The following is a 55654-nucleotide window of genomic DNA, read 5'->3' as shown; positions in this document are numbered from 1 at the left end:
TGGGCGAGGCCATGTACAAGGCGCAGTCGGGCGGTGCCGATCTCCGTTACAACATGGAAATCAGCCTGACCGATGCCTATGCCGGCAAGTCAGCACAGATTCGCGTTCCGTCCTCCGTCCAGTGCGACACCTGCAACGGGTCTGGCGCCAAGCCGGGCTCCAGTCCGAAGACCTGCGGCACCTGCGGTGGCCAGGGCGCTGTCCGCTCGCAATCGGGCTTCTTCACGGTCGAGCGGACTTGCCCGACCTGCCAGGGCCGGGGCCAGGTCATTTCCGACCCCTGCGGCTCCTGCGGCGGCCAGGGCCGAGTCACCAAGGAGCGCACGCTCTCGGTCAATATCCCGGCGGGCGTCGAGGACGGCACCCGCATCCGGCTGGCGAACGAAGGCGAAGCGGGCCTGCGTGGTGGACCTTCCGGCGATCTCTATATCTTCCTGTCGGTCAGGCCGCATGAGTTCTTCCAGCGTGACGGGGCTGATCTCTTCTGCAAGGTGCCCGTCTCGATGACGGTGGCCTCCATGGGCGGCGAGATCGAGGTGCCGACGATCGACGGCAAGAAGGCCCGCGTCTCGGTTCCAGAAGGAACGCAAACAGGCAAGCAGTTCCGCCTCAAGGGCAAGGGAATGCCGGTGCTGCGCTCATCGCAGTCTGGCGACATGTATATCCAGGTCGCGGTTGAAACGCCGGTCAACCTCACGAGGCGCCAGCGCGAGCTTCTGAAGGAATTCGAAAAGGAAGCCCGCAACAACTCGCCTGAGTCGGAAGGCTTCTTCGCCAAGGCGAAGGCCTTCTGGGACGGGTTCGGCGGTTAGTCGACCGATTCGCCGGGATAGACGCCCCAGAGCTGGGTCTGTTCCACGTAGCCGTCATAGCCGCCGGTTGTGACCTCGCACCAGTCGCCCGAGCAGGACGAGACTTCGCCGACGACGCCGGCGCCGACCTTGGCCAGCATGCCGCCCGCCGTGTTGGGCGAATCATAGAGCGGGACGGTCTGGCCCTGTTTCCAGGGCGCCACCACGGCCGTTCGCTTGCCCGAAAGCATGTTCTGGAGAATCCAGCCTTCCTCGCCGTCCGAATCGCGGACCCGGCGCCAGTTCTCGAACTCGGCGACAATCTCGACAGGCAGGCCCTTGCGCTGGAAGACCCATGCCACCGGATGGTCGCTGGAGGGCCCTCGCCGCACGTTCACCTTCTCGGCTTTGAGCGAAACGAAGCGCGGAATGGGCAGGCCAGACGGGCCGACAGAGCGGGGTGCCGCAGAATCGATCGAGGCCGTGATGTCGCCTGGTGCCACGCTCGCCAGCGAATCGCTGCGCTTGCCGAACACCGACCAGCCAACCGCTGCGGCGACGCCTATGCAGGCAACCCCCATGATGATGGTGCCGATTCGACGCCGCGCGCCAAGGCTTCCCGCCATGTTTCCCCTATCCCTCAAGACCATGCACCGCCCGCCCCGCAGCGCCTGAGTCTCTTGCTAGACACAAAGCCAGTTTACACCACGGCCCGGCCCGTGCAAACGGGAGAGCTGACATGGAGCAATGACAGGATTGGCCCCTGAGGGTTAAGAATGTCTTGATTGACAGGACCGGAACCAGGATTTCCCCGCATGAGCAAGCGCAAGCCCCTCGTCGTCGTCACCCGCAAGCTGCCCGACGTCGTCGAAACGCGGATGATGGAGCTGTTCCAGACCCGTCTCAACGCCAGTGACGAGCCCATGGGCAAGGCTGAACTTGTGGAAGCCGTGAAGACGGCGGAAGTGCTGGTGCCCACCGTCACCGATCGCATCGACAAGGCGGTGCTGATGCAGGCGGGCGAGCAATTGAAGCTCATCGCCAATTTCGGCAACGGCGTCGATAACATCGATGTGGAGACGGCCCTGTCGCGCGGCATCACGGTGACCAACACGCCGGGCGTCCTCACCGAGGATACGGCGGATTTCACCATGGCGCTCATCATGGCGGTGTCGCGCCGCATCATCGAGGGCGCGAAGGTGATCGGCGCAGATAACAGCTGGGAAGGCTGGTCGCCCACCTGGATGCTCGGCCACCGCATCGGCGGCAAGAGGCTGGGCATCATCGGCATGGGCCGCATCGGCACCGCGCTGGCGCGGCGCGCCAAGGCCTTCGGATTGCAGATCCACTATTACAACCGCAAGCCTGTTCATCCGAAAGTTGAAGAGGAGCTTGAGGCGACTTATTGGGAGAGCCTCGACCAGATGCTGGCGCGCATGGACATCGTGTCGGTCAACTGCCCGCACACGCCCGCCACCTATCACCTGCTGTCGGCGCGCCGCCTCAAGCTGATGAAGAAGGAAGCGATTATCGTCAACACCGCGCGCGGCGAGGTGATTGACGAGAACGCGCTGGCCCGCATGCTGGAAGCCAATGAGCTTGGTGGTGCTGGTCTCGACGTGTTCGAGCATGAGCCCGCCGTGAACCCGCGCCTGCTGAAAGCCAAGAAGGCAGTCCTGCTGCCGCACATGGGCTCCGCCACCATCGAAGGCCGCATCGACATGGGCGAGAAGGTGATCATCAACATCAAGACCTGGGTCGACGGCCACAACCCGCCGGACCGCGTGCTGCCGAGCATGTTGTAAGCGGCGGCATCAGTAGGGGCAGAGGCTCGCCACGAGACGTGTGAATGGATCGATGCCGAATTCCTTTTCAAGACTGCTGCCGTTTTCGGCCAGCCAGGCGTCCTGCGCGGCGAAGGCCTGTTCTTCCTGTTCCTGCACGCAGCCGTAGCGCTTGCCATTTTCTTGCTGAAGGTGATGCACCATCTCATGGACGATAACCGAAAAGGCAGCTGTCTTGGTGCCTTGCCAATTTTTTGAAAGAAGTATCGTGCGGCTTGCAGGGTCGTAGAGGGCAATGATGTCGGCTCCCATTTGAACAGGGCTGCCGCCATATCGGATCGCGGCCAATTCAGCTGGGCTGCGAAGCTCAAGGCGCGGGAGTGAAGTCGTTGCGCGCAGGCCAGACTGCACTGCGGTCCATTCGGCGATTTTCTGCAGTTCGGATGATTGCTGCAATACCACCGCGCGCAGATCGATACAGCAATCTGCTTCCTGAAAATGCACCATGAGCATCGGTGCGAAAATGGCGGCGCATAGATTCACACGGTTCAACATGCTGGTGAACTCGCGAGTGATGTCTGGTTTCAAACCGGCTTCAGTCTGCCGCCGTAAAACTCACGCAGACACTCATAAAAAATACTTACCCCGCCGCCCGATGTAAACACATTCACACGTGCATTTGCCATCGTAGCTGCACTTTTGGTTCAGGCGATCTGCTTCGCTGGCGCGCTGCGCTTCCTCGCATAGGCCCTGACGGCCTCCCCAAACGCCGAAAACAGTTTCATCGAATCCGGATTGTGGAGCGCCTTGAATTCCGGGTGCCACTGGGTGCCGAAGGCGAAGGTCTTGGCGTCGCGCACCGAGACGGCTTCGATGATGCCGTCTGGCGCTGTCGCTTCGACAGCGAGGCCGGGGGCGAGGCGCTTGATGCCCTGCCGGTGTATCGAGTTCACCATGGTCTCGCGCTTGCCGAGCATCTTCTCCAGCATGCCGCCCGGACGGATGTTGATGGCGTGGGACGGCGCATAGCGCACGTCGACATCGTCATGCACGGGGGCGCGATGGTCGAGGCGGCCTTCGATGTCCTGCAACTCGGTTTCGAGCGTGCCGCCCATGACGACGTTCAATTCCTGAAAGCCCCGGCAGATGCAGAACAGCGGCATGCCCCTTGCGATGACGCGCTCGATGAGTTTCAGCGTGGTGGCATCGCGGGCATGGTCATAAGGCTCGTAGGCGGCGGACGGCGTTTCGCCATAGTGCGGCGGATGAACGTTCGAGACGGCACCCGTCACCAGGATGCCGTCGAAATGGTCGAGCAGCGCGTCGATCTCCAACGCGTCGATCATCGAGGGGATCATCACCGGCGTGCAGAGTGCTGCTTCCGCCACCGCGCGCACATACTTGTCGCCGATCGAGTGGTAGAGAAAGCCGTGGCTCTCGTAGGTGTCAGCCGGCAGGCCGACGAGGGGCAGGTAGGACATTTCCAAGCCTTGTGAACACGCTGATTTGGCGTCTAGATAGCCCCAGCACAGGGGTAAAGTCCAACCGATGAACCAAGTCTTGGCCGCACAACGGCTTTTCGACCTCACCGGCGAAGTTGCGCTGGTCACCGGCGCATCCTCGGGGCTGGGCGCACGCTTCGCGGAGGTGCTGGCGGCGCAAGGGGCGAAGGTGATTGCGGCTGCGCGCCGCACCGAACGTCTCGCTGAACTCGCCGCCGCTCATCCGAACATTCATCCGCTTTCGCTCGATGTGACGCGCTTCGAACAACTGCCTGCGAAGCTGGAAGAAGCCGAAGCGCTGGCGGGACCTTTGACGCTGCTCATCAACAATGCCGGCATCGCCGGGGGCCTCCGCATCGTGGATACGCCGGAGGACGAATGGGCGGCGATCCAGAAGACCAACGTCGATTCCGTGTGGCATCTTTCGCAAGCCTTTGCGAAAATGCTGATGGCGCGTAAGGGCTCCGGTGCCATCATCAACATCGCCTCGCTGGTCGCTACGAAAGTCGGCGTGTCGTCCGCCAGCTATGCGGTGAGCAAGGCGGCCGTGCTGCACATGACGAAAGCGCAGGCGCTGGAATGGGCGCGCCACGGAATTCGGGTCAATGCGATCTGTCCCGGTTATATCCACAGCGAGATGACGGACGACTACCTTGCCAGTCCGGCCGGCCAGGACCTGATCCGGAAGATTCCACAGCGCCGCGCGGGCGAGGCTGCCGATCTCGACGGCACGCTGCTCTTGCTTGCCTCGCCGCGCGCGTCCGGTTTCATGACGGGCGCTTCGATCCTGGTCGATGGCGGCCATGCCCTTGCCTGAGGAGTGACTGATGGACTTTTCTCTTTCGCCTGAGATCGACGCGCTGCGGCTAAAGGTCCGTGCTTTCGTCGCAGAGAACGTGATTCCGCTCGAGGCGGACCGCGCGAACTACGACGCGCATGAGAACATCAAGCTCGATGTGCTGGCTCCCTTGCGCGAGAAGGCAAAGGCGGAGGGACTCTGGGCGCCGCAAATGCCGAAGGCGCGCGGCGGGCTTGGGCTGCCGATGGTGGGCTGGGCTGCCTTCTATGAGGAGGCCAACCGCTCGATCTTCGGGCCGCTCTGCTTCAACTGTTGCGCGCCGGATGATGGCAACATGAGCGTGCTCAACAAGGTGCTGAAGACCGAGGAGCAGAAGGACAAGTGGCTGCAACCGATCATCGACGGCAAGATCAGGTCGTCCTTCGTGATGACCGAGCCGCATCCGGGGTCAGGTTCCGACCCCGGCGGCATGATGCTGACACGAGCCGAGAAACGCGGCGGCAAATACGTCGTACACGGACGAAAATGGTTCATCTCGGGTGCCGATGGCGCCACGCATTACATTCTCGTCGCGCGGACTTCGGATGACCCGCGCAATGGCTTGTCGGCGTTTCTCTATCACAAGGACCAGCCCGGCTGGCGCATCGTGCGGCGCGTTGAAACGATGGGGCCGGAAGAATTGGGCGGCACCTGCGAGGTCGAGTTCGACGGGCTTGAAATTCCGGAAGAGAACCGCCTGATGGAGGAGGGTGACGGGCTTCGCCTCACGCAGATCAGGCTGGGGCCGGCGCGGCTCACCCATTGCATGCGCTGGCTGGGGCTGTCCAAGCGCTGCCTCGAGATCGCGCAGACTTACGTGAAGGAGCGCAAGGCCTTCGGCACCACGCTGGCACAGCACGAGAGCGTGCAGATCATGCTGGGAGAGGTGGCCGCCGAGATCGAGAAGGGACGGCTTCTCACCATGCATGCGGCGTGGAAGCTCGATGAGGGCGGAAAAGCGCAGAAGGAAGTGTCGATGGCGAAAATTCATGTGGCCGACACTTTGAACCGCGCGGCGGATGTAGGCGTGCAGCTGTGCGGCGCCAAGGGCTATTCGAAGGATACAGTGCTCGAATGGATCTACCGCTATGCCCGCTGCGCCAAGCTGGTGGACGGGGCATCGGAGGTCCACAAGATGGTGCTGGCCCGCAGCCTCGCCAAGGAAGGCAACGACTTCTGGAGTTGGGGCTAGAGCAGCAGCCGCCACGCCGCGCCAAGCGCTGCGCAGAGAAGCAGCGTTCGGATGATGCCGAGGTGGAACTTCAGCAGGGCGAGCGCGGCGATCAGGCTCAAGCCCAGCGCGAACCAGTCGAGGTTGACCCAGTCCGGTATCCACGGCCGGAACCAGCCGGCATCAAGCCGCTCCACTTTGCCGAACAGCACATGCAGGCCAAACCAGACCGAGAGGTTGAGGATGACGCCGACGACGGCCGCGGTGATGGCGGCAAGCGCGCCCGACAGCCGCGGGCGCTTGCCGATTGCTTCGATGTAGGGCGCCCCGGCAAAGATCCACAGGAAGCAGGGGGCAAAGGTCATCCAGAGTGTCACCACCGCGCCCGCGATGCCGCCCCAGGTGGACCCCATCTCGCGGAGGCCTGCGAAATAGCCGACGAATTGTGTGACGAGGATCAGGGGGCCGGGTGTCGTTTCGGCCAAGGCCAGTCCATCGATCATCTCCGGTGCCGAGAGCCAGCCCTGTTGTTCAACAGCGGCCTGCGCCATGTAGGTAAGGACCGCATAGGCGCCGCCGAAGGTGACGACGGCGAGCTTCGAGAAGAAGACGCCGATCTCGGTCAGGACATGATGCGGGCCGAGAAACATGGCAAGAGCGGCGAGCGGCACCTGCCAGATGGCAGCCCAGAGAGCCGCTGTCCGGCTGATGTCGCCAAGCGAGGGGAGCTTGCCCGCATGCTCTTCCCTCACCCCGCTGCTGCGCCAGAAGCCGAAGACGGCAGCTGCGATGATGACAATGGGGAATGGCACCGCGAAGGCATAGAGCGCGAGGAAGGCGAGGCCTGCGATGATCCAGTCGGACGTGCCCTTCAGGGCGCGTTTTGCTACCCGGAGCAACGCCTCGATGACAATGGCCAGCACGGCGGCCTTGATGCCGTAGAAGACCGCGTCGACCACGGGCAGCTTGCCGAAGCTGGCATAGAGCATGGTGAGCGCCAGCACGACGAAGGCACCCGGCAGCACGAAAAGCAGTCCCGCGGCCAAGCCACCCTTGACGCCATGCAGCTTCCAGCCCGCATAGGTCGCAAGCTGCATCGCCTCCGGCCCCGGCAGCAGCATGCAGAAATTGAGGGCCGAGAGATATTCCTTCTCGCTCAGCCATTGCCGCTCTTCCACGATTTCGCGGTGCATGAGCGCGATCTGGCCGGCCGGCCCGCCAAAAGACAGGCAGCCGATCCGCGCCCAGACCCTGACGGCATCCGGGAATGTGACCCCTGCAGGGGAAGCGTTTTGATTGTTCATGCGTTTCAGTATAGTTGCGCCCATGTCCAAGTCCACGCACAGCCTCGCAGACCTTTATGACCTTTCGATCAAGCGCCTGTTCCTGACGGGCCCGCAGGCGATCCTGCGCATGGTGCTGATGCAGTCCGAGCGCGACCGGCAGGCGGGTCTTGATACGGCGGGCTATATCTCGGGCTATCGCGGTTCGCCTGTCGGCACCGTCGACAACCAGTTCCAGTCGGCTCGAAAGGTGCTCGAGCCACGCAACATCCGGTTTCAGGCTGGCCTCAACGAGGATCTTGCAGCGACCGCCATCTGGGGCACGCAGCAGGCCGAGATGCGGGGCGAGGGCAAACACGATGGCGTGTTCGGCATCTGGTATGGCAAGGGCCCCGGCGTCGACCGCACCGGGGACGTCTTCCGCCATGCCAACATGGCTGGGACGTCGCCTCATGGCGGCGTGCTCGCCATTGCGGGTGACGATCACTCGGGCGAATCATCGACCGTCGTTCATGCCAGCGACATCGCGCTGACCGATGCGATGATTCCGGTACTCGCACCAGCGGGCGTACAGGAGATCATCGACTACGGGCTCCTCGGCCTCGCCCTGTCGCGCTATGCGAGCGTGTGGGTGGGCCTCAAGTGCGTGCATGACACGGTCGAGTCATCCGCCGTGGTGGAAGCAGGCCTCGACCGCGTGACGCCGGTCATCCCGAAGGATTTCGTGATGCCGCCGGACGGACTGTCGATCCGGCCCAGCGACGACCGTATCGTTCAGGAAGAACGCCTGCACATGCAGAAGATTCCGGCGGTCAAGGCCTTCACCCGCGTGAACAACATCAACCGCCTGGTCATGCGGGGTGGAGACACGCCCCGGCTCGGCATCGTCGCTGCGGGCAAGGCCTATCTCGACGTGCGCCAGGCGCTGGACGACCTCGGCATCGACGAGGTGCAGGCCGCGAAGCTCGGCATCAGGGTGTTGAAGATCGGCATGGTGTGGCCGCTCGAGCCCTCGATCATCCGTGACTTTGCGAAGGGGCTTTCGACCATCATGGTGGTGGAGGAGAAACGCTCTCTGATCGAGGCGCAGATCCGCGATATTCTGTATGCGGAGGAAATCCGCCCTGCCGTGATCGGCAAGACCGACGAGGCGGGAAAGACGCTATTCGCCTCGCATGGCGTGCTGGAGCCGAACCAGGTTGCCATCGCCATCGCCGAGCGCATCAGGGACCGCGCGACATCGGCATGCGCTTCGGCATTGCAGCAGGCGGCGACGGCCCGCAACCAGGCCGACCTCGTAGCGCGCGTGCCGTATTTCTGCGCGGGCTGCCCGCATAATTCATCGACCGTATTGCCCGAAGGTGCCCGCGGCTATGCGGGGATCGGCTGCCACTGGCTGGCGCAGTTCGTGCCGGGCCGCACGACGGAGGGCGCCACGCACATGGGCGGCGAGGGCGCCAACTGGGTGGGCGAGGCGCCATTCTCGAAGCGCGGCCACGTGTTCCAGAACATCGGCGACGGCACCTACAATCACTCAGGACTCATGGCGATCCGCCATGCGGTCGGCTCGGGCACCACCATCACCTACAAGATCCTGTTCAACGATGCGGTGGCGATGACCGGCGGCCAGCGCAACGACGGCGGCCTGAGCGTCGAGCAGATCGCTGCCCAAATGCGCGCGATTGGCGTCGAGCGGATCGCCGTCGTATCGGATGAGCCCGACAAGTATCCCTCGCGGGCGGCGTTCCCAGCTTACACAAGCTTCCATCACCGCAGCGAATTGCAGGCAGTGCAGACCGAGATGATGGGTGTCAAGGGCACCAGCATCATCATCTATGACCAGACTTGCGCTGCCGAGAAACGCCGCCGCCGCAAGAAGGGCGAGTTCCCCGATCCCAACAGGCGCATCTTCATCAACGAGCTTGTCTGCGAAGGCTGCGGCGATTGCGGCGTCCAGTCGAACTGCGTGGCGATCCAGCCGGCCGAGACCGAATTCGGGCGCAAGCGCAAGATCGACCAGTCGAACTGCAACAAGGACTTCTCCTGCATCAAAGGTTTTTGTCCGAGCTTCGTGACCGTCGAAGGCGGCGAACTGGTGAAGGGGACGGGCGGTCCCGCAGTCGATCTCGACAAGGTGCCGTTCCCCGTGGTGCCCGAGCCCCAGATGCCCGCGCTCGACAAGCCGTGGAGCATTCTCGTTACCGGCATCGGCGGCACGGGCGTCGTCACCATCGGGCATATCCTGGGGCAGGCGGCCTACATGGAGGGCAAGGGCGCGGCCCTGATCGACATGGTTGGCATCTCGCAGAAGAATGGCGCGGTGGTCACTCACTTGAAGATCGCGGCGCGGCCTGAGGACATTTCAGCCGTGCGCGTGGCACGTGGCCATGCCGATCTCATCCTCGGCTGCGATCTTGTCACCAGCGCCTCGGAGCGAATCCTGAGCGCGGCGGCACGCGAGAAGACAGCGGCGGTGGTGAACAGCCACGAGACGATGCCCGCGCATTTCACGCACGATGCGAACTTCGATGTGCAGGGCGGTGCATTGACGCTGAAGATCGCGGCAGCGGTGAAGCAGGGCGCGCTCTCGGCCATCGATGGCACGGAAATCGCCACGAAGCTTCTGGGCGATTCGATCGCGGCCAATCTCTTCACGTTGGGCTTTGCGTGGCAGAAGGGCCTGGTGCCGGTCTCGCGCGAGGCGATCGAGGCGGCAGTGAAGCTCAATGGCGTGGGCGTCAAGATGAACCTCGCGGCCTTCAACTGGGGCCGCAGGGCGGCGGTGGACGAACAGGCGGTTCGCGCGGTGATCGGCGCCAAGGCGGAGAAAAAGCCCGAGACGCTGGATGACATCGTGGCGCGCCGCGTGGACTTCCTGACCGCTTATCAGAATGCAGCTTATGCCGGAACCTATCGCAGCTTCATCGACAAGGTGCGCGCGACGTCGGAACCATTGGCCCTGGTTGTCGCCCGCAACCTGTTCAAGCTGATGGCCTACAAGGATGAGTACGAGGTTGCGCGGCTCTATTCGGATGGCGCCTTCGCCGCGAACCTGGCGAGGCAGTTCAAGGGCGACTTCACGCTTCGCTATCATCTGGCGCCGCCGATCATGGGGCGGGTGGATTCCTTCACTGGCAAGCCACTGAAGACGGAGTTCGGGCCCTGGATGATGACCGGCTTTCGAATGCTGGCGAAGCTGAAGGGCCTGCGCGGCACCGCTCTCGATATCTTCGGGCGCACGGCGGAGCGGAAGATGGAGCGCCAGCTTGTTGCGGATTATCGCGCCTTGATCGAAAGCCTGTTGCCAAGGCTCAATGCGGCGAATACGCCGGCCGCCATCGAGATCGCTGCGCTTCCCGAAATCATCCGTGGCTTTGGCCATGTGAAGGAGGCCAATGCTGCGAAGGCGAAGATGCGGGAGGCGGAGCTGGTCGCGCTGTTCGAGGGCAGGCCTGCGCCTGTGAAAGCCGCAGCGGAGTGAACGCTACTCCGGCCTGGCGATCCGCCCCACCACATTGGCGGCGATCCGCGCGGCGGTGAAAGCTGCGGTGCCAGCCGTGTCGCGTCCGGGCACGAACTCCACCATGCAGAAGCCGGCGATGCGTGCCCTCGCGGCGACGCCGGCGATGAGGTCGGTCACCTGCGTATAGCTGAGGCCGCCTGGCGTTGGATATACGACAGCCGGCATCTGGGAAACGTCGAGCGCATTGCAGTCAAACGAGATGACGCAGTCGCATCCTTCCGGAATATGGTCGAGGACCTGCCCGACGCCATCGCGGTGAATGTCGCGCGAAGTGATGAGGCGTGCGCCCCAGGCAATGGCATCCTTCACTTCGGCCTCGCGCGCGCTGCCGATGCCGCGTGCGCCCGCCTGGACGATCCGCCAGACATGGCTGTGCTCCGACGCGCGGCGCATGGTGGAGGAAAATCCCATCGTTTCGCCGTGGCGTTCGTGACGCCAATCGATATGGGCGTCGATCTGCAGGATGACGGTGGCCGGCTGGTCCGAATAGGCCGCGATGAACGGGATGGGCACCGAATCGTCACCGCCGAACATGATGGGCACGGCACCCGCCTCGAGAATCCCGCGAGTCTTGGTTTCGATGAGCGTGCGGTTGCCTTCGCCATCCTGCGGAGCGGTTGGCAGGTTTCCGAGATCGCAGACTGAAAGGCCATGGCTGAGCAGTGTTCCGCCGAGATCGAAATCCCAATGATCGAGCCAGAGTGAATCTTCTGCGAGCGACTTGCGGAAGGTATCGGGTGCCGTTTCATGTACGCGATTGTCGATGCCCGGATAGGGTGTTCCATGCGGGGCACCAAAGATTGCCGCCGAAAATCCGGTGGGCGTCGCCGAGTCGACGGCGCCCATGAAGGACGGAATGAAAGGCGAGCCGGCCATGTCTGGTGTCGAGGTCCTTCAGGCGGCGCGCATTGCGATGGTTTCCTGCACCGAAGGCCATTTGACGCGCCCGGCGGGAAGCACAAGACGAAGGGTCGTGCCGGCGCCCGAAGCACTGTCGATCGTCAGGCTGCCAGAATGAAGGAGCACGATCCGTCTGGCAATGGGAAGTGACAGGGCGGAGAGCCCGTTACGGCCGAGATCAGGCACCTCTAGGCTCTCGCGATCCTCCATCAGCAGGCTGCGGCCCCGGTCGGTCACGGAGATCGCAAGTCCGTCCGACTCCGTCCGGCTGAAGGCAACCTTGACGGCGCTTCGGGGTGGGGCGGTCTTCACGGCACGGGTGACGATGCTGGCGAGCGCCTGGCGGATCCGGATGCTGTCACAATGAAGTTCGATGCCGTCGTAGAGCCCTGCGATGATAACGACATCGGCCTTCTCCGCATCCGCGCGGCATTGCCGGATGGCAGCCTCGGCAAGTTCCGCCGCATCGATGTCCTGCTCGATCAACCGGAAACGGCCGCAGTCAAGGCGGATCATATCGCCAAGTTCGGCGAGGACGTTCGACAGGGAGCGGCTGTTGTCGAGGACGAACTGGCGATAACTCGACAAGACAGCTTCGTCGATGTCATGCGCCGCGGGAGAATGGAGGATTTCCGAGAAGCCCAGAATGACATTTGCCGGGCTGCGCAGTTCCTGCACCACGGACTCGATCAGGTCGGGCGTACGGACGTCCTTGCGGGGCAGAGCAGGGGGGATGTCTGGCTGGGTGAGCAACGGCGCGCTCTCCGCCGTTCCTGTCAGGGCTGCGGCGATGCGCAATTGCCGGGCAAGTCCGCCGACCACCACGCCATAGAAGACGGCGAAGACCGCAATGGCATAACTTTGCGGCGCTTCCTCGGACAGAAGTGCGGTTCCGACGGCCGTGAAGGTGGCAAGAGCGCAGCTCGTATCTGCGATGCGTGGATGCCCGGCCAGCAAGGGGGGGATGAACCCGATCGCTGCGAACAGCAGAAGGAGACTGAGGGAGATGTCACCCGAACTGGATGACGTAAGGTAAATTGAAAGGCCCGCCGCTGGAGCGAGTCCCAGCAGCGCAACCCTTACGATCTTGCGCTCCCGGGACCCTGTCCCGGCGCCCACCATTTCCACGCTTGCCCGCCGTTCGGAGCCAAATTACGCGTCAGTATGATCTTTTTGCATTTTCAAGCCGTTAACGGCAGGGTAGTCAAAGCCCCTGGCCATAGGGGCCGAAGAGGACCGGTTCTAGGCATATGAATGTTCTTCCCCAAGGGCATCCGCCCTTCAAGGTCGGAAAGGTTGGCGTGTTGCTGATCAACCTCGGCACGCCTGAGGGCACGTCCTATTGGCCGATGCGCCGCTACCTGAAGGAGTTCCTGTCCGACCGGCGGGTGATCGAGGTCAGTCCGGTGCTGTGGTGGGTGCTGCTGAACGGGGTCATCCTGTCGACCCGCCCGAAAAAAAGCGGCCATGCCTATGAGCAGATCTGGAACCGGGAGAGGAACGAGTCGCCCTTGAAGACCATCACGCGCTCGCAGGCCGAGAAACTGACGGCGCGCCTTGCCGACCTGCCGCAGGTGATCGTCGACTGGGGCATGCGCTACGGGTTGCCGCCCACGAAAGAGCGCATCGAGGCATTGAAGGACCAGGGCTGCGACCGCATCCTGCTGTTTCCGCTCTATCCGCAATATTCTGCGTCCACCACGGCGACGGCACTCGACAAGGCCTATGACGCGCTGAAAACCATGCGCTGGCAGCCCGCCATCCGCACCGTGCCGCCCTATTTCGACGACGAAGCCCATATCGAGGCGCTGGCGCAGTCGCTGGAGGCCCACCTGAAGACGCTGGACTGGACGCCGGACGTGATCCTCGCCTCGTTCCATGGATTGCCGAAGGATTATTTCATGGCGGGCGATCCCTATCATTGCCACTGCATGAAGACGGCGCGGCTCTTGGGCGAGCGGCTCAAGCTGCCTCGCGAGAAGCTGCAGGTCGTCTTCCAGTCGCGCTTCGGCAAGGCAGAATGGCTGCAGCCCTATGCGCAGCAGACGGTCGAGGAACTGCCCGGAAAGGGCGTGAAGAAACTTCTGATGATCACGCCGGGGTTTGCGTCGGATTGCGTGGAGACGCTTGAAGAGGTGGCCATCGGCCTCAAGGAGACCTTCGAGGAAGCGGGCGGGGAGAAGTTCTCCGTGGTGCCCTGCCTCAACGATTCAGAACCCTCGATCACCATGATGGAAAAGCTCGTCCGCAATGAGCTCAAGGGCTGGGCCTGAGATGTCTTGAAGTCGCCGCAAGGGCACAGCATGGTATTGGACGGGCCGCGTCTGGCGGCGCAATGGAGTGACGGCAATGTTTGAAGGCTTGAGCGTATTCGTACTGGTCATCGTGGCAGTGGTGATCTTCTACCTGCTGCGTGCCATCCGCATGGTGCCGCAAGGCTACAACTACACCGTCGAGCGGTTCGGCAAATATGTAAGGACGCTTCAGCCTGGGCTTGGACTCATCGTTCCGTTCATCGACAGGGTGGGCGCGAAGCAGAACATGATGGAGCAAGTGCTCGACATTCCCTCGCAGGAAGTCATCACCCGCGACAATGCCATGGTGAAGGTCGATGGCATCGCGTTTTTCCAGATCGTCGATGCCCCGCGCGCCACTTACGAAGTGCGTGACCTCAACAACGCGGTCGTCAACCTCGTGATGACAAACATCCGTACCGTGATGGGTTCGATGGATCTCGACAATCTCCTGTCGCAGCGCGACGACATCAACCAGCGACTGATGAGCGTCGTCGACCAGGCGACCCAGCCGTGGGGCGTCAAGATGAACCGCATCGAGATCAAGGACATCAACCCGCCGCGCGACCTCGTCGATTCAATGGCGCGGCAGATGAAGGCTGAGCGCGAGAAGCGCGCCGCGATCCTCGAGGCCGAAGGCCTGCGCGCCGCCGCCATCCTGAAGGCAGAAGGCGAGAAGCAGGCCGTGGTGCTCGAAGCAGAAGGACGCAAGGAAGCAGCCTTCCGCGATGCCGAAGCACGCGAGCGCTTTGCCGAAGCCGAAGCCAAGGCCACAGAGATGGTATCGAACGCCATCGCTGCGGGCGACGTGCAGGCGATCAACTATTTCGTCGCCAATAATTACATCAAGGCGCTCGAATCGATCGCGACATCGCCGAACCAGAAGATCCTGATGCTGCCGGTGGAAGCCGCCTCGGTGATCGGATCGATCGGCGGCATCGCGGAGATTGCCAAGGAAGCCTTCGGCGGACAGGCGCCGACCTCGAATGCGCGGCGCGGCAGTGTGCCCAACGTGACGCCCAGGTCCTGAGGCAGGGAACTGAACATGGATCAGTTGTTCCCCTTTCTCGGCCAATGGACGTGGTGGGTGGCGGCAGGTGTCTTCCTGCTGCTCGAACTCATGGCGCCCGGCGTGTTCTTCATATGGCTGGCCATTGCCGCAGCCGCCACGGGGCTTGCCGACAATGTTTTCGGCCTTCCCTGGCAGGCTGAGCTGTTGATCTTTGCAGCCCTTTCAGTTGTCAGCGTCTTTGCGGGACGGAAACTCTACAGGGGACCAAACGCTGAGCCTGACGACAATCCTTATCTCAACCGCCGCCAGTTGAGTTATGTGGGACAGAGCTTCACGCTGCGCGAGCCGATCGTCGACGGTCATGGCAAACTGGCGATCGAGGACACGATCTGGGAAATCGAAGGCCCCGACCTTGCCGCCGGTGCCCGCGTGACGATCACGGCGGTGAAAGGCATGAGGCTGGTCGTAGCCTCAGCCTGAGACTCCGCTAGATCAGGCCGATCCGCAGAAGGTCGTGGATGTGAATGAGGCCCACGGGACGCTGCTCGCCATCGATCACGAAGAGACTGGTGATCTTCAGCGTGTTCAGCTGCTCCAGCGCTTCCGAGGTGAGGGCGTCCGGGTCGATTGATTTGGGCGACCGTGTCATCACGTTGCCGACTGTAAGGGACAACAATTCCGACTTCATGTTGCGGCGAAGGTCGCCGTCGGTGACGATACCGGCGAGTCGGCCCTCGCTGTCGGTGACGCCGAAACACCCGTAGCTGCGCTGGGTCATCAGGATCAGCGCATCGGTCATCGGTGTCGATTCAGGCCCGATCGGAAGTTCCTCGCGCTTGTGCATGATGTCGCGCACATGCTTCAGCTGGGCGCCCAGCTTGCCGCCGGGATGAAACTTGCGGAAATCATGCGCGCTGAAGCCCTTGTCTTCCAGCAGCGCCATCGACAGCGCATCGCCAAGCGCCAGCTGCAACAGCGTGGAAGTGGTGGGCGCGAGCCCGTTGGGGCAAGCCTCCTTGGCGCGGGGCAACTGCAGTACGATGTCGGCTTCCTTGCCCAGCGTGCTGGAGGCGACCGACGTGATGGCGATCAACGGTACCGAGAATCGGCGCGAGTAGGTGAGGATGTCGCGAAGCTCGGGCGATTCACCCGAATTCGAGATCATGATGACGACGTCGTCCGGCGTGATCATGCCGAGGTCGCCATGGCTGGCCTCTGCGGGGTGAACGAAGCTCGCTGGCGTTCCAGTCGACGCCATGGTCGCCGCGATCTTGCGCGCGATGTGGCCGCTCTTGCCCATGCCGGTCATCACGACACGGCCCTTGGCGTTGCGGATCACCTCGACGGCCCGTGTGAGGGCATCGCCCAGGGGGCCGTCGACGGCATCGATCAGCTGCTGCATGCCCTCCGTCTCGGTGACGAGCGCGCTGCGGGCCGAGGCACGCCATTGCGCGCCCAGTGGAATGGGTTGGTCTGCGAGTTTCATCGGCATCCGAGTCTCTTAGGCAATTTCGGAAGGTTTTGCAAAGCGGTACGATACAAGGCGTCAATCCGGCATTAACCATAAGTCCCTAGCCTCTCCGCCGTGGAGTACCGTCCGACGATCGCACGGCGTGGCCTTGCTGCTGCCCTTCTGTCCGCCAGCCTGCTTGCAGGCGGGTCCGGTGCCGCCATGTCGCAATCCACCCTGCCGCTGAAGGGTACGATCAGTTCCGCGGAAGCGGCGGATGAGGCCACGCCGCCCAAACCGGTGCAGGCGCAGCTCTCCGAAACGACGCTGGAGATTGCACCGCCCGAGCCTGTCGAGCCCGGTCCCATCGCGCCGGCCAACAGGACAGCGGCAGACCCTTACGCGCCGCACGGCTTCGGCCACGAGGGCCTCAGGCTCTATGCCTCGCTCAACACGAGCGGGGTCTATTCTGACAACGTGAACCAGACCTCAAACGATCCGGAATCCGATGTGGGGTTGGGCCTCAGGCCGACCTTGCGCCTTGAAAGCAACTGGATCAGGCATTCGCTTACCGCCAATCTTTCCGGCGATTTCGTTTCCTACAGGGACAACCAGAGCGCCAACACGCAAACGCTCGATTCGGATGCGGTCCTGCGGCTCGACATCCGCCGCAATCTCATCGCAAATCTCGAGGCGGGCTACACGATCGACACGCCGTCCAACGAAGACCCGGTCGAGCACACGCTGTCAGCGTCGGCCGGCCTCACGCGTGACTTTGGCCGGTTGCGGGCGTCGCTCGAGGGCGGCGCCGTGCTCCGCCACTACGAGGACAGTGAAACCTCAGGCGGGGCCTCGCAGAGCAACGACGATCTCAATTACGTGCAGCCGAGCGTGCTGCTGCGGACCAGCTATGGCGTGTCCGACCTGCTCAGGCCCTATATCGAACTCGCCTTTACGCCGCGCCACCATACCGACACGCCTGACCGCAACGGCATCGACCGGGATTCGCAAGGCTATGGCGTGTCGGCCGGTGTGGAAATCGCAGCAGGTCCGCTGTGGACAGGCGAACTGGGCCTGACCTACCTGCACCGCAACTACAATGACGGATCGCTCGCGCCTGTCGATGCCGTGGGACTTACGGGGGTCGTCACGTGGAGTCCGACCGAGCTGACAAGCATCGTGTTCGCGGCCTCGACCGCCATCGACGAAACCTCATCCACGGCGGAGGGCGGGCAACCCACATGGATCGCCAGCGTCAACGCCACGCATGACCTGCGCGACAATGTCGAACTGTCGGCGGGAGCATCCGTCGAGATCGACGACCTCGGCACATCCTACGAGAAGACCTATGACGCCAATCTGGGCGTGGCCTGGAAATTCAATCCGAACCTGTCATGGACTGCGGGCTATGATCTCACCTGGCTCGACCAGGGTTCCGCCGGCAACGGCTATGTCGAGCAACGTCTCTCGACGGGCCTCACCGTCACCCGTTAAAGCGGCTTGTCTCCCAGGATTTTCCGGAGCGCATCCCTGAAGCCGGGGCCGACATCGGCGCGCTCGAGTGCGAAGGCGACATTGGCGGCGAGGAAGCCCACCTTGTCGCCGCAGTCATAGGTCGTTCCTTCGTATTTCACACCGTGGAAGGCTTGCCGCGCCATCAGCCGGATCATGGCGTCGGTGATCTGGATTTCACCGCCCGCTCCCGGTTCCTGGCGTTCGATTTCGCCGAAGATCTCGGGCTGCAGGATGTAGCGGCCAGAAATGATGAGGTTCGAGGGCGCATCCTCGCGGCGTTTGGGCTTCTCAACCATTCCATCGATGCTGAAGGCGTTACCCTTCCAGTCCCTGGCGCCGACCACGCCATAGCGGGTCACCTGGTCCCAGGGAACCTCCTCGACGGCCACGACATTGCCGCCGTCTTGGGCTTCGTAGACGTCCATCATCTGCTTCAGGCAACCGGGCTTCGCATGCATCACCATGTCGGGCAGCAGCAGTGCGAACGGCTCGTGGCCGACGAGGTTGCGCGCGCACCATACGGCATGCCCAAGCCCCAGCGGTTCTTGCTGGCGGGTGAAGCTGGTCTGGCCGGCGGCGGGAAGGTCTTGTTCCAGGAGATCGAGTTCGGCCGACTTGCCGCGCCCACGGAGTGTCGCCTCAAGTTCGAACTGCTTGTCGAAATGGTCCTCGATGACGGCCTTGTTGCGCCCGGTGACAAAGACAAAATGCTCGATACCGGCTTCGCGGGCTTCGTCGACGGCGATCTGGATCACCGGGCGGTCGACCACGGTGAGCATTTCCTTCGGCATCGCCTTGGTCGCCGGCAGGAAGCGTGTGCCCAGACCTGCGACGGGGAACACGGCTGTCTTGATGCGGCGGACCATGATTCACCTTTCCTTAACTGCAAACGCGGCTGGCAGCGCGGTTTTAGCCAGCCGTTCCGAATGCAGATGTCATATAATATCAATTCCTACGATTTGTTTCATGCCAGAGGAGAAATGCATGACCATCCTTGTCACAGGCGGTGCCGGATATATCGGCAGCCACATGGTGCTGGCCCTGACCGACATGGGCGAGGATGTGGTGGTGCTCGACAATCTGTCGACCGGCTACTGGTGGGCGGTCTCTCCCAAGGCAAAGCTCGTCGAAGGCGACATTGGCGACGAGGCTCTGCTCGACCGGCTGATGGCGGATCACAGCTTCGATGCGGTGGTGCATTTTGCGGGCTCGATCGTGGTGCCGGACTCCGTGCGTGATCCGCTTGGATATTATCTCAACAACACGGTCAAGTCGCGGATGCTGATGGCCTGCGCGGTGAAGGCCAGCATTCCGCGCTTCATCTTCTCGTCGACCGCCGCCGTTTACGGCAACCCGCTGACGCAACCAGTGTTCGAGGAGACCGCACCCGCTCCCATCTCGCCTTACGGTTCATCGAAGCTGATGACCGAATGGATGCTGAAGGACGCACATGAGGCTTATGGCTTGCAATACATTGCGCTTCGCTATTTCAATGTGGCCGGGAGCGACCCGCAGGGCCGTGTCGGACAGTCCACGCCGCGCGCCACGCATCTGATCAAGGTCGCCTGCCAGACAGCACTTGGCCAGCGCGACGAACTCGAGGTCTTCGGCACCGACTACCCGACCCCCGACGGGACGTGCCTGCGCGACTATATCCATGTCAGCGACCTCATCTCGGCGCATGTCGACGCACTCGCTCATCTTCGCCGTGGCGGCGAGAGCGGCATTTTCAACTGCGGCTATGGCAAGGGCTATTCGGTGCTCGACGTCATCAAGGCCGTGGAGCGTGTCAACGGCGCTGCTCTTCCCGTCAAGTACGGGCCAAGGCGCGAAGGTGACCCGGTGGCCATCGTGGCGGGTGCTGACCGTGTACGCTCCATCCTCGGCTGGACGCCGAAGCACGAAAACCTCGATTTCATCGTCGAGACCGCGCTGACCTGGGAGCGCAAGCTGGCCCAGCGCAACGCCGCCTGATTTTTCGTTGGCCATGCCCGATTGAGGCCGCATTTGGCGGCTGAAACACTTCCCTGTTAGAGTTTTCGGCGATCTCGCTGTCCGATTCGAAGGGAAGCCATGAACCGACGTCATTTTGCCTCGCTGCTTGTCCTCGCGCCGTTCTGCGCCATGCCTGCGCTCGCCGAGACGAAGTTCGAAGCCTTCATCCAGAAGACCCTGTGGCCGCGTGTCAAGGCGGCAGGAATCTCGCGCGAACTGTTCGACCAGGCCTTCGCCGGCATCACCGAGCCCGATCCGCTGGTGCTGAAACTCGCCGGCAACCAGCCGGAATTCACCTCCACCACGTCGGCCTATCTGGCCAAGGCTGTAACCCCCATCCGCATCGAAACCGGCCAGACGAAGAAGGCGGAGGACGCAAAGCTGCTCGCGGCCATCGAGAAGAAGTATGGCGTCGACCGTCATATCCTGCTGGGCATCTGGGGCATGGAGTCGAATTTCGGCAAGGACAAGGGCTCGATGAGCGTGATGCGCTCGCTGGCTACGCTCGCCTATTCGGGCCGCCGCAAGGTTTTCGCCAATCAGCAGCTCATCGCGGCCTTCAAGATCCTGAAGCGTGGCGTGGTGAAGGCGGATAGTTTCACGGGCTCATGGGCAGCCGCCATGGGCCACACCCAGTTCATCCCCACGTCCTATCTCTCTTATGCCGTCGACTGGACCGGTGACGGCACCAAGGACATCTGGAATTCCAAGGAGGACGCTCTCGCCTCCACGGCCAATTATCTCGCCAAGGCGGGCTGGAAGATGGACCGGCCCTGGGGCTGGGAGATCACACTGCCCAAGGGCTTCAACATGTCGCTCGTTGGCCGCTCGAAGTGGCGCACGGTGGCCGCGTGGGAGAAACTCGGCATCGCGCGCGCGGATGGCGCAAAGTTCGGGTCCGCCAATGCCGATGCCTTCGTGATGGTGCCGCAGGGCGTCGCGGGGCCACGCTTCCTCGTCACGCGGAACTTCCTCGCCATCATGGACTATAACATCTCGCATTCCTATGCGCTGGCCGTCGGCCACCTGGGCGACCGTATCCGGGGCATGGGTCCGTTCAAGGCGGCCTGGCCAGATGTCGATTTCGACCTGAGCTTCGAGCAGCGCGTGGAACTCCAGAAGCGGCTCAATGCCATGGGATTCGAAACCGGCGGCACTGACGGCCGCTTCGGCGCCAGGACCTATGAGGCGATCATCGCGTACCAGAAGAGCGCCGGCCTGCCGCTCGACGGCGTTCCCTCTGTGAAACTCCTGCAACACATCAAGAAGAAGAGTGCGTGAGACGGCGTCTTGCCATCGCCCTGAGCTTCGGGCTCGCGTGCGGAAGCGCTGCCGCGCAGACTCCGGTGACGCCGGTCATGGGTTCAGCCGCCGAAGAGACTGCGCCCGTGCCGGCCGGTGAACAGGAGGGGCTCACACATGTCCTCGTGCTGGGCGATGCCATTGGCGGCGGGTTGGGTGCTGGCCTGCTGCGGCTGCTCGAGGCGAATGACGGCTACGAGGTCACCCTTCGCTTCAACGAGGAATCGGGCCTGGCGCGTCCCGAGGTCTATGACTGGCCGGCCACGCTGCCAAAGATCCTTGCCAGCGGGTCCTATGACGTGATCGTCGTGATGCTGGGCACCAACGACCGCCAGATGGTCCGCACCGGCAATGAGCGCCACGCCTTCAATTCGCCAAGCTGGATCGCGGCCTACAATGCCCAGATGGACAAGCTTCTGGATGAGCTCGCAGCCTCCGGGGCCAAGGTGTACTGGGTCGAGCTGCCGCCCATGCAGGACCCTGAGTATGATGTCGCGATGCAGGTGATCGCGGCGTTGCAGCGCGCGCGCGTGGAAGCCCGTGGCATGACCTATCTCGGCATCCGCCGCGACCTGAGTGCGGCCGATGGCTCCTACACCGATACCGGCCCCGATGAGACGGGAGAGGTGAAGCGGCTTCGCGGCAAGGATGGCATTTCCTTCTTCAAGGCGGGCAACAACCGCATGGGTCAACTCGTGCTGGCGGCCATCGAGAGTGCCGGCGCCGAACCGCCGGTGAAGACCGCGAAGGCCGAAGTTCCGGACCTGCGCCCGCAACGCGAGGAACCGAATGCGCGTGACGTGCCGCTCTTCGGGCAGTCGCTTATGCTGGGCGATACCTTCACCATCAGGCCCGACGACGTGACCGCCGATGCCGTGCTGATGGCAACCGCCGACCTCGCGCCCGACGATGCACTGAACGCCATCCGCGCCATGGCGCCCGAGGGGAGCCCGGCAGCGCTGCTGTTCAAGCTGGGGCAGGTGAGCCCGGCGCCCAAGGGCAGGGCCGATGATTTCTCGGTTCCACCGCCAGCCTCGGAATAGCCGGAGTTCCCGCGTCAGGGGGCGGGCTGTTCCGCCGCCGCGCCACGCTTGAGGACAATGTATTCGGTCGTCCAGCTCGTGGGGATCGACAGTGGAAACAGCACCAGCAGCAGAATGAGCAGCGCGCCCAGCACCGGTACGGGCGAGCTGGCGGCTGGCCTTGTCTCGACCGTTCCTGCATTCCGCCTGAGGCAGACGGCCAGGATCAGGACGCCGAAAACGGCCATGCCGATGTTGAACCATTGCCCCGGCCCGAGGCCGCCGAGTGCGGACTCGTAGTCGCGGAACTGGTCGACCAGAAAGCGCAGGCTGCCATATCCGATGAGGAAGACTGCGGTGGCGACGCCGCGGCCTGCCGGCCAGCGCCTGAGCACGGCCATGAGGAGCGGCACCAGCATGAGATTCTTGGCGCCGTCATAGAGCGAGACGGGATGGCGGAAGCCCTCGACGTCGGGGAGCTTCACGCCCCAGGGCATGGTGGTCACCGTGCCGATCACGCCGCCCTCGATGAAATTGCCGATGCGGCCCACGCCGAAGATGAAGGCGGCAGCGACGGTGAGAATGTCGAGCAGCTTGAGGAGTGGCGTCCGGGTCCAGAGTGATGCCACCACCGCCGCAAGCGCTGAACCCGCCAGCAGCCCGTGGCTCGCCATGCCGCCGACCCAGAGCTTCGCGATCTGGTCGGGATGGAGGCGGTACCACTCCCATTCATAGACGATGACGTCGAAGATGCGCCCGCCCGCGAGAATCAGGACCACGAAGACGATGGAGAGATTGACGACTTGTGCCGGCGACCAGCCGAGGACGCTCCGCTTCCACCACAGCCAGAGCACCATGAAGGCGAAGCCAAAGGTGTAGGCAAAGCCGTACCAGTAAACATTGAACCCCGCGATGCTGAACATCACGGGGTCGATGTGGTGGACATAACCCATGGGGTGCTCCCTTTGGGGGCATTTCTGCTCCACGGTAGACTAGGCGCATTGATTGAAATCAACATTACCGCGGCAGGGTGCTGGGGCCTTGCGCAAGTGACCTAACGTCGCCAAGTTGGACGAATGGCGCGGAGTTGACTGCACGGTGGAAATACTTGATCACGACGAGATTGAAAACTGGCTGAAAACGCAGCCACGGGATACTGCAAATGTTATCGCGGCCCGAGCAGCCCTGCGTGTACTGCCCGTGTTGCAGCAGCTTAGTCGTGAGGGTAGTTATCCGGCCTCCGACCTTAAAGTAACAGTGATGTTGTCCATTTTTCGTGCGATGGGGCTGCCTTTGGTGTTGGGCAAATATCCATCCAAGGCCAGCCAGTTGCGTGCCGCCGCCCGCTCTTCGTTCTCTGCTAACTTCAATGTATCGAACCACCTTCGCAGACACTTTCATCCCTACGTCATTTCTGCGGTTTCCGCCGCTCATGACGCCACTGCCTTCGTTGCCCACGAGGATTTTTTCGATGCCGCTCAAGCTGTTCTCAATGCAGCCGATGCCAGCGGGGCGGTTGCGACAGAGTTTACTGCCGATCGTGGCATTCTCCAGCGCGGCGCGGGAGCAACCGATCTTGCTGGACAACCGCTTTGGCGCAACGGTACGCCACAGGACCTGTTGAGGAAGTGGCGCGATGCAAAGAATGAGTTATTGCGAAGTGGCAAGGATTGGGGCGTTTGGACTCGGTGGTACGACGCCGTTCTGGCCGGAGAGCCGACGCCCGGTGGCGAAGAACTGGACATTTATCGCGTAATTCTCGACAGCGAGGTCGACTGGAAGAAAGGCCCGGCCCACGTCAACGCGTTGATCCGCAAGAAGGAAGAGGAAATTGCGGGGCGCAGTTCGATAAGCGCAGAACCTCGGGACCTCATTCAATATCCAGCCAGTTTTGTTTTCGATTTCTCCGCAGGACAACTCACGGCAAAGCCTGTGACCGCGAGTGACGCGTTTCTCGCTGATGCAGATGGCATGCGGGAAGACTTGGTCCGGAAGCTGAGGGAGGCTGCCAACAGGCTCACGCGGACACAATGCGTCCCCCGATTTGTCGATACATTCTTGGCTGCTGCCCAATTGCTTTCGTCGTCCTCAGTCAAGGACCTGCGTGCAGGAAAGGTACTCTCGTGTTTTCGTTCTGTGGAGGCGGATGCCGTGGCAATCTCGTCACCAGAGGGGCGCGCCGAGTTTTCTCATGATGTCATTGCCGTCATTGACGACGCCTACCAGAGCTTCCAGGACTTCAGGGCCCAGTTGCCCAATGTCGTTGCTCTGGAGACTAATCGCATTGCGCTGCAACTGGCCGAAGGTGATGCTGTTGCCGTCAACGAGGAAGTCGAAAACCTCATCAGGGCGGTAGCTGGAAATGACATCGTATCCGATGCAGCAGAAGAGGCGTTGGCGGATGGACGTGACGAGTTCAATCGCTTTCAGTCCATCATAGAAGAAACAGACAACACCAGTGCGATTGCGGCAGCCAAGAAGGAACAAGCAAGTGCTGTGGCGCAGCGGTCAATGACCGTGCGCAATTTTGTCGTGCGGCCACTCAGGTTTGTCGCGGACAATGCTGCAGCGGGTATTGGTCAAGGCATTCAGAAATCGGCCGAAGCTGCGACCGTCGCGGGCATTTCATTGCTGATGACTCAGATTGCCGGACCGATTGCGGGAATCGCGACGTATATCGCCAGCTTCCGCCCCCTCGCAAAGAAAGCAGATGAAGTCGGCCAGCGCAAAGAACCTGATGATATGACGGAGACATGAGAAAACCGCCATAGTGCCCCGAAGGCGCAATGGGTAAGCTTCTTGCTTCATCTGTCCCTTGATGGTTCCAAGAAAAGATATGCCCGGAACAAGTCCGGGCATGACGGAATTATGTGATGGCAGATCTGCCTCAGCGCGGCAGGGTGGACTCGCCCATCAGGTATTCATCAACGGCGCGGGCGGCCTGGCGGCCTTCGCGGATGGCCCAGACGACGAGCGACTGGCCGCGGCGCATGTCGCCAGCAGAGAAGATTTTTTCCGCATTGGTCTTGTAGTTCATCACGTTGGCATTGACGTTGCCGCGGCCATCGAGGTTGATGCCCAGTGACTTCAGCATGCCGTCGTGTACCGGATGCACAAAGCCCATGGCGAGCAGCACGAGATCGGCTTTCAGCTCGAACTCGCTTCCCGGAATCTCCTTCATGGCGGCATCGACCTTGACGCAGTGAAGCTTCTTCACTTCGCCGTTCTCGCCCGAGAAGGACTTGGTCAGCACCGAGAAATCGCGCTCGGCGCCTTCCATGTGAGAAGACGAGGTGCGCATCTTCAGGGGCCAGTTTGGCCAAGTGAGGAGCTTGTTTTCCTTTTCGGGCGGCTGCGGCATGACTTCGAGCTGCGTCACCGAAAGCGCGCCCTGGCGATTCGACGTGCCGATGCAATCCGAGCCCGTATCGCCGCCGCCGATGACGACGACGTGCTTGGCCGTAGCGAGGATCGGGTGGTTGTCGAGCGGCGGTTCCTTCGACACACGGCGGTTCTGCTGCGGTAGGAATTCCATGGCGAAGTGAACGCCAGCCAATTCACGGCCCGGAACAGGAAGGTCGCGCGGCTTTTCTGAGCCACCCGTCAGGAGCACGGCGTCGAAGCTGTCGACGATCTGTTGCGCATCCTGGGTGACGCCAATGTGGGTGCCATAGTGAAAGGTGACGCCCTCGGCTTCCATCTGCGCCACGCGGCGGTCGATGAGGTGCTTCTCCATCTTGAAGTCCGGAATGCCATAGCGCAGCAGGCCGCCGGCCCGGGCATTTCTCTCGAAGAGATGAACGTTGTGACCGGCCCGCGCGAGTTGCTGGGCCGCCGCGAGGCCCGCCGGACCGCCACCGATGATGGCGATCTTCTTGCCGGTCTTCTCGCGATAGCTTTCGGGCTTGATCCAGCCGTTTTCCCACGCCTTGTCGACGATGGCGCATTCGATGGTCTTGATGGTGACCGGAGCATCCTCGAGGTTCAGCGTGCAGGATGCCTCGCAAGGTGCCGGGCACACACGCCCCGTGAACTCGGGGAAGTTGTTGGTCGAGTGAAGATTGCGCGAGGCCTCTTCCCAGTCGCCCAGATAGACGAGGTCGTTCCAGTCGGGGATCTGGTTGTTGACCGGACAGCCGTTGTGACAGAAGGGAATGCCGCAGTTCATGCAGCGCGCCGCCTGGTTCTTCACGCCCTCTTCGGAGAGCGGAATGACGAATTCATTGTAGTTGCGGATGCGGTCGGCAGCAGGCGCGTACTTGCGGTCCTGCCTGTCGATCTCGAGGAAGCCAGTCACCTTTCCCATCTTATGCGCTCCTCTTGACGCCAATCGTAAGGCCATCGCTCGTGGCCTGTGCCTTTTCCAGTTCCTGCAATGCGCGGGCATATTCGACCGGCATCACCTTCACGAATTTCGGAAGGAACTCCGCCCAGTTGTCGAGGATCGTCTTCGCCCGCGACGATCCGGTGTACTTCACGTGACGGCAGAGGAGTTCCCATACGCGCTCGGCATCCTTGCGGTCCATCTGCGAGGTGACGTCCACGAGGCCATGGCTCTGCAGGTCGCCTGCGCTGTGCATGATCTTCTCGAAGGTCGCCTCCTCCGCCGGAACCGGCTGGAGATCGACCATCGCGAGATTGCAGCGCTTGGCGAAGTCGCCCGCTTCATCCAGCACATAGGCAATGCCGCCCGACATGCCCGCCGCGAAGTTGCGGCCCGTGTCGCCGATCACCAAAACAACGCCGCCGGTCATGTATTCGCAGCCGTGGTCGCCCACACCCTCGACGACGGCGACGGCGCCGGAATTGCGCACGGCGAAACGCTCGCCCGCGACGCCACGCAGATAGCATTCACCCGTGATGGCGCCATAGAGAACCGTGTTGCCTGCAATGATCGACTTCTCCGGCACGAAGCCGATCCTGTCATGCGGGCGGACGATGAGCTTGCCGCCCGACAGTCCCTTGCCGACATAGTCGTTGGCCTCGCCGGTGAGTTCCAGCGTGACGCCCGCTGCAGCCCAGGCACCGAAGCTCTGCCCTGCGATGCCGGTGAACTTCACCTTGATCGTGTCCTCGGGCAGGCCCTTGTGGCCATAGCGCTTGGCGACCTCGCCCGAAAGCATGGCGCCCGCCGTGCGGTCATAGTTATGGATGTCGGACACGATCTCGACGGGCTTGCCGCTTTCGAGCGCGGGCTGCGCCTCGGCGATCAGCTTGCGGTCGAGAATCTTGTCGATGCCATGGTCCTGCACCGTGACCTTCTTGGTGGCGATGGGGCCGACGACATCGGGTTTCGCGAAGATCTTCGAGAAGTCGAGGCCACGCGCCTTCCAATGCGCAATCGCGGTGGCCTGGTCGAGCCATGCCGTCTCGCCGATCAGCTCGTTGTAGCTCTTGATGCCCATCGAGGCCATCAGTTCGCGGAGTTCTTCTGCGACGAAGAAGAAGAAGTTGATGACATGTTCCGGCTGGCCCTTGAAGCGCTTGCGAAGCTCCGGGTCCTGCGTGGCGACGCCCACGGGGCAGGTGTTCAGATGGCACTTGCGCATCATGATGCAGCCTGCGGCGATCAGCGGTGCCGTGGCGAAGCCGATCTCGTCAGCACCCAGAAGTGCAGCGATCATCACATCGCGGCCGGTGCGGATGCCGCCATCGGCCTGCACCGCGATGCGGCCGCGCAGGTCGTTGGCGACGAGCGTCTGCTGGGTTTCGGCCAGGCCGATTTCCCACGGCAAGCCCGCATGCTTGATGGATGTCAGCGGGGAAGCGCCGGTGCCGCCCTCGTAGCCCGAGATCGTCACATGATCGGCATGCGCCTTGGAGACGCCCGCGGCGACTGTGCCGACGCCGACTTCCGAGACGAGCTTGACCGAGACCTGGCCTGCGGGGTTGACGTTCTTCAGGTCGAAGATGAGCTGTGCCAAGTCTTCGATCGAATAGATGTCGTGATGCGGCGGCGGCGAAATCAGGCCCACGCCCGGCGTCGAGTGGCGCACCCTGGCGATGGTGGCATCGACCTTGTGGCCGGGCAATTGTCCGCCTTCGCCGGGCTTGGCGCCCTGCGCCATCTTGATCTGCATCATGTCGGAGTTGACGAGATATTCAGTGGTCACCCCGAAACGGCCCGACGCCACCTGCTTGATGGCGGAGCGCATCGAGTCGCCATTGGGCAGCGGCTTGTAGCGGTCGGCTTCCTCGCCACCCTCACCGGTGTTCGACTTGCCGCCGATGCGGTTCATGGCGATGGCGAGCGTCGTGTGCGCCTCGCGGCTGATCGAGCCGTAGGACATGGCGCCGGTGGAGAAGCGCTTGACAATTGCCGCGGCCGGCTCGACCTCGGAGATGTCGATGGGCTTCCGCCCCATCTCTTCCGCCGTCCGGATGCGGAACAGGCCGCGCATGGTCTTCAGCCGCTCCGACTGCTCGTTCACGTGCTTGGCGAAAGCCAGGTACTTGTCCTTGGCATTGCCGCGCACCGCGTGCTGGAGGTTGGAGATGGTATCCGAGTTCCACACATGCGCCTCGCCGCGGATGCGCTGGGCATAGTCGCCGCCGATGTCGAGCGCTGCGCGGAACACGGGGTTTTCGCCGAACGCGTTCTCATGGCGCCGGAAGGCTTCTTCCGCGATTTCAAGAAGGCCCACGCCTTCGATCTGCGTGGCGGTACCGGTGAAATACTTCTTCACGAAATCGGTGGAGAGGCCGACAGCGTCGAAAATCTGCGCGCCGCAATAGGACTGGTAGGTCGAGATGCCCATCTTGGACATGACCTTCAGCAGGCCCTTGTCGACCGCCTTGATGTAGCGCTTGACCGCTTCGTAGGCGGTGATCTTCTCTTCGAGGGTGGGGAGCATGTCTTCCAGCGTCTCGAAGGCGAGATAGGGATTGACGGCTTCCGCGCCATAGCCAGCGAGCGCTGCGAACTGATGCACCTCGCGGGCCTCGCCCGTCTCCACGACGAGACCAACGGAGGTGCGAAGGCCCTTGCGTATCAGGTGATGGTGCGTGGCGGACGTCGCCAGCAGAGCCGGGATCGGCACGCGCTCGGCCGAGACCGCGCGATCCGACAGGATGATGATGTTGAAGCCGTCCTTCACCGCGCGCTCGGCCATGGCGCATACGGCATCGAGCGCCGCTTCCATGTAGTCATGGCCGTTCGCCACATCATAGGTGATGTCGATGGTGGCGGTGCGGAACGGATTGTCGGCAACGGCTCCGATGGTGCGGATGCGCTCCAGATCATCGTTCGTCAGAATGGGCTGCGAGACTTCCAGCCGCATGTGGGTCGACGTGCCCTTGAGATCGAGCAGGTTCGGGCGGGGGCCAATGAAGGACACCAGCGACATGACCAGTTCCTCGCGGATCGGGTCGATCGGGGGGTTCGTCACCTGCGCGAAGTTCTGCTTGAAATAGGTGTCGAGCATCTTGGGGCGGTCCGACAGCGCCGAGATCGGCGCGTCGTTGCCCATCGAGCCGACGGCCTCCTGGCCGGTCTGGGCCATCGGCGCCATAAGGACCTTCAGGTCCTCCTGTGTGTAGCCAAAAGCCTGCTGGCGGTCGAGCAGGGCCACAGTCGAGCGGGCGCGCTTGGTCTTCGCCGTGGGCAAGTCCTTCAGCACGACCTGGGTGCGCTTCAGCCAGTCCTTGTAGGGATGTGCCGTCGAGAGCTGCTTCTTCAGCTCCTCATCCGAGATGATGCGCTTCTGCTCAAGATCGATGAGCAGCATCTTGCCGGGCTGCAGGCGCCACTTGTGGGTGATGTGTTCTTCGGCGAACTGCAAGCAGCCCATTTCGGAGGCGAGCAGGATGTGACCGTCATCGCTCGTCATGTAGCGCGAGGGCCTGAGGCCGTTGCGGTCGAGAGTGGCGCCGATCAGCTTGCCGTCGGTGAAGACCATGGCGGCGGGGCCGTCCCACGGTTCCATCAAGGCCGCATGATATTCGTAGAAGGCGCGGCGGTCTTCGTCCATGAGCGGGTTGCCGGCCCAGGCTTCGGGGATCAGCATCATCATCGCATGGGGAAGCGAGTAGCCGCCCATGGTGAGGAATTCGAGCGCGTTGTCGAAACACGCCGTGTCGGACTGGCCTTCATAGGAGATCGGCCACAGCTTGGAGAGGTCTTCTCCCAGCATGTCGGACTTCATGTTGGCCTGACGCGCCGCCATCCAGTTGTAGTTGCCGCGCACCGTGTTGATCTCGCCGTTGTGGCAAACGAAGCGATAGGGGTGCGAGAGCGGCCACGAGGGGAACGTGTTGGTCGAGAAGCGCTGGTGGACCATGGCGAAGGCCGAGTCCATGCGCGGGTCTTCAAGGTCCTTGTAATAGGAGCCTAAGTCCTTGCCGAGCACGAGGCCCTTGTAGACCACGGTGCGGGCCGAGACCGATACAGGATAATACGTCCGGGCATTGGCACCCAGCACTTCGAGTACGCGGTTCGATACCACCTTGCGGCAGACGAACAGCTTCCGCTCGAAATGGGCTTCGTCGCGGATCGTGGGCCCGCGTCCAATGAACACCTGGCGATGGAAGGGCTCGGTGCCCTTCACCGAATAGCCCAGCACGGCGCTATCGACCGGCACGTCGCGCCAGCCAAGAATCTTGAGGCCCTCTTCACGCGCGGTTTCCCACCAGATGCGCTCGACGTCCTGACGGTAAATGGGCTCGCGCGGCATGAAGAGCTGGCCAACGCCATAGTGCTGCGGGCCCGGCAGCTCGAAGCCGAGGCGCATGGCCTCTCCGCCGAAGAAGCCATGGGGGATCTGGATCATGATGCCGGCACCGTCGCCCGCCTTCGGGTCGGCGCCCACGGCACCGCGGTGTTCGAGGTTCTTCAGGATGGACAGGCCATCCGCCACCATGCGGTGGCTTTTTGCATTGTGGATGTTGGCGATGAGGCCGATGCCGCAGGCATCGTGTTCGTTGCGCGGGTCATAGAGACCATGCGCTTGCGGAAGTCCTTCTGGCCGGTATTGGATGTTCATGGCCATCTCCTTCAATCTTCCTCAGCCCATCTTAAACCCATCAGGCTCGTCATTGAACCTGCAGGCGTCGTTCAAGTCCTCTGTTGCGCAGGCGTCGATCTTGGCTGGGGATGGAGCCTCTGGGTGGCTTCCGGACCCGTCCGGGCGATCAAACTCCTGGGCACTTCGTTTGCCCTGAGCCTGGCCCTTACTTGCGTTTGCGGAGCGCAGCTCGTGGCATGCATGCGGCGTCAACGGCCGGTTTGGCCGTCGTATTCAGGGTCTGTGTGGTCGTATTCCGGAGCATCCGGTTCCACTTGCCTTGATTAACACCGCGAAAGGACAGTAGCACTGTCCTAAATCTGTATGCCAGATTGAGGGGCGCCGCGCAAGGAAGGAATCAGTTCGCTCAAAAATACGCAATAAAATTGCGCCATTGACTTATCTCATAAACGAGATATTTTCCCGAATATGGAACAGACCGATCTCTTCAATGAAAGCATCGACCGCCGCATTGCGCAACGGATCAAATCGCTGCGCACCGAGCGGCAATGGCCGCTGGAAGAACTTTCGGGACGGAGCGGGGTCAGCCGGGCCAGCCTGTCGCGGATCGAGAACGGCGAGGTCAGTCCAACGGCCAGCGTGCTGGGCAAGATCTGCGGCGCCTTCGGCCTAACCCTGTCGCGGCTCATGGTTCTGGTGGAGGAGGGCTTTCCGCCGCTGTTGACGCGTGACGGGCAAGTGGTCTGGACGGACCCGGAGACGGGTTTCCTCCGCCGCGCCGTGTCGCCGCCGGGGCCGGGCCTTTCCGGCGAAGTGATCGACTGCACGCTGAAAGCGGGAACCCGCATCGCCTATGACCGCCCGCCGCGGCCCGGCCTCGAACATCATCTCGTGATGATCGAGGGCGCGCTGGCGCTGACCATCGACGGCATCCGCCATCGGCTATCACCGGGTGACTGCCTGCGCTACCGGCTGCATGGGGCAAGCCTCTTCGAAACGCCCGGCAACAGCGGGGCCCGCTATTTCCTGTTCATGGTGTGAAGCATCATCATGCTGTGCATCATTCCCGGCGACTTCGATGATCCGCGCGTGGTGGCGCTGCTGGAACACCATCATCGCACTATGCATGCGCAGACGCCCAAGGGCAGCGCGCACGCGCTCGACCTCAAGGGATTGCGCAACCCCTCGATCCGGTTCTGGACCGTGTGGGAAGATGACATGCTGGCCGGGATGGGCGCGCTGAAAGCGCTCGACCGATTTCATGGCGAAGTGAAATCCATGCGCACCGTCGAGGGCTTTCAAAGGAAGGGCATTGCCGGCAGCATGCTTCGCCATATCATCGGCGAGGCGAAGTCTTCCGGCATAACGCGGCTCAGTCTCGAGACGGGCTCTTTCGCGCTCTTCGTCCCAGCCGTCGCGCTCTATCGCAAGCACGGCTTTGTGGCTAGCGGACCTTTTGGCGATTACCGGCCCGATCCGAACAGCGTGTTCCTCATGCTCGATCTTATGCGGCGATGAGCGGCGAAAGCCCTTTCCACACCACGTAGGCTCCGATGAGTATGACGAAGACCGCGAAGATCATCGATAGCGTGCCCTTGGATTTCCCAAGCCTATGCCCCGCGAAGGTGCCGATGATGCCGCCCAGCACTCCGCCGCCGATGAACAGCCCCGCGATGCGCCAGTCGACAAGACCCGACAGCGCATAGTTCGAGGCGGTGGTGGCGCCGAAGACAGTGACGGCGACGAGCGAGGTGCCGATGGCATAGGCGATGGGCATGCCCGTCGCCAGCATCAGTCCCGGTACGATGAGGAAGCCGCCGCCAATGCCGAAGAAGCCCGACAGTGCCCCGACGCTGAAGCCGATGAGCAGCAAGAGCGGCAGCAGTTCCCGGGCGTTGCCGACGTTGAGGCGGATGCCGGGATTGCCCTCCGCGTCCTTCCGCAGGAGCATCACGACTCCGACCACCACCATGAGCGCGCCGAAAAGCGCCATCAGGTGCTGGCCCGGAACTTTCATCGCGACGGACGATCCTGCCCATGCGCCCGCAACGCCGGCCAGCGAAAAGGTGACGGCACAGGGCCATTTCACCATGCCCTTGCGCGCGTGGTTCACGAGGTTCGAGGCCGCGCTGAGCGAGACCGCGATGGCACTCGTGCCGATCGCCAGATGCGGGCTGCCGATGCCGACCACATAGAGCAGCAGCGGCACGGCAATGATCGATCCGCCGCCGCCCACAAGCCCCAGCACGAAGCCCACGAGCGAACCCGAGATGATGGAGAGAAAGTCTTGCAACTCAAGCATGGCCAATCAATCGCCGAAAGGGCCGGTCGATACGGCCGTTGAGACTGGCGGTCAGCCCCGCTTCACGGGAAGGCCCGCGTTCTTCCAGGCCTCGATGCCGCCATCAAGAATATAGGCCTCGGCGTCGGCGCAATTGGCCAGCGCGTGGGCATTCATGCGGGTGCGTGCACCCGACTTGCAATGGAAAACGATGACCGGCGCATCGCCGACTGTCGCTCCGGCTCCCAGCCGCGACAAGGGCGCATTGCGCGCACCGGGAATGTTCTCGGCGGCATATTCATTTGTCTCGCGAATATCGATGAGGAGGGCGCCGTCATCGACAAGGCGCTTGGCTTCGGCGGCAGTGATGTGCTTCAGCGGCATGATACAGTCCTTCGATCAGCAGAAGATGGTTTTCAGGGTTGCGAGGATGTCCTTCACCCGCGGGTCGGAGACGCGATAGAACAGCGACTGCGCCTCGCGGCGGAAGTCCACCATCTTCTCCTCGCGCATCCGGGCGAGGTGCTGTGAAAGCGCTGATTGGCTCAAGCCGACTTCGGCGGACAGGGCCATGACGCCCATTTCGCCATGTTCAAGCAGCTTGCACAGGATCATCAGGCGTTTCTCATTGGCGAGCGCCTTCAGCATGGTGGTTGCCTCGGCAGCATTCGCTTCGAAGCCAGCCATTGAAGGGTCAATTGCCAGAACCGTCATGGTATCCTCGCTTTTGTCTCTTGCTAATTTAGATTATTCTAATATATAGTCAAGCAGATTTCGCAAGCGAGGGAGAACCCGGACATGCCGCAGCCCATCATCCATGCCTTTTTTGACGAACCCACCAATACCGTGAGCTATCTGGTGGCGGACCCGGTGACGAAGCAGGCCGCCGTCGTCGATCCGGTGCTGGACTATGACCACAAGTCCGGCAAGGCCAACGCGCGTTCGGCCGACGCGATCATGGCGAGGGCAAAGCAGGAAGGCTTCACCATCGGCCTGGTGCTCGAGACGCATGTTCACGCCGATCATCTTTCGGGTGCTCCCTATATCAAGCTGAAGACCGGGGCCAAGGTCGCCATCGGCGAGCGCATCCGCGAGGTGCAGAAAATCTTCCGGCCTGTGTTCAACGCGACCGACGTCTCGGGAGACGGCTCGGAGTTCGATATCCTGTTCAAGGATGGCGACCGGTTCGAGATCGGCCAGCTTGCCGGCGAGGTCATTGCCACGCCCGGCCATACGCCGGCCTGCGTCTCCTACAAGATCGAGGACGCGGTTTTCGTAGGCGATACGCTGTTCATGCCGGACTACGGCACGGCGCGCGCCGACTTTCCCGGCGGCGATGCCCGGATTCTTTACCGCTCGATCCGCAAGCTCATGGCGCTGCCGCGGCAGACTCGGCTTTTCATGTGCCACGACTATCTGCCCAAGGAAGGCCGCACGCATTTTGCCTGGGAAACGACGGTCGGCGAAGAGTTCGATCGCAACATCCATGTGCATGAGGGTGTGAGCGAGGACGAGTTCGTGAAGATGCGGACTTCGCGCGATGCGACATTGTCCGCGCCGACGCTGCTGCTGCCGTCGATCCAGGTCAACATGCGCGCAGGAAAGCTTCCGCCGGCGGATGTCAATGGGGTCCATTACCTGCGTGTGCCGATCACCCTTGCGCCCTGAGCGGGGCTCGTTTGCGATTCGACCGTCTTGCGGCTAGGGAAAGCCTTTGACTCTCTCTCCCGCCAAGCAGGACAAGAATGGCCATCTCGAACAATCTGCGCGGCATCGGCGCGATCATCGTCGCTACGGGCGCCTTCGTCGCGAATGACAGCTGCATGAAGCTGGCGCTGGAGGATGCGCCGCCGTTCCAGGTCCTCATCATGCGCGGTGTCGCAGCCTGCCTCTGGTGCCTGCCCGTGCTGTTTCTTTTCGGCCTGGGGCGGGACCTGCCGAAGGCCTTCCATCCTTGGGTGGTGCTGCGCTCGCTGAGCGAGGTCTTCGCCATCCTGAGCTTCATCCTCGCGCTGGGCCAGATGCCCATCGCGGATGTAACGGCCATCGCCCAGATCGCTCCCTTCATCGTGCTGCTTGGCATGTGGCTGTTCTTTGGCGAGAAGGTCGGCGGCCTGCGGATGGCGCTGGTGGGACTGGGCATCACCGGGGCCCTGCTGGTGGCCCAGCCGGCGGGGGACTCGGCCTCACCCTTCGCCATCTTCGGCTTCTTCACCGCCGTGGGCGCGGCTGGCCGCGACATTCTCTCGCGCAAGGTTCCAGAGGGAACGCCAGCCCTCATCGTCACCTTCTCGACGCTGCTGATCGTGATGCTCTCGGCGATCGTGTGTTCGCTGCTGTTCGAAACCCAGGTGGCACCCACATGGCGGCATGGCGGACTGATGGCGATTGCCGGCTTCTTCCTCATGTGCGGCCATGCCTTCGTGTTCATGGCCTATCGCCTGGCTCCAGCCCGGGTGGTGGCGCCCTTCAACTACTCCTTCATGCTCTGGGCAGGGCTCTCGGGTTATCTTATCTTTAACGAGACCCCGAACACGCTCGCGATTGCCGGGATGGCGCTCATCATGCTGGCGGGCCTGGCGGTGGTCATGCTCGAAGGGCGAACACGGCAAGGTGATCCGGCTGCGATCAAGACTTGACGTGCACGTGATTTCCAATTGAACGTCTTTTAGGCGACAGTGCAAAAACTGGAAACAACGGACGAAAATTTCCATGACCACCACCACCCGCCGCAACACGCTGCTCGCCATCGCAGGCGCCCTGACCGCAGCCGTTGCCACCACGGCGCTGCAGGTTCCCGCCCAGGCCGCCGACATGGAGAAGTGCTACGGCGTCTCGCTGAAGGGCCAGAACGATTGCAAGGCCGGCGAGGGCACGAGCTGTGCCGGATCCTCGACCATTGACTACCAGGGCAATGCCTGGAAGCTGGTTCCGAAGGGCACCTGCGTCTCGATGGAGACCCCGCTCGGACCGGGCTCGCTCGAACCCATCGAACGCCCGGCCTGATGCTTGACCGGGGCACGGCCGCAACCGTGCCCCGTTTTCCCATGACCGCTTCACGCACCATACCGCCCCGCACCGGCCTTGGCCTCAAGGCCGAGCATTATCGCGACATCCTGGCGGCAAAGCCTACGCTCGGATTCTTTGAAATCCATGCCGAGAACTACATGGGCGGGGGCGGTCCGCCGCACAGGTACCTCACCGCAATCCGCGATCTCTATCCGCTCTCCCTCCATGGCGTGGGTCTTTCGATCGGCGGGCATGCCCCGCTCGACAAGAGCCATCTGGCAAGGCTAAAGGCCCTGAACGACCGCTATCGTCCCGGCCTGTTCTCGGAGCATCTGGCCTGGTCTACCCATGACTCCGGATATCTGAGCGACCTGCTGCCAATCCCTTACACGGACGAGGCTTTGCAGCGCGTCTGCGATCACATCGATGAGACACAATCCGCCGTCGGCCGCCAGATGCTGCTGGAGAATCCGTCAAGCTATCTGAGCTTTGAGGAGAGCACCTGGTCCGAAGCCGCATTCATCGCGGAAATCGCGAAGCGTACCGGATGCGGGCTGCTGCTCGACGTCAACAATGTCTTCGTGTCGGCGCGCAACCTGAAAACCATCCCGCTCGACTATATCGAGGCCTATCCCCTGGCTCACGTGCAGCAGATTCACCTGGCCGGCCATGAGGTGACATTGGACCAGATGGGCGAAGAGCTTCTGATCGATGCCCACGGTTCCGAGGTCACGGACCCGGTGTGGGGCCTCTATGCCGAGGTGATCGCCCGAACCGGTCCCCTGCCGACCCTCATCGAGCGCGATGCCAATGTTCCGCCGCTGGCCGCACTTCTGGCGGAAGCCCGCCGCGCCGACGCCATTCTCACCCTTGGCGCCGAGGCTGCATGATGCAGGAACACCAGTTTCAAAGGGCCATTGGCGATTGGTCATGTCCGTTGCCGCACCCGCGCATGCGCGTCTACCGCAACAATGTCGCCGCCGCATTGGTCTCGGCGCTGCAGGTGCGCTACCCGGTCACCGCGCAGCTTGTCGGCGAGGAATTCTTCTTCGGCATGGCGAGCCGATTTGCCGAGGCCACGCGGCCGCAGTCTCCGGTGCTGATCGAATATGGCGCCACGTTTGCGGATTTCATACGAGGGTTCGCGCCCGCCTCAAGCGTTCCGTATCTGGGCGATGTGGCCGAACTCGAAAGCCTGTGGTGGCAAGCCTATCACGCCCCGGAGGCACAGCCGCTGGCAGCCTCCGCCTATGCCGGGATGGCGCCCGACGTGCTGGGCGAGCTTCGCCTCAACCTTCATCCGTCCGCCGGGCTTCTGGCCTCGCGCCATGCGGTGGCTTCGATCTGGGAGGCTCACCATGGCGGAGCCGCCATGGGCACGTTCGCGCTGGACCAGCCGCAGCATGTTCTGGTGTCGAGACCCGCCGCGGAAATCGGCATTCGCACCGTCTCGCCTGAAACCTTCGCCTTCCTCATGGCGCTGAAACGGGGCGACAGCCTTGCCGACGCCGTGGAAGCCGCTGCCACGCTATGCCCCGATCTCGACATTTCCGCCCAGATTGGCGGTGCCTTCTCACTCGGTCTCATCACAGGTTTTTCCGCATGACACGCCTTATCGACGCGCTGCTTAATCTTCTGGCCAAGATACCGCATTCAATCATCGGCCTTATCGGGCGGCTCTCCATCGGGCTGGTGTTCTGGAATTCCGGGCGCACCAAGGTCGATGGCTGGAACATCTTTCATGTCAACGACAAGACGCTGTTCCTCTTTCAGAATGAGTACAAGGTTCCCCTGCTGCCGCCAGAACTTGCGGCATTGAGCGCCCAGGTGGCTGAGCATGTTCTTCCGGTGCTGCTCTTCGTGGGGCTTGCCACGCGGTTCTCGGCGCTGGGCCTTCTGATCATGACGCTGGTGATAGAGATCTTCGTCTACCCCGGCGCCTACGTGCTGCACGGAACCTGGGCCGCGGTTCTCCTGATGCTCATCAAGTATGGGCCGGGAAAACTCTCTCTGGATCATCTGATCTATCGGCGCTGAGGTATCGACGCCGCCGCCCAAATCATGGCAGAAGGTCCGCTGACGGATCATCTGCCATGACGCAAGACATTCTCATCGTTCTTCATTCCGAGTCCTCGACGCCAGGCCGCATCGGCCACATGCTGGCGGCGCGTGGCCACCGTCTGGACATCCGCAGGCCCTGCCTCGGTGACCCGCTTCCTCCGACCATGGCAAACCATGCGGGCGCCGTCATCTTCGGCGGGCCGATGAGCGCCAATGACAGTGACGACTGGATCTCCCGCGAGATCGACTGGATCGGCGTGCCGCTGAAAGAGGACAAGCCTTTCCTCGGCGTCTGCCTTGGCGCGCAGATGCTGTCAAAGCATCTGGGCGGCAGCGTGGGCCCTCATGCCGATGGGCTGGTCGAGATCGGTTACTATCCTCTGCGTCCGACGGAGCACGGGCAGGGGCTCGGACTAGGGCCGTGGCCCGAGCATGTCTATCACTGGCACCGCGAGGGCCTGAGCCTGCCATCGGGCACGGTTCATCTGGCAACCGGGGATACCTTCGAGAACCAGGCATTCCGCTATAGCGGCAAGGCCTATGGCATCCAGTTCCATCCGGAGGTGACGCGGCTCACCATGCACCGCTGGGCCGTGCTGGGGGCACATCGCTTCGTGATGCCCAATGCCCAGCATGCAAGAGCCCACCTGGACGCAAACCTCGTCCACGATGGGCCCGTGAAGAACTGGCTCACGCGATTCCTCGACCACTGGCTTTCGCCCGCGGCCTGATTGCGTCAGGCAACGGCGCGCTGGCACTCCGGCGGCAAAGGCCACGATCTCGATCCAGTAGCGGCCGACCGTCTTCACGATCTCGACGAGGCTGTCGAAGGTCACCGGCTTGCAGATGAATGAATTGACACCGAGATTGTAGGTGCGGACGATGTCCTCCTCAGCCTTGGAGGTCGTGAGAATCACGATCGGAATGCGCTGCAGGATGGGTGAGGCCTTGATCTCACGGAGTGCCGTCCGGCCATCCTTGCGCGGCATGTTGAGGTCAAGCAAGATGAATCCCGGGTAGGGATGGTCCGCGAGGCTGGTGTATTCACCCTCGCGTTGCAGGTAGTTCATCAGCTGCATGCCATCCTCGACGAAGTCGACAGGATTGCTCAGGCGCGATTCCTCGAAGGCATCCTTGATCATCATCCGGTCATCGGCATCGTCCTCGGCGACAAGAATGCGAATCGGGAGCGTGGAGCGCATCATGCTGCGAATTCCTTGTTGGTCTGTGATAGCGGAAGGGTGATGATGAAGGTCGAGCCTTCGCCCGGCCGGCCGATTGCGTCGATCATGCCGAGATGGCGTTCGACGATCTTTCGGCAGGTGGCCAGGCCAATGCCGGTGCCTTCGTATTCGGTGCGGCTGTGGAGCCGCTGGAAGATCACGAAGATCTGTTCCTTGAAGTGCTGCTCGAATCCGATGCCATTGTCGGCGATCGAGATCGTCACGGCGCGGCCGGAAACCGGAAGGTTGTGATCGTCGGTGAACTCCGCGGAGATCCTGACTACGGGATCGGCGCCGTTCCTGCGGAACTTGATGGCGTTGCCGATCAGGTTCTGAAACAGCTGGCGCATCTGCATCGGATCAGCTTCGAGCGGCGGAAGCTCTGCCACCTCGACGGTCGCCGAGGTTTCCTCGATGCGAATCTGCAGGTCCGAGAGGACACCGTTCAGAACTTCGTTGAGCTGCACCTGCTGGAAGGGAGCCGCCGCCGTCGTCACGCGCGAATAGGAGAGAAGATCGTTGATCAGTTGCCGCATGCGGCTTGCGGCACTCTGCATGCGATTGACGAACATCTGGCCTTCCTCGGGAAGGACGGAGATGTATTTCTTGACAAGGCGGTCACCGAAGGCCTCGATCTTGCGGAGCGGCTCCTGCAGGTCATGCGAGGCCACATAGGCGAAGTCGACCAGCTCGCGGTTCGATCGCTCGAGCTTCCGCGTGTATTCGACCATCTTCTCGGTGGTCGTCTCGAGGTCGGTGATGTCCTGGTAGGTGGCAATGGTCCCGCCGTCCGACATGGGCTCGCTCATCACCGCGATCACGCGGCCATCCTTCAGGCGCTGCTTGATGACGGTGCGGATGCGCAGCTTCGCCGGATCGTTGCGTTCGGCCAGCGCGCGCTCGGCTTCTTCCGCCGTATAGTTGCCGAGGCTCACGGAGTATTCCATCAGGCCGCGGAGCGTGATGCCGGGCTTTGGCGCCACGATGGCCGATGATTGGAAGGTGAAGGCGGGCGACCTCAGCACAGGACTGGATGCAACGCCTCTGTGGATCCCGCAGACCAGCATGGCCATCGGTGCCGTTGTCTTCGCCGTGGCCATCCTCGACCAGTTTCTCCAGTTGCTGCTTACCGGTGCCCACAGCGTCAAACAGTCGTCCGGCATCGAGTGAGCTGACAAAATGGATTCGATCACCATCCTCGCCGTCCTTCTGGGCGTGATGTTCCTGCTGCTCGGGTCCGGCGTGTGGATCGGGCTTGCGCTCATGGCAGTCGGCGGCTTTGCCATCGAGGTTTTCGCGGGACGTCCGGCGGGCGATGCCATTGCCACCACCATCTGGTCGTCTTCGTCGTCGTGGATGCTGACGGCGCTTCCGATGTTCATCTGGATGGGGGACATCCTGCTCTGCACCAAGCTATCGGAAGACCTTTTCCGCGGGCTTGCGCCCATGATGGGCCGCATTCCGGGAGGCCTGCTCCACACCAATGTCATGGGTTGCACGCTGTTCGGCTCGGTGTCGGGTTCCTCAGCAGCAACGCTTGCCACGGTCGGCAAGATGACGGTGCCGGAACTCAAGAAGCGAAACTATCCCGAGCCGCTCATCATCGGCACGCTGGCCGGTCCCGCCACGCTCGGCCTCATGATTCCGCCCTCCATCATCATGATCGTCTATGGCGTGATGACGAACGAGTCGATCGCGGCCATCAATATCGCGGGCATAATCCCTGGCCTTGTGCTGGCGCTGTTGTTCAGCGGCTACATCGCGATAAAGTCCAAGACGATGCGCGGCTATGCCCCGGTCCAGGAAGCAAGCACAACCATATGGGAAAAGCTCGTGGCGAGCCGCAGGCTCATCCCGGTGTTCGTTCTCCTGTTCCTCGTCATCGGTTCGATGTTCGCGGGCTATGCGACCGCGACGGAGTCGGCCGCTGTCGGCGTTGCCGGCGCATTCGCGCTGGCGTGGTGGCAGGGCACGCTCAGCTGGAACAGCTTCTCCACCAGCCTGATGGGTGCTACGATGGCCTCGGCGATGATCGCGCTCATTCTCGCAGCGGCGTCAGGCCTTTCGCTTGCCATGGGCTTTCTCGGATTGCCTGAAGCGCTCGCCCAGTGGGTTAGCACGCTGGAGCTGTCGTCCTTCGGGCTCATCATGTGCCTGCTCGTGCTCTACATGGTTCTCGGCTGCTTCCTTGATGGCATCTCCTGCGTCGCCCTCACCATCGCCATCATCGAGCCCATGGTGCGGAGTGCCGGGATCGACATGATCTGGTTCGGCATCTTCGTGGTGCTGGCTGTCGAGATGGCGCAGATTACGCCGCCCGTCGGTTTCAATCTCTTCGTGCTGCAGCAGATGACCGGGCACGGCATGTTCAAGATTGCACGCTGGGCATTTCCACAATTCGTCATCATGGTCGGCATGGTGTTCGTGCTGATTGCCATTCCCGAACTTGCCACATGGCTGCCGAAGCAGATGATTCCTGTGGCTGGTTAGCAACGGTCCCGGAATAGTACCCCGATGGCGCAGCGCTGAAACCACATCTTAATCCTTTTTTTCCTGTTCGAAACTCTTTTGAAACTCTGATCCCTCATAGTGAACACATGGCAAGCAGACCCGGAGCGGGGTCAAGGCCAGGGGCGGTCCGGGATTGGGTATTGCGTACCCGGGCACCAGATTAAGCGGGGGACCTCCGGGCGGAGCGTCCCCCGTTGTTTTTGCGCGGCAGTGTCGGAAGACTTGCGGAACCGCCCGCGGCGCATGACATTGCTGCCTGACATGAGCGCTCCGCCACCCTTCGAATCCTGGCTTCGTCCCGGCCCTTCTGGGCTCTATTGCGTTCCGGGTGATTTCCATATCGATCCGCATGCGCCAGTGCCGCGTGCGGTGATCACTCATGGTCATTCCGACCACGCCCGCCCAGGGCATGCAGCCGTGCTTGCCACGGCAGACACTCTTCAAATCATGAAGCTGCGGTTGGGGAATGGCGCTGGCGGCCAGTTGCAGGCCCTTGCCTATGGTGAGCCGATCAAGGTGCGCGACGTGACGGTGCGGCTGGTGCCGGCCGGGCATATCCTGGGTTCGGCGCAGGTCGTCATCGAGTACAAGGGCCAGCGCGCGGTGATCTCCGGCGACTACAAGCGCCACGGCGATCTGACCTGCGATCCCTTCGAACTCGTGCCTTGCGATCTCTTCGTCACCGAGGCCACATTCGGATTGCCGGTCTATCGGCACGAGCCAGACAGGGGCGAGGTGGCAAAGCTGCTGACCTCGCTGAGGGACTTCCCCGACCGCACGCATCAGATCGGTGTCTATGGCCTCGGCAAGTGCCAGCGCCTCATCGCGTTGCTGCGCGAGGCAGGCTACGACCGGCCGATCTGGCTGCATGGCGCGCTCCGCGCGATGACGGACTACTACCTCGCGCGCGGCTTTGACCTTGGCGATGTTCCATCGGTCGCCGAGTCGAAGGACAAGCTCGCCGGCGAGATCGTGTTGTCACCGCCTTCAGCGTTGGGTGACCGATGGTCGCGGCGCTTTGCCGATCCGCTGGCGGGCTTTGCCTCGGGCTGGATGCGGATCAGGGGCCGCGTGCGCCAGCGCGGCGTGGAGCTGCCGCTCATCATCTCGGACCATTGCGACTGGCCCGAACTGTTGCAGACGATCACTGAAACAGGCGCCCGCGAGGTGTGGGTCACGCATGGCCGCGAGGAGGCGCTCGTTCACGAGATGGGCAAGCGCGGCATCGCGGCGCGCGCATTGCGTCTCGTGGGCCGCGAGGACGATGCCGAATGAAGGCCTTCTCCGCCTTGCTCGATCGCCTGACCTACACGCCGTCGCGCAACGGCAAGCTGATGCTCATGCGCAACTACTTCATCTCGACGCCCGATCCGGACCGTGGCTTCGCGCTGGCCGCCCTCACCGATGGAATCCCGCTTCAGTTTCCGCTACGCCGCGTGCTGGGCGAGATCGGCGAGAGCCGTTTCGATCCGCAGCTCTTCCGCATGTCGCGCGACGATGTGGGCGACACGGCGGAAACGGTCGCGCTGATCTGGCCTTCGGTCTCAGCTGCAGGCGAGGCGCCGCGTCTGCCGGAGGTGGTCGCGGCGCTGTCGAAGGCGGGCCGCGGCGGGCATGCGGAACTCCTCACGCAATGGCTCGACCGGCTCGATGCCACGGGACGCTGGGCGCTGTTGAAATTCCTGAGCGGCGCGCCGCGCGTCGGCGTGTCGGCGCGGCTTGCCAAGCAGGCGGTGGCGGATGCCTTCGGGCAGAATGTGGATGACATAGAAGAACTCTGGCACGGGCTGGAGCCGCCCTATCAGCCGCTGTTCGACTGGCTGGAGCAGAAGGCCGAGAGGCCGGCGCTTTCTGCCAATCCGGTGTTCAGGCCCATGATGCTTGCGCATGCGCTGGAGGATGCCGAGTGGAATGCGTTGGCGCTCGAAGACTTTGCCGCTGAATGGAAGTGGGATGGCATCCGCATCCAGGCGGCGGGGAAGGGCGGCATGACGCGGCTGTTCTCGCGCACGGGCGATGACATCGGCAACAGCTTTCCCGAGTTGCTCGATCACTTCAGGTTCGATGCGGTGCTCGATGGTGAATTGCTGGTGCTGCGCCAAGGCGAGGTTGCGCCCTTCGCCGATCTCCAGCAGCGGCTCAACCGCAAGACCGTCACCAAGGCCATGACGACCAAGTATCCCGTTCACGTGCGCTTCTATGATGCGCTCGAGATCGGCGGCGAGGATCTGCGCGGGTTGTCTTTCATGGCGCGGCGCAAGCGGCTGGAGGAGTGGCATGCATCATATGGTCCGCCCCACAGCGATCTCTCGGAGGTGCTGCCGTTCGAGGACAAGGACGCGCTGAAGCGGCGCTGGGAGGCAACGCGCGAGGAGGGCATCGAGGGGCTGATGCTGAAGCGCAAGGAAAGCCCCTATCTTGCGGGCCGCCCCAAGGGCCACTGGTACAAGTGGAAGCGTGCCGCACTCACCGCGGACTGCGTGCTGCTCTATGCGCAGAAGGGCTCGGGCAAGCGCTCGTCATTCTATTCGGATTATACATTCGGGGCGTGGATGGAGAAGGACGGCGCGAGCGTTCTCGTTCCTGTCGGCAAGGCCTATTCAGGCTTCACCGACGAAGAGTTGGGGCAGCTCGACCGTTTCATCCGTCAGAACACCGTCGAGCGCTTTGGCCCGGTGCGCTCCGTTGCGCCGAAACTGGTGCTGGAAATCGCATTCGACGCGATCAATGCGTCGGCGCGGCATAAGTCTGGAGTAGCAATGCGCTTTCCGCGCGTGGCGCGCATCAGGTGGGACAAGCCCGCCGCCGAAGCCGACACGCTGGAGACCCTCAAGGGCCTCATCACTTCAGCCCGGTGAGCGCGCTCCTCGCAATGCGGCAGGCAACCGAATAAGCGGGGTTGAAGACGTTGGCGACGTCATAGCGGACGGCCTGCCCCATGATGTGGCTCGCCGCCACTTCATCAAGGCCATAGTCCTCCATCAGCCAATCCAGCATCTCTGTCGTCGCGTGCTGCAGGGCCTGATCCAGCGGACGTGAATTCCCGACCGTGAAGATCTCGGTATCGGTCATGCCGCGCGGCCAGCCGATCTTGCGGTTCTTGATCATCTTCACGGTGAAGGTCACTTCCGCCGCCGTCTCGATTCCGGTGCCGACGATTTCGCCATCGCATTGCTGGGCATGAACGTCGCCGAGGAAGAACAGTGCGCCCGGTGCCGACACGGGGAACATGACATCCACCCCGGCGCAGAAGCCGCGATAGTCCATGTTGCCGCCATAGCGTCCGCTGGTCGCGGTCGAGATGGCCTGCCCCACATCGGGTGCCACGCCGAAGCAGCCGATCATGGGTTCGACCGCAACCGACCAGTTCTGCAGCGATGCGGGCGGCTCGGCCAGCCAGGCGCGTCCTTTCTGGGCGTCGATCACCCACCCGGTCTTCCTGCGTTCAGGAAAGCGCGCCACTGCGCCAGGATCGACCACGTTCGGACTCAAGGTATCGAAGGTCCAGCCGGTGGCCCGCGTCATCCTAATGGCGTCGATCTTCACCTGCAGCGTGTCGCCAGGCTCCGCGCCTGCCACGAAGAATGGACCGGTCATGGGGTTGGGCCGGTCCCCCCGCTTGTTCCCGTGACGGTCAAAGCCATGCGCGTCCACCGTCTCGGCAATCACGGTGTCGCCGCTCGCGATTTCGAGAACCGGCGGATGGCTGCCGATGGTGTTGAAGAACGCTGTGGGGACGAAACGGTGCGTGGTCATCTGAACATGTCCGGAATGCTTGTGCGGGTATTCTGCGCCGCTCTCCCTGAGCCGCGCAACTTCAAAGGCACTGGCGCGGGCAAAAGGTGCAGGTCAGACGAGGCTGGAGACGAGAAGCTTCTTCGCCAGAATGACGGCGGAGGGGCCATCCGCGGCTGTGCCGTCAGCGCCCACGGCCTCCACCCACTCCGGGTTGCGGGCGATGGCGGAACCGCCGACCATGATTCCGACCTTGCGGTTCAGAGACAGTTCGCGCACGCGCTTCACGGCCAGTGCCAGGCTTTCGAGGTGGATGTCGGAGCCCAGTGAAAAGCCGACCACCGCAAAGGAATCAAGCGCTGCAATGTCGGCTGCTTCCTCGATCCGCGGCGTGGCGCAGGTCCAGACGTGCCAGCCGCTCGCGCGGAGGAACTTCTGCAACATGGTGTTGCCGAGGCTATGCTGGTCGCCCGGTGCCGCAGCCAGCAAGACCTTGCGCTTGTCGTCATAGGGCGAGACATGGTCCAGCCCACTGAAGACATGCACGAGGCGCTGGAGCTTTGACACGCCGAGCGTCACGTCCACGAAGTCGATCTTGTCGTCCTCCCACAACGCGCCCAGATGGCGCGCCGTCGGCTCGAGCAGTTCCATGTGCAGGCGGTCGAGAGACACGCCGCCATCCTTGAGCGACAGGATGTAGTCGGCGGCGTCCTCATTGTCGGGGCCGAGGATCAGCTTGGCCAGTTCGAGAATTTCAGCCGTGCGCGTCGGTTCAGCATGGACATGGGTCTGTGCCGACTGCTTGACCGCGCTGTAGAGCGCCATAAGGCGAGGCACGACCTGACCGGCAACAATGCCGGCAAGCCTGGTGTGCCGCTCGTCCGGCGAGTCGACATTGATCGACAGGGGAGGAAGAAAATTGACTTCCGGACCCTGAGCCGCGTGCTGGCGCGGTTCTATCCGGGCAAACGCCTGCCCGTCCGACTCATCCTGGTCGCCCACCATTCTCCCACCTCATCCGGCCGGACATTCTGTGGTCGCGGCATCGGTCTCAATTGTCGCAAGCCGGATGATAGGGAAGGCCAGCTTTCAAAGCAATCTTGGATTTTCCAGTACCGTTACCGGGGCGATGGACGGCCGCCTGTATCATCCGGACCACCTTTCCCGCGGCGCCGGAACAGCCGGAACGCGGCCAGCGCCAGAAGGGCCGTGAGGGCCAGTGCGATCAATGGCGCGGCGAGTGCAACGATCGAGAGGACCGTGGCGCCAGCCAGTTCGCCCGTTGCAACGGCAGCATTGCCCAGCCCCGCCGTGAGCATGGTTGAATGCGCCCGCACGAAGGTGGTGGCACCTTGTGTCATTGCCGCAGCGCCGCCGCCCGCGATTATGGCGAGCGTCCACTTCAGCATCGGCGAGACATCCGTCATGGCTGCCGCGGCCACCACGATACCGGCGATCACGGCGGCGGGCGCCGCGAGCGCATCGAGCAGGTTGTCGAGGTCGGGCACATAGAAGGCGACCACTTCAATGGCGGCGGCCACCGCCAGCATCAGCAGCGCAGGCAAGGTCGCCAGCCAGTCGAAGCCGGCACCGGGCGAGACATAGCCCCAGTTGGCGGCGGCGCTCATCACCAGCAGCGGCACGAAGACCCGAAAGCCCGATGCGGCCGCAAGCGCCACGCCGAGCGCTACCGAGAGCGCCAGATCGATTTCCGTCACGGCGAGGCCGCCTCGAAGGCCTGCAACGTGTTCACGATGTTGACGCCGAGCGCCTCCACGGCATAGCCGCCTTCCATCACGAAAAGCGTGGGAAGGCCAAGCCCCCCGATACCGGAGCCGATCTTCGAGAAGTCTTCGCTTTCAAGCTTGAAGGCGCTCACCGGGTCATCCTTGTAGGCATCAGCGCCCAGCGACACGACGAGCACATCTGGCGCATAGGCCTTGACCGCAGCGAGGGCCTTTTCGAAAGCCGGTCCATAGGTGTTCCAGGCGGTGCCCTTGGGCAGCGGCAGGTTGAGGTTGAAGCCCGTTCCATCGCCGGCCCCCGTTTCGGCGGCAAAGCCCATCAGAAAAGGATATTCCTCTTCCGGGCGGCCATGGATCGACACATAGAGCACGTCGCTCCGCTCATAGAAGATCCGTTGCGTGCCGTTGCCGTGATGGTAGTCGACATCGAGAATGGCAACGCGCGCGGCACCCTGGTCACGGAAGGCCTGAGCCGCCATGGCGGCGTTGTTGATGTAGCAATAGCCGCCCGCGAGATCCTGCGAGGCATGATGGCCGGGCGGGCGGCACAATGCGAAGGCCGTGCGCTCGCCCCTCTGCACAAGCTGCTGCGCGGTCAATGTCGCATCGACGGCGCTGCTGATCGCCTCCCATGTGCCTGCAACAATGGGCACGCAGACATCGAAGGTGTAACAGCTCAGCATCGCCTGGATCGAGTCGCCCGGCGTCTGGTTCATGCCGCGCATGCCGAACATGTAGGCGGTCGCAAATCCGCCGATGCCCATTTCCTTTTCCCAACGGTCCCATGCGGTTTCGAGAAACCGCACATAGGCCGGGTCATGCACGCGATGCACCGCATCGAGCCCATGCCGCTCCGCTTCGATCACTTGCCCGAACCCCGTCTCGCGAAGCCGCGCGAGGATCTGCTCCATGCGCTCCGGCTTCTCGAACATCGGCACGAAACGGTTGTACATCATCTCCATGGCCCCGCTGTGCCCGTGGTGCCCGCTGCCATAGACGATCTTCATGCCCTGTCTCCCACTGCACGTCCTTCTTCATCCACATGCTAGCCGCAGGCGCGGAGCGCGCAAGTGGCATGCGTGCGGTTCTGACCGCTTCAATTGCTCCACGCGGTCATGCTAGGTCTTTTGCGAACAGGGAATACCGATCACATGTCCTCGCACCCGCTCGAACCGCTGACCAATGATGAAATTGCCCGCGCCGCAGACATTGCCCGCACGAAAGGCGCGTTGAGCCCCAAAGCGTGGTTCGAGACCATCGCCCTTCACGAACCCTCGAAGGAACAGTTGCGTGCTGGCACCTCGCGGCGCGAGGCCTTTGTCTGCTGCTATGATCCGCAATCGGGCGAGACATGGGACGGTGTCGCCGATCTGGCGTCAGGAACGTTCACAACCTGGCGCAATGCCGAAGGCATGCATGCGCGGATCGTCGCCGACGAGTTTGGCGCGGGCGGCGATGTCGCCAAGACCGATCCGCGCTTCATCGCGGCTTGCGCACTTCGTGGCATCACCGACATGGACACGGTGCTGGTCGAGGCCTGGGCCGCGGGGCAGTTCGGCATTGCTGAGGAGGCCGACGAGCGTATCGCATATGGCCATTGCTGGGTGGCCAATGAATCCGGCGACAATCCTTATGCGCGGCCCATCGCAAACTTGCATCCCGTCATCGACCTGCGCCGAATGAAGGTGTTGCGCGTCGATGACTTCGGCGTGGTGCCGTTGCCGCCCGAATGCGTGCCGATCAAGAGCGCCACGCACCGGACCGACCTGAAGCCGCTGGAGATCACCCAGCCCGAAGGACCCAGCTTCACGGTCGAGGGCCATCTGGTGCGCTGGCAGAAGTGGCAGATCCGCGTCGGCTTCCATGTGCGCGACGGCCTCATCTTCCATCAGATCGGTTATGAGGACAAAGGCCGGGTGCGGCCGATCATGCACCGCGCCTCGATGGCGGAGATGGTGGTCCCCTATGGCGATCCCACCGGCGCCAACTACAGGCGGAACGCCTTCGACACCGGTGAATATGGCGTCGGCCAATTCCTCGATTCACTCACCCTCGGTTGCGATTGCCTCGGGCACATCCATTATTTCGATGCCTGGGGCCATGACTGGCACGGCAAGCCGAAGCTCATCAGCAATGCCATCTGCATGCACGAGGAAGATTTCGGCACGCTGTGGAAATTCACCAACTGGCTCACCGGCGACGTGACGGTGAAGCGCTCTCGCCGCCTCGTGATCTCGTCCATCTCGACGATCGGCAATTATGTCTATGGCTTCTTCTGGTATTTCTATCAGGACGGCACGATCGGCTCGGAAGTGAAGGCGACCGGCATTCCCTTTGCCTCGGCCTTGCCCGTCGGTGCCAAGTCTGCCTATGGCGCACTGATGGCGCCGGGGATCGAGGCGCATGTGCACCAGCATGTGTTCAGCTACCGCTTCGACATGACGGTCGACGGCGAGCGGAACTCGGTGAAGGAGGTGAACTTCTCCGCCGTGCCGGTTGGCCCCGAGAACCCCCATGGCAATGCCATCCGCATCAGCGAAACGGTGCTTCCCTCCGAACAGCAGGCGATTCGCGACATCGATCTCAGGGCGCAACGCTACTGGAAGGTGTTCAATCCGCATGAGACAAATGCGGTGGGCGAGCCCACGGCCTACAAGCTGGTGCCGGGTGTCAACGCGTTTCCCTATCAGGATCCGGACTCATACGTCGGCCGCCGCGCCGGCTTCATGTACCACCACCTCTGGGTCACGCCCTATGCGGAGAGCGAGCTTTATCCAGCAGGGCAATATCCCAACCAGCACGCCGGCGGCGACGGCTTGCCGGACTGGACGAAGGCAGACCGGCCCATCGAGGACAGGAACATCGTCGTGTGGTACACAATGAACTACCACCACCTGCCACGCCCCGAAGACTGGCCTGTGCAGCCCTGCGTCTACGCCAATTTTCACTGGATGCCGTCGGGCTTTTTCGACGCAAACCCGGCGCTGGACGTGCCCTCGCCCGAACCGAAGAAAGGGCATTGCTGCGATTGATGGGTGGCAGACTCGCGTACCGACATAGGGTCCCGGTTCAATTCTGACTGAAAGAGCGAAAATGCTCGCGAATCTAGTTCGGCAGTTGACCTTTCTTCAGTCGCGCTATCACATCCAAACGGAGGTCATCTTCTGTCATTCCTCGGGCCGCAATGGTCGTCGAAACGTCGCTGCGGTCAATGCCCGCAGCTGTCATAAGAGCTTCGTGTGCTGCATCACGGACGACCGAGTTATCAGATTCCTCAAACTGTTTGATAACAAGCGCGATGAGCTCTTGGTCCTTGTGTTCCTTCAAAAGGAACTCGGCAATGCCTATTGAATGAAGCTTTAGGTCATCATAGGGATCCCAGTTCACGCCTTCGATGTACTTCATCAACAACGGCAGGTATTCGTGTCTGCCGTGGAAGTCGATCAAGGCACGAAGCGCTTCCCCGGCTACCATTGTGTCATCGGCATAGGTCGCCAACTTCTCAAAGACCGGGATGTAACGGGGGTCGAATGACTTCGCCAAAATCCGCACTCTTTGGTACAGGTCATCCGGATTTGTGAGGTCGGATGCCACACCGTCGAGCTCTTCGCGAGACAGCTTTTCGATCAGGTTTCCATCTTCCATCAGCCTCTTCTGATACGAGTTGAGGTCCCGCTTGCTCAGTCGGCCTTTGCTTTTCTGGTTGCCTTTCACTCAATTTCCCTCAGTTCAGGTTTCGGTTTCTCGCTCTGGCCATCATTGTGTCCATGGTGACGGCGTCCTCTGGACGGTAGAACATGCTGTCCTCGCCTGTTGCCGAAAGCGCTTCCTTCAGCTCATCGGACACGAGAAGATGCGATTTCATGCGTGCATCGCGGGCCAGATGCAGATCACCTAGGCAGCTAGGAATGTGCACGAACTGGCTGACCCCGAAGATGATGAAGCGGTCTGGATTTGCAGTTTTTGGGTTATCGTGGACTTCTCGGGATCGATGCAAAACACCCGGTCCATGACGATGGGCCAGAAAAAGTCGTCGCAGATTTCGCCCCGCGCAATCAGCCGGATCGGTAGGAACTGCACATGGTCCTCTGGCACAAACTTGAGGATGATGTCGCGCCAGACCGCATCGACAGCGGTTGTCCCATCCATTGGCGGACAGTGCAGCTTCTTGAACTTCCTCAGCGCCGTCTTCGACTTGAACACGGGCCGGTAAATGGCCTGATCAAGCCGCTTGTCGCCCAAAAGCCCGGTACCATTCAATGGCGGACAGAGCCTGATGTCCAAATCGGCTCCCCACTCATCGTCTTCCTTCGGATGTCTCCAAACCCAAACCATGTCCACACTACCGCCCCGTTTGCCAACCCCAGAAGCTGCCACCGCTACCGGTTCCAGAGGAACCGCCGCTACTGCCGCCCGACATCGTCGAGGCCGTGATGGCCAACCGGCTCGCACGCGGCCTCGGCATCAGCGATCTCACCGATCTTCCACCCGATTGGGTAGAACAGCGCCAACAACTGAGCCCTGCGGGCGTCTCCGGTTTCTGACGAACCCGTCTCAACCTCATGCGGAACTCCAATCTTGGAAATCGAATGGCAGAGCCAGAGACAGGCGGACAAATCGCCGGGTTCTTGCACCTCTCGAAGCGCTGCAAGAGACTGAATTCCTGTTGTGCCGGACCGCAACGCCCGTACCTGCCGGAGAATTCCCGGCAAACGCAAAAAACAGCGAAATTCGTGACTGCCTGGTGGAGCGAAGGGGGATCGAACCCCTGACCTCGGCATTGCGAACGCCGCGCTCTCCCATCTGAGCTACCGCCCCTTCCACAGGCTGAAGCGCTTTTAGTCAGGCCGGGCAAAACCGTCAAGCTTGCTTGCGCGGTGCTCCCGCCCTACATGGACGTCTGCACCAATCACAGGACCGCCTTCGCCATGACGTCCAACCCGTTTCTCTGGCTGATCCTCACTCTCATCGACGTCTATTTCTGGATCATCCTGGCAACCGTCATCCTGAGCTGGCTGGTGGCCTTCAACGTGGTCAACCGCACCAACCCCTATGTGCGGCAAATCGGGCAGGCGCTGCAGCGCCTGACGGAACCGCTGCTGGGGCCCATCCGCAAGCGGCTGCCCGACCTCGGCGGCATCGACATCTCGCCCATCGTGCTGCTGATCGGCCTGCAGTTCTTCGGCATGCTGGTCGCATGGGTCTTCCGGAAACTCGGCCTCGCGTGACCTCGCCCTTGCGGTCCGGCCGGGGCGGGCTGCTCCTCGCCGTCCGGGTGACGCCGAAGTCTTCCCGCAATGAAGTCACCGGACTCTACACCGCATCCGATGGGGCCGTGTCGCTGGCCGTGAAAGTGACGGCGCCGCCGGACAAGGGCAAGGCCAACAAGGCCGTTATCGAGACGGTGTCCAAGGCTGCCGGCCTCCCCAAATCCGCGTTCAGCCTCGTTTCGGGCGAAACCGAGCGCAACAAGGTGCTTCTGGTGACTGGAAATCCGGCAGGACTTGAGGCATTGATGGCCCTGAATGTGAATGCAGGGAAGGAAAGTTGAATATGGCGAAAACAATTGATGGCAAGGCCTATGCCGAAGGCCTGAGGAGGCGGATCGCCAAGGCGGTCGCCGGCCTCAAGGACAAGCATGGCCTCACCCCCGGCCTCGCGGTGGTTCTGATCGGCGAGGACCCGGCGTCCAAAGTCTATGTGGCCAACAAGGCGAAGCAGACGGTTGAAGTCGGCATGAACTCGTGGGAGCACAAGCTTCCCGCCGAAACGTCAGAGGCTGATGTCCTGGCGCTGGTCGAGACGCTCAACACCGATCCTGCCTGCCATGGCATTCTGGTTCAACTGCCGCTGCCGAAGCACATCGATTCCACGAAGGTGCTTTCGGCGATCTCGCCGGCCAAGGATGTCGACGGCTTCCATGTCGTGAATGTCGGCAAGCTCTCCACCGGGCAGGACTCGCTCGTGCCCTGCACGCCAACGGGTTCCGTGATGCTGGCGAAGGACGTGCTGGGATCGCTCGACGGACTGGAAGCCGTGGTCATCGGCCGCTCCAACATCGTCGGAAAGCCGGTGGCGCAATTGCTGCTGGCCGAGAACTGCACCGTCACCATCGCCCATTCGAAGACGAAGGACCTGCCCGGTGTGGTCCGCCGCGCCGATCTCGTCATTGCCGCCGTGGGGCGTCCCGAGATGGTCAAGGGCGACTGGCTGAAGCCCGGCGCCATTGTGATCGACGTCGGCATCAACCGCATCGAGCGAGACGGCAAGGGCAAGCTGGTGGGCGACTGCGACTATGCCTCCTGCGAGAAGGTGGCGGGCGCCATCACGCCGGTTCCGGGCGGCGTCGGCCCCATGACCATCGCCTGCCTGCTCTACAACACGGTGAAGGCCGCCTGCGCGGCAGAAGGCATCGCGCAGCCGGAGATGTAATCCGGCTCACTCGTTCTCGAAGGGTCCGTCGATCACCCGCTGCAGCGAGAAGTCGACAAGCAGCTTCTCGCGGTGCCATTCGGACGCCATGGGCGCGTGGGCATATTCGTGGAAACAGGGGGTGCCCAGCGTCCAGTGGAGGAGTTTCGCCTGCTGGTTGGCGCCGAACTCGTCGGGGAGCCAGTTCCACACTTTCGGAATCTCGCCGACGAGTGAATCGTCCAGCCACGTGAAGCGGTGGAGCTGGGCGCCGGTGGCCCCCATCACGAAGTCCGGCGTCACCACCTTGTTGGCGGGATGGCCGCAGTTCCACAGGACAACGCTCGACCAGTTCTTGCGCGGGTAGTCGGCATTCGCCGAGCCCAGGTACTTGGTCGTGGCCTTGGTCTTGTAGTCATGATGCACGCACATCACGGCCTTCGACTCGTCGCGCATCGCCCAGAGTTCGGCAACGTCGCCGCGCAGCAGCATGTCGCCGTCGACGAAGAGCGCCCAGCCCTGATGGTTCATCAGGTGCGGCACCAGGAAGCGGCTGTAGATGAACTGGTTCGAGCCGTCCTTGTGGGTTTCCGCGTAGCCGCGCAGGTTACCGAGCGCCAGAGGCATCAGCGCCAGCGGCTGGCTGGAATGGCGGATCAGGCTGTTGGCGCAGACATGATAGGCGATGGCTTCGCGCGGGTCATAGCCGATGGCGACGTTGATCATGGTGGTACCTCCAGCCGATATGGCTAGAGAGCACACGCATCTTCAACCTTGACCTGAGTCAATTGCCTCTCAGGCCTTGGCCCGCTTTGCCCGTTCGATTCCCTCGACAATCATGCGCTCGGCTTCCGCCGCATTGCCCCAGCCCACGACCTTCACCCACTTGCCGGGCTCCAAGTCCTTGTAGTGCTCGAAGAAATGCTCGATCTGCTGGCGGGTGATCTCGGGCAGGTCGGTGTATTCGTGGACGTTCTCGTAACGCCTTGTGAGCTTCGGGGTGGGAACGGCCACGATCTTCTCGTCGCCGCCGGCCTCGTCATTCATCTTGAGCACGCCCACCGGGCGGCAGGCGACGATGGCGCCCGGAATGATGCCACGCTGGTTGGCGATCAGCACGTCGACCGGGTCGCCGTCGCCTGAGAGCGTATGTGGGATGAAGCCGTAGTTGCCGGGATAGCGCATGGACGTATAGAGGAAGCGGTCGACCACCAGCGTGCCCGCCTCCTTGTCCATCTCGTACTTGATCGGTTCGCCACCGACCGGCACCTCGACGAGGACGTTGACTTCCTTGGGGGGATTGTTGCCGATCGAAATCGCGTCGATGCGCATG

The 55654-nt window shown here is 62.4% G+C and carries 54 protein-coding genes, 1 tRNA gene and 1 pseudogene; 30 read left to right on the top strand and 26 right to left on the bottom strand.

From position 1 onward, the window contains the following. On the top strand, positions 1-812 hold an 812-nt coding region (locus ACEW8Q_RS01900; protein ID WP_373502359.1), incomplete at its 5' end, for a molecular chaperone DnaJ. Here ACEW8Q_RS01900 and ACEW8Q_RS01895 read toward each other — a convergent pair. Next, entirely contained in the window at positions 809-1417 is a 609-nt protein-coding gene (locus ACEW8Q_RS01895; RefSeq protein WP_373502358.1) for an SH3 domain-containing protein, read from the bottom strand. The two genes, ACEW8Q_RS01900 and ACEW8Q_RS01895, sit on opposite strands and share 4 nt — an antisense overlap. Before the next feature lie 189 nt (positions 1418-1606). Between ACEW8Q_RS01895 and ACEW8Q_RS01890 the strand changes: the two genes are divergently transcribed. Beyond that, the gene (locus ACEW8Q_RS01890) at positions 1607-2596 is read left to right on the top strand and encodes a 2-hydroxyacid dehydrogenase (protein ID WP_373502357.1); all 990 of its coding nucleotides are present in this window, start codon (positions 1607-1609) and stop codon (positions 2594-2596) included. A 9-nt stretch (positions 2597-2605) separates the two neighbouring features. On the opposite strand, the gene ACEW8Q_RS01885 is transcribed toward ACEW8Q_RS01890, so the two are convergent. Together ACEW8Q_RS01885 and ACEW8Q_RS01880 are read right to left on the bottom strand one after the other, a co-directional pair. Continuing rightward, the gene (locus ACEW8Q_RS01885) at positions 2606-3163 is read right to left on the bottom strand and encodes a DUF6647 family protein (RefSeq protein ID WP_373502356.1); all 558 of its coding nucleotides are present in this window, start codon (positions 3161-3163) and stop codon (positions 2606-2608) included. 116 nt (positions 3164-3279) lie between these two features. After that, on the bottom strand, positions 3280-4056 hold the full coding sequence (locus ACEW8Q_RS01880; RefSeq protein ID WP_373502355.1) for a gamma-glutamyl-gamma-aminobutyrate hydrolase family protein: 777 nt from the start codon (positions 4054-4056) through the stop codon (positions 3280-3282). Positions 4057-4123: 67 nt separating this feature from the next. Between ACEW8Q_RS01880 and ACEW8Q_RS01875 the strand changes: the two genes are divergently transcribed. Together ACEW8Q_RS01875 and ACEW8Q_RS01870 are read left to right on the top strand one after the other, a co-directional pair. Then, positions 4124-4894, top strand: a complete 771-nt coding sequence (locus ACEW8Q_RS01875; protein ID WP_373502354.1) for an SDR family NAD(P)-dependent oxidoreductase — start codon at positions 4124-4126, stop codon at positions 4892-4894. A gap of 10 nt (positions 4895-4904) precedes the next feature. Beyond that, a complete protein-coding gene (locus ACEW8Q_RS01870; RefSeq protein WP_373502353.1) occupies positions 4905-6107 on the top strand; it encodes an acyl-CoA dehydrogenase family protein in 1203 nt (400 codons plus the stop codon). Here ACEW8Q_RS01870 and chrA read toward each other — a convergent pair. Continuing rightward, the gene (gene chrA / locus ACEW8Q_RS01865; RefSeq protein ID WP_373502352.1) at positions 6104-7390 is read right to left on the bottom strand and encodes a chromate efflux transporter; all 1287 of its coding nucleotides are present in this window, start codon (positions 7388-7390) and stop codon (positions 6104-6106) included. The two genes, ACEW8Q_RS01870 and chrA, sit on opposite strands and share 4 nt — an antisense overlap. A gap of 22 nt (positions 7391-7412) precedes the next feature. Here chrA and ACEW8Q_RS01860 point away from each other — a divergent pair, with 22 nt between their 5' ends. Then, positions 7413-10850 carry an indolepyruvate ferredoxin oxidoreductase family protein gene (locus tag ACEW8Q_RS01860; protein ID WP_373502351.1) on the top strand — a complete coding sequence of 1146 codons (3438 nt, stop codon included), beginning with the start codon at positions 7413-7415 and terminating at the stop codon, positions 10848-10850. 3 nt (positions 10851-10853) lie between these two features. On the opposite strand, the gene ACEW8Q_RS01855 is transcribed toward ACEW8Q_RS01860, so the two are convergent. Continuing rightward, on the bottom strand, positions 10854-11768 hold the full coding sequence (locus tag ACEW8Q_RS01855) for an arginase family protein (protein ID WP_373502350.1): 915 nt from the start codon (positions 11766-11768) through the stop codon (positions 10854-10856). 18 nt (positions 11769-11786) lie between these two features. After that, a complete protein-coding gene (locus ACEW8Q_RS01850; RefSeq protein WP_373502361.1) occupies positions 11787-12914 on the bottom strand; it encodes a sensor histidine kinase in 1128 nt (375 codons plus the stop codon). Positions 12915-13042: 128 nt separating this feature from the next. Here ACEW8Q_RS01850 and hemH point away from each other — a divergent pair, with 128 nt between their 5' ends. The 3 genes from hemH (at position 13043) to ACEW8Q_RS01835 (ending at position 15578) form a co-directional block, all read left to right on the top strand. Continuing rightward, positions 13043-14065 (top strand): ferrochelatase, encoded by a 1023-nt coding sequence (gene hemH / locus ACEW8Q_RS01845; protein WP_373502349.1) that lies wholly within the window; start codon positions 13043-13045, stop codon positions 14063-14065. Positions 14066-14141: 76 nt separating this feature from the next. Next, complete coding sequence (locus ACEW8Q_RS01840) at positions 14142-15116, top strand: SPFH domain-containing protein (protein WP_373502348.1); 975 nt, start codon at positions 14142-14144, stop codon at positions 15114-15116. A gap of 15 nt (positions 15117-15131) precedes the next feature. Next, positions 15132-15578, top strand: coding sequence for an NfeD family protein (locus tag ACEW8Q_RS01835; RefSeq protein ID WP_373502347.1), 447 nt, complete (start codon positions 15132-15134; stop codon positions 15576-15578). Positions 15579-15585: 7 nt separating this feature from the next. On the opposite strand, the gene ACEW8Q_RS01830 is transcribed toward ACEW8Q_RS01835, so the two are convergent. Then, the gene (locus ACEW8Q_RS01830) at positions 15586-16584 is read right to left on the bottom strand and encodes an SIS domain-containing protein (RefSeq protein ID WP_373502346.1); all 999 of its coding nucleotides are present in this window, start codon (positions 16582-16584) and stop codon (positions 15586-15588) included. 99 nt (positions 16585-16683) lie between these two features. Here ACEW8Q_RS01830 and ACEW8Q_RS01825 point away from each other — a divergent pair, with 99 nt between their 5' ends. Further along, on the top strand, positions 16684-18042 hold the full coding sequence (locus ACEW8Q_RS01825; RefSeq protein WP_373502345.1) for an outer membrane beta-barrel protein: 1359 nt from the start codon (positions 16684-16686) through the stop codon (positions 18040-18042). On the opposite strand, the gene galU is transcribed toward ACEW8Q_RS01825, so the two are convergent. Beyond that, entirely contained in the window at positions 18039-18929 is an 891-nt protein-coding gene (gene galU / locus ACEW8Q_RS01820; protein ID WP_373502344.1) for a UTP--glucose-1-phosphate uridylyltransferase GalU, read from the bottom strand. The genes ACEW8Q_RS01825 and galU overlap by 4 nt on opposite strands. Before the next feature lie 118 nt (positions 18930-19047). Between galU and galE the strand changes: the two genes are divergently transcribed. The 3 genes from galE (at position 19048) to ACEW8Q_RS01805 (ending at position 22403) form a co-directional block, all read left to right on the top strand. Continuing rightward, positions 19048-20037, top strand: coding sequence for a UDP-glucose 4-epimerase GalE (gene galE / locus ACEW8Q_RS01815; protein ID WP_373502343.1), 990 nt, complete (start codon positions 19048-19050; stop codon positions 20035-20037). Positions 20038-20136: 99 nt separating this feature from the next. Next, complete coding sequence (locus ACEW8Q_RS01810; RefSeq protein WP_373502342.1) at positions 20137-21339, top strand: lytic murein transglycosylase; 1203 nt, start codon at positions 20137-20139, stop codon at positions 21337-21339. Next, positions 21336-22403 (top strand): DUF459 domain-containing protein, encoded by a 1068-nt coding sequence (locus tag ACEW8Q_RS01805; protein WP_373502341.1) that lies wholly within the window; start codon positions 21336-21338, stop codon positions 22401-22403. The genes ACEW8Q_RS01810 and ACEW8Q_RS01805 overlap by 4 nt, the downstream gene beginning before the upstream one ends. 14 nt (positions 22404-22417) lie before the next feature. Here the strand turns inward: ACEW8Q_RS01805 and lgt are convergent, their stop codons facing one another. Then, positions 22418-23335: a prolipoprotein diacylglyceryl transferase gene (gene lgt / locus ACEW8Q_RS01800; protein ID WP_373502340.1), complete on the bottom strand. Its 918-nt coding sequence runs from the start codon at positions 23333-23335 to the stop codon at positions 22418-22420. A 145-nt stretch (positions 23336-23480) separates the two neighbouring features. On the opposite strand from lgt, the gene ACEW8Q_RS01795 reads away from it, so the two are divergent. Then, on the top strand, positions 23481-25139 hold the full coding sequence (locus tag ACEW8Q_RS01795; RefSeq protein ID WP_373502339.1) for a hypothetical protein: 1659 nt from the start codon (positions 23481-23483) through the stop codon (positions 25137-25139). A 130-nt stretch (positions 25140-25269) separates the two neighbouring features. Here the strand turns inward: ACEW8Q_RS01795 and ACEW8Q_RS01790 are convergent, their stop codons facing one another. Further along, positions 25270-26688, bottom strand: a complete 1419-nt coding sequence (locus ACEW8Q_RS01790) for a glutamate synthase subunit beta (RefSeq protein WP_373502338.1) — start codon at positions 26686-26688, stop codon at positions 25270-25272. A gap of 1 nt (position 26689) precedes the next feature. Beyond that, positions 26690-31363: a glutamate synthase large subunit gene (gene gltB, locus ACEW8Q_RS01785; protein ID WP_373502337.1), complete on the bottom strand. Its 4674-nt coding sequence runs from the start codon at positions 31361-31363 to the stop codon at positions 26690-26692. Between the two features lie 450 nt (positions 31364-31813). On the opposite strand from gltB, the gene ACEW8Q_RS01780 reads away from it, so the two are divergent. Together ACEW8Q_RS01780 and ACEW8Q_RS01775 are read left to right on the top strand one after the other, a co-directional pair. Next, on the top strand, positions 31814-32386 hold the full coding sequence (locus tag ACEW8Q_RS01780; protein ID WP_373502336.1) for a helix-turn-helix domain-containing protein: 573 nt from the start codon (positions 31814-31816) through the stop codon (positions 32384-32386). Positions 32387-32395: 9 nt separating this feature from the next. Further along, a complete protein-coding gene (locus tag ACEW8Q_RS01775; protein WP_373502335.1) occupies positions 32396-32863 on the top strand; it encodes a GNAT family N-acetyltransferase in 468 nt (155 codons plus the stop codon). Here ACEW8Q_RS01775 and ACEW8Q_RS01770 read toward each other — a convergent pair. From ACEW8Q_RS01770 to ACEW8Q_RS01760, 3 genes are read right to left on the bottom strand one after another with little or no spacing between them, the layout of a single operon-like run. Then, the gene (locus ACEW8Q_RS01770) at positions 32850-33647 is read right to left on the bottom strand and encodes a sulfite exporter TauE/SafE family protein (RefSeq protein WP_373502334.1); all 798 of its coding nucleotides are present in this window, start codon (positions 33645-33647) and stop codon (positions 32850-32852) included. The two genes, ACEW8Q_RS01775 and ACEW8Q_RS01770, sit on opposite strands and share 14 nt — an antisense overlap. Positions 33648-33698: 51 nt before the next feature. Further along, positions 33699-34010 carry a rhodanese-like domain-containing protein gene (locus ACEW8Q_RS01765; protein WP_373502333.1) on the bottom strand — a complete coding sequence of 104 codons (312 nt, stop codon included), beginning with the start codon at positions 34008-34010 and terminating at the stop codon, positions 33699-33701. Positions 34011-34025: 15 nt separating this feature from the next. Beyond that, positions 34026-34340: an ArsR/SmtB family transcription factor gene (locus ACEW8Q_RS01760; RefSeq protein WP_373502332.1), complete on the bottom strand. Its 315-nt coding sequence runs from the start codon at positions 34338-34340 to the stop codon at positions 34026-34028. An 84-nt stretch (positions 34341-34424) separates the two neighbouring features. On the opposite strand from ACEW8Q_RS01760, the gene ACEW8Q_RS01755 reads away from it, so the two are divergent. From ACEW8Q_RS01755 to ACEW8Q_RS01725, 7 genes are all read left to right on the top strand, one after another. Beyond that, entirely contained in the window at positions 34425-35294 is an 870-nt protein-coding gene (locus ACEW8Q_RS01755; RefSeq protein ID WP_373502331.1) for an MBL fold metallo-hydrolase, read from the top strand. Between the two features lie 77 nt (positions 35295-35371). Next, on the top strand, positions 35372-36265 hold the full coding sequence (locus ACEW8Q_RS01750; protein WP_373502330.1) for a DMT family transporter: 894 nt from the start codon (positions 35372-35374) through the stop codon (positions 36263-36265). A 73-nt stretch (positions 36266-36338) separates the two neighbouring features. Continuing rightward, complete coding sequence (locus ACEW8Q_RS01745) at positions 36339-36632, top strand: DUF2282 domain-containing protein (RefSeq protein ID WP_373502329.1); 294 nt, start codon at positions 36339-36341, stop codon at positions 36630-36632. Between the two features lie 41 nt (positions 36633-36673). Then, positions 36674-37525: a DUF692 domain-containing protein gene (locus tag ACEW8Q_RS01740; RefSeq protein WP_373502328.1), complete on the top strand. Its 852-nt coding sequence runs from the start codon at positions 36674-36676 to the stop codon at positions 37523-37525. After that, positions 37522-38241 (top strand): DUF2063 domain-containing protein, encoded by a 720-nt coding sequence (locus ACEW8Q_RS01735; protein ID WP_373502327.1) that lies wholly within the window; start codon positions 37522-37524, stop codon positions 38239-38241. Before ACEW8Q_RS01740 ends, ACEW8Q_RS01735 begins: the two co-directional genes overlap by 4 nt. Further along, positions 38238-38672: a DoxX family protein gene (locus tag ACEW8Q_RS01730; RefSeq protein WP_373502326.1), complete on the top strand. Its 435-nt coding sequence runs from the start codon at positions 38238-38240 to the stop codon at positions 38670-38672. The genes ACEW8Q_RS01735 and ACEW8Q_RS01730 overlap by 4 nt, the downstream gene beginning before the upstream one ends. A 56-nt stretch (positions 38673-38728) precedes the next feature. Further along, a complete protein-coding gene (locus ACEW8Q_RS01725; RefSeq protein WP_373502325.1) occupies positions 38729-39427 on the top strand; it encodes a glutamine amidotransferase in 699 nt (232 codons plus the stop codon). A gap of 87 nt (positions 39428-39514) precedes the next feature. On the opposite strand, the pseudogene ACEW8Q_RS01720 reads toward ACEW8Q_RS01725, so the two are convergent. Both ACEW8Q_RS01720 and ACEW8Q_RS01715 read right to left on the bottom strand, forming a co-directional pair. After that, positions 39515-39898, bottom strand: a pseudogene (locus tag ACEW8Q_RS01720) (response regulator); the annotation flags it as partial. Continuing rightward, the gene (locus tag ACEW8Q_RS01715; protein ID WP_373502324.1) at positions 39898-40902 is read right to left on the bottom strand and encodes an ATP-binding protein; all 1005 of its coding nucleotides are present in this window, start codon (positions 40900-40902) and stop codon (positions 39898-39900) included. The pseudogene ACEW8Q_RS01720 and the gene ACEW8Q_RS01715, both read right to left, overlap by 1 nt. A 1-nt stretch (position 40903) precedes the next feature. Between ACEW8Q_RS01715 and ACEW8Q_RS01710 the strand changes: the two genes are divergently transcribed. From ACEW8Q_RS01710 to ACEW8Q_RS01695, 4 genes are all read left to right on the top strand, one after another. Then, complete coding sequence (locus ACEW8Q_RS01710) at positions 40904-41089, top strand: hypothetical protein (RefSeq protein WP_373502323.1); 186 nt, start codon at positions 40904-40906, stop codon at positions 41087-41089. A gap of 9 nt (positions 41090-41098) precedes the next feature. Beyond that, positions 41099-42409: a TRAP transporter large permease gene (locus ACEW8Q_RS01705; protein ID WP_373502322.1), complete on the top strand. Its 1311-nt coding sequence runs from the start codon at positions 41099-41101 to the stop codon at positions 42407-42409. 282 nt (positions 42410-42691) lie between these two features. Further along, complete coding sequence (locus ACEW8Q_RS01700; RefSeq protein ID WP_373502360.1) at positions 42692-43705, top strand: ligase-associated DNA damage response exonuclease; 1014 nt, start codon at positions 42692-42694, stop codon at positions 43703-43705. Further along, complete coding sequence (locus ACEW8Q_RS01695; protein ID WP_373502321.1) at positions 43702-45288, top strand: cisplatin damage response ATP-dependent DNA ligase; 1587 nt, start codon at positions 43702-43704, stop codon at positions 45286-45288. The genes ACEW8Q_RS01700 and ACEW8Q_RS01695 overlap by 4 nt, the downstream gene beginning before the upstream one ends. On the opposite strand, the gene ACEW8Q_RS01690 is transcribed toward ACEW8Q_RS01695, so the two are convergent. The 4 genes from ACEW8Q_RS01690 to ACEW8Q_RS01675 all read right to left on the bottom strand — a co-directional run bounded on the left by ACEW8Q_RS01690 (position 45272) and on the right by ACEW8Q_RS01675 (position 48917). Then, positions 45272-46186 carry an acetamidase/formamidase family protein gene (locus ACEW8Q_RS01690; protein WP_373502320.1) on the bottom strand — a complete coding sequence of 305 codons (915 nt, stop codon included), beginning with the start codon at positions 46184-46186 and terminating at the stop codon, positions 45272-45274. The two genes, ACEW8Q_RS01695 and ACEW8Q_RS01690, sit on opposite strands and share 17 nt — an antisense overlap. A gap of 93 nt (positions 46187-46279) precedes the next feature. After that, positions 46280-47170 carry a B12-binding domain-containing protein gene (locus tag ACEW8Q_RS01685; RefSeq protein WP_373502319.1) on the bottom strand — a complete coding sequence of 297 codons (891 nt, stop codon included), beginning with the start codon at positions 47168-47170 and terminating at the stop codon, positions 46280-46282. A gap of 113 nt (positions 47171-47283) precedes the next feature. Next, positions 47284-47883 (bottom strand): DUF4126 domain-containing protein, encoded by a 600-nt coding sequence (locus tag ACEW8Q_RS01680; protein WP_373502318.1) that lies wholly within the window; start codon positions 47881-47883, stop codon positions 47284-47286. Next, on the bottom strand, positions 47880-48917 hold the full coding sequence (locus ACEW8Q_RS01675; RefSeq protein ID WP_373502317.1) for a histone deacetylase family protein: 1038 nt from the start codon (positions 48915-48917) through the stop codon (positions 47880-47882). The genes ACEW8Q_RS01680 and ACEW8Q_RS01675 overlap by 4 nt, the downstream gene beginning before the upstream one ends. Positions 48918-49061: 144 nt before the next feature. Here ACEW8Q_RS01675 and ACEW8Q_RS01670 point away from each other — a divergent pair, with 144 nt between their 5' ends. Then, the gene (locus tag ACEW8Q_RS01670) at positions 49062-50942 is read left to right on the top strand and encodes a primary-amine oxidase (protein WP_373502316.1); all 1881 of its coding nucleotides are present in this window, start codon (positions 49062-49064) and stop codon (positions 50940-50942) included. 73 nt (positions 50943-51015) lie between these two features. Here the strand turns inward: ACEW8Q_RS01670 and ACEW8Q_RS01665 are convergent, their stop codons facing one another. From ACEW8Q_RS01665 to ACEW8Q_RS01650, 4 genes are all read right to left on the bottom strand, one after another. Then, positions 51016-51624 (bottom strand): hypothetical protein, encoded by a 609-nt coding sequence (locus tag ACEW8Q_RS01665; RefSeq protein ID WP_373502315.1) that lies wholly within the window; start codon positions 51622-51624, stop codon positions 51016-51018. Positions 51625-51634: 10 nt separating this feature from the next. Then, positions 51635-51775 carry a hypothetical protein gene (locus tag ACEW8Q_RS01660; RefSeq protein WP_373502314.1) on the bottom strand — a complete coding sequence of 47 codons (141 nt, stop codon included), beginning with the start codon at positions 51773-51775 and terminating at the stop codon, positions 51635-51637. Between the two features lie 29 nt (positions 51776-51804). Next, entirely contained in the window at positions 51805-52287 is a 483-nt protein-coding gene (locus ACEW8Q_RS01655) for a hypothetical protein (protein WP_373502313.1), read from the bottom strand. A gap of 365 nt (positions 52288-52652) precedes the next feature. Next, positions 52653-52728 (bottom strand) — tRNA-Ala (locus ACEW8Q_RS01650). Between the two features lie 110 nt (positions 52729-52838). On the opposite strand from ACEW8Q_RS01650, the gene ACEW8Q_RS01645 reads away from it, so the two are divergent. Genes ACEW8Q_RS01645 through folD form a run of 3 tightly spaced genes read left to right on the top strand, consistent with a single transcriptional unit; the run spans position 52839 to position 54342 of the window. Next, complete coding sequence (locus ACEW8Q_RS01645) at positions 52839-53138, top strand: YggT family protein (protein WP_373502312.1); 300 nt, start codon at positions 52839-52841, stop codon at positions 53136-53138. Then, positions 53135-53461, top strand: coding sequence for a DUF167 family protein (locus ACEW8Q_RS01640; protein ID WP_373502311.1), 327 nt, complete (start codon positions 53135-53137; stop codon positions 53459-53461). Before ACEW8Q_RS01645 ends, ACEW8Q_RS01640 begins: the two co-directional genes overlap by 4 nt. A 2-nt stretch (positions 53462-53463) precedes the next feature. Next, the gene (folD, locus tag ACEW8Q_RS01635) at positions 53464-54342 is read left to right on the top strand and encodes a bifunctional methylenetetrahydrofolate dehydrogenase/methenyltetrahydrofolate cyclohydrolase FolD (RefSeq protein ID WP_373502310.1); all 879 of its coding nucleotides are present in this window, start codon (positions 53464-53466) and stop codon (positions 54340-54342) included. 6 nt (positions 54343-54348) lie between these two features. Here folD and ACEW8Q_RS01630 read toward each other — a convergent pair whose 3' ends face one another. Beyond that, on the bottom strand, positions 54349-55047 hold the full coding sequence (locus ACEW8Q_RS01630; RefSeq protein WP_373502309.1) for a glycosyltransferase: 699 nt from the start codon (positions 55045-55047) through the stop codon (positions 54349-54351). Between the two features lie 69 nt (positions 55048-55116). Further along, the gene (gene ppa / locus ACEW8Q_RS01625; RefSeq protein ID WP_373502308.1) at positions 55117-55653 is read right to left on the bottom strand and encodes an inorganic diphosphatase; all 537 of its coding nucleotides are present in this window, start codon (positions 55651-55653) and stop codon (positions 55117-55119) included. Position 55654: the final 1 nt, after the last annotated feature.

Source organism: Aestuariivirga sp. (assembly GCF_041738905.1).
In the GTDB taxonomy this organism is placed as follows: Bacteria; Pseudomonadota; Alphaproteobacteria; order Rhizobiales; family Aestuariivirgaceae; genus Aestuariivirga.
This window is presented reverse-complemented; position numbering and strand designations above follow the sequence as displayed.

Bases quoted from the DNA above. Each gene is read 5' to 3' on its own strand.
- ACEW8Q_RS01895 (WP_373502358.1), bottom strand. From the start codon at position 1,417: ATGGCGGGAAGCCTTGGCGCGCGGCGTCGAATCGGCACCATCATCATG.
- ACEW8Q_RS01890 (WP_373502357.1), top strand. From the start codon at position 1,607: ATGAGCAAGCGCAAGCCCCTCGTCGTCGTCACCCGCAAGCTGCCCGAC.
- ACEW8Q_RS01880 (WP_373502355.1), bottom strand. From the start codon at position 4,056: ATGTCCTACCTGCCCCTCGTCGGCCTGCCGGCTGACACCTACGAGAGC.
- ACEW8Q_RS01875 (WP_373502354.1), top strand. From the start codon at position 4,124: ATGAACCAAGTCTTGGCCGCACAACGGCTTTTCGACCTCACCGGCGAA.
- ACEW8Q_RS01870 (WP_373502353.1), top strand. From the start codon at position 4,905: ATGGACTTTTCTCTTTCGCCTGAGATCGACGCGCTGCGGCTAAAGGTC.
- chrA (WP_373502352.1), bottom strand. From the start codon at position 7,390: ATGAACAATCAAAACGCTTCCCCTGCAGGGGTCACATTCCCGGATGCC.
- ACEW8Q_RS01860 (WP_373502351.1), top strand. From the start codon at position 7,413: ATGTCCAAGTCCACGCACAGCCTCGCAGACCTTTATGACCTTTCGATC.
- ACEW8Q_RS01855 (WP_373502350.1), bottom strand. From the start codon at position 11,768: ATGGCCGGCTCGCCTTTCATTCCGTCCTTCATGGGCGCCGTCGACTCG.
- ACEW8Q_RS01850 (WP_373502361.1), bottom strand. From the start codon at position 12,914: ATGGTGGGCGCCGGGACAGGGTCCCGGGAGCGCAAGATCGTAAGGGTT.
- hemH (WP_373502349.1), top strand. From the start codon at position 13,043: ATGAATGTTCTTCCCCAAGGGCATCCGCCCTTCAAGGTCGGAAAGGTT.
- ACEW8Q_RS01840 (WP_373502348.1), top strand. From the start codon at position 14,142: ATGTTTGAAGGCTTGAGCGTATTCGTACTGGTCATCGTGGCAGTGGTG.
- ACEW8Q_RS01835 (WP_373502347.1), top strand. From the start codon at position 15,132: ATGGATCAGTTGTTCCCCTTTCTCGGCCAATGGACGTGGTGGGTGGCG.
- ACEW8Q_RS01830 (WP_373502346.1), bottom strand. From the start codon at position 16,584: ATGAAACTCGCAGACCAACCCATTCCACTGGGCGCGCAATGGCGTGCC.
- galU (WP_373502344.1), bottom strand. From the start codon at position 18,929: ATGGTCCGCCGCATCAAGACAGCCGTGTTCCCCGTCGCAGGTCTGGGC.
- galE (WP_373502343.1), top strand. From the start codon at position 19,048: ATGACCATCCTTGTCACAGGCGGTGCCGGATATATCGGCAGCCACATG.
- ACEW8Q_RS01810 (WP_373502342.1), top strand. From the start codon at position 20,137: ATGAACCGACGTCATTTTGCCTCGCTGCTTGTCCTCGCGCCGTTCTGC.
- lgt (WP_373502340.1), bottom strand. From the start codon at position 23,335: ATGGGTTATGTCCACCACATCGACCCCGTGATGTTCAGCATCGCGGGG.
- ACEW8Q_RS01790 (WP_373502338.1), bottom strand. From the start codon at position 26,688: ATGGGAAAGGTGACTGGCTTCCTCGAGATCGACAGGCAGGACCGCAAG.
- gltB (WP_373502337.1), bottom strand. From the start codon at position 31,363: ATGAACATCCAATACCGGCCAGAAGGACTTCCGCAAGCGCATGGTCTC.
- ACEW8Q_RS01780 (WP_373502336.1), top strand. From the start codon at position 31,814: ATGGAACAGACCGATCTCTTCAATGAAAGCATCGACCGCCGCATTGCG.
- ACEW8Q_RS01775 (WP_373502335.1), top strand. From the start codon at position 32,396: ATGCTGTGCATCATTCCCGGCGACTTCGATGATCCGCGCGTGGTGGCG.
- ACEW8Q_RS01770 (WP_373502334.1), bottom strand. From the start codon at position 33,647: ATGCTTGAGTTGCAAGACTTTCTCTCCATCATCTCGGGTTCGCTCGTG.
- ACEW8Q_RS01765 (WP_373502333.1), bottom strand. From the start codon at position 34,010: ATGCCGCTGAAGCACATCACTGCCGCCGAAGCCAAGCGCCTTGTCGAT.
- ACEW8Q_RS01760 (WP_373502332.1), bottom strand. From the start codon at position 34,340: ATGACGGTTCTGGCAATTGACCCTTCAATGGCTGGCTTCGAAGCGAAT.
- ACEW8Q_RS01755 (WP_373502331.1), top strand. From the start codon at position 34,425: ATGCCGCAGCCCATCATCCATGCCTTTTTTGACGAACCCACCAATACC.
- ACEW8Q_RS01750 (WP_373502330.1), top strand. From the start codon at position 35,372: ATGGCCATCTCGAACAATCTGCGCGGCATCGGCGCGATCATCGTCGCT.
- ACEW8Q_RS01745 (WP_373502329.1), top strand. From the start codon at position 36,339: ATGACCACCACCACCCGCCGCAACACGCTGCTCGCCATCGCAGGCGCC.
- ACEW8Q_RS01740 (WP_373502328.1), top strand. From the start codon at position 36,674: ATGACCGCTTCACGCACCATACCGCCCCGCACCGGCCTTGGCCTCAAG.
- ACEW8Q_RS01735 (WP_373502327.1), top strand. From the start codon at position 37,522: ATGATGCAGGAACACCAGTTTCAAAGGGCCATTGGCGATTGGTCATGT.
- ACEW8Q_RS01730 (WP_373502326.1), top strand. From the start codon at position 38,238: ATGACACGCCTTATCGACGCGCTGCTTAATCTTCTGGCCAAGATACCG.
- ACEW8Q_RS01725 (WP_373502325.1), top strand. From the start codon at position 38,729: ATGACGCAAGACATTCTCATCGTTCTTCATTCCGAGTCCTCGACGCCA.
- ACEW8Q_RS01710 (WP_373502323.1), top strand. From the start codon at position 40,904: ATGGCCGATGATTGGAAGGTGAAGGCGGGCGACCTCAGCACAGGACTG.
- ACEW8Q_RS01705 (WP_373502322.1), top strand. From the start codon at position 41,099: ATGGATTCGATCACCATCCTCGCCGTCCTTCTGGGCGTGATGTTCCTG.
- ACEW8Q_RS01700 (WP_373502360.1), top strand. From the start codon at position 42,692: ATGAGCGCTCCGCCACCCTTCGAATCCTGGCTTCGTCCCGGCCCTTCT.
- ACEW8Q_RS01695 (WP_373502321.1), top strand. From the start codon at position 43,702: ATGAAGGCCTTCTCCGCCTTGCTCGATCGCCTGACCTACACGCCGTCG.
- ACEW8Q_RS01690 (WP_373502320.1), bottom strand. From the start codon at position 46,186: ATGACCACGCACCGTTTCGTCCCCACAGCGTTCTTCAACACCATCGGC.
- ACEW8Q_RS01685 (WP_373502319.1), bottom strand. From the start codon at position 47,170: ATGGTGGGCGACCAGGATGAGTCGGACGGGCAGGCGTTTGCCCGGATA.
- ACEW8Q_RS01675 (WP_373502317.1), bottom strand. From the start codon at position 48,917: ATGAAGATCGTCTATGGCAGCGGGCACCACGGGCACAGCGGGGCCATG.
- ACEW8Q_RS01670 (WP_373502316.1), top strand. From the start codon at position 49,062: ATGTCCTCGCACCCGCTCGAACCGCTGACCAATGATGAAATTGCCCGC.
- ACEW8Q_RS01660 (WP_373502314.1), bottom strand. From the start codon at position 51,775: ATGAAATCGCATCTTCTCGTGTCCGATGAGCTGAAGGAAGCGCTTTCG.
- ACEW8Q_RS01645 (WP_373502312.1), top strand. From the start codon at position 52,839: ATGACGTCCAACCCGTTTCTCTGGCTGATCCTCACTCTCATCGACGTC.
- folD (WP_373502310.1), top strand. From the start codon at position 53,464: ATGGCGAAAACAATTGATGGCAAGGCCTATGCCGAAGGCCTGAGGAGG.
- ACEW8Q_RS01630 (WP_373502309.1), bottom strand. From the start codon at position 55,047: ATGATCAACGTCGCCATCGGCTATGACCCGCGCGAAGCCATCGCCTAT.
- ppa (WP_373502308.1), bottom strand. From the start codon at position 55,653: ATGCGCATCGACGCGATTTCGATCGGCAACAATCCCCCCAAGGAAGTC.